A 57671-nucleotide genomic window follows, 5' to 3' on the forward strand; every position below is an offset into this window, starting at 1 on the left:
GTCGGCAGGGAAGACACGCCCGCCTGCGACCACGCCGGTGACCTTACCGTCTTTGGTTTCCACAAGCTCGGCAGGCGTCGAAAGATGCAAGCGCCCGCCTTTTTTCACGTAAGCGTCGACAAGCGCGTCAACGAGCGTTTGCGTGCCGCCATCAATATAACCCAGCTCTTCCTGGAAAATCGAACGTCGCGAATTGCCGACACGACGCACGCGTGTCGCAATCCACGAAGCCGACATCTCGTCGGCAAGCTCATAGAATTTGAGCTCCATCAAACGCTTCCACAGCGTATTGTAGACTTCCTTGCCGGAACCCTGCTCCAGCCACTGACGCGCTGTTTTGTGTTCGATGGATTTGAAGTTCCTGGCCTTCGTGGTCAGGAACATCTGCAAGCCGGTGCGAAACTTCGAGACGAGGCTGAGATAAGGGAACTTCAGCAACGAAATCGGATCGCCCCACGGATGGATACGGTCCTTGATGTAATAGCCCATAGTGGTTGGGCGCCATTTCATCTTGTCGCCGATACCAAGTTCGCGCAACAGGCTGAACGTCGGATCGTCCGACTTACAGACGAAATGATAGAAGCGCTCAATCGACAGCCCGCCAAAGTCAAAATGGGCAGCCATGCCGCCCGGCACGCTGTCACTTTCGATGAGATCCACCTCATGCCCTAGCTGAACCGCGCGGTGCGCAGCCGCAAGCCCCATCGCTCCAGCACCGATGATAACAATCCGGCTCATTTCGCTACCTCAGAAATCGAGAACAATCGTATTATAAGTCTTGTCGAGGTAAGTTTCCTCAACAGCTTGCTTCAAAGGCGTGGCTGTAATCGCAAATTCCTTCGGCCAATCGATCACCGGAAAAGTTTCCGGTATGACCAGCGCCTCCAACTGGCTGGTGGTGAAAGGCGGGTTTTTGCTGAACTTTCCGTAGACGAATAGCAACCACCAGAAAAGCGTATAAGGGATATGGACAATCCGAGCCTTCGGCTTGACCGTATTGTGAATCAACTTGATCAGATCGCCGTAATTAATCTGCTCCAGGCCCGAAATATCGAAAGTACCGGTCTTCCGTGTATTCAACGCCGAAATAATGATGGCCGCGAAGTCACCGACGTAAAGCGGCTGGCGAATAAACGCACCGTTTCCCGGAATGGGAAACACCGCCGTCCGATCCATGAACCGGCGTAGCCAGCCAAGATGCTTGCGATCAAACCAGCCGAACATAAGCGTTGGCCGCAGAATGACATGCGGAATGTCTGTAACCGTATCGATGAAATGTTCCTGGGTGGTTTTAGACCGCGTGTAGAAATCATCGGCCTGCGAGTTAACGACTGACGAGGAGATATGCACGAAATAAGGTGTCTTGTGCCGCCACATGGCATCGACGATCCGTTCGGTCGCTGTAACATTGTTATCGACAAATTCTTTCTCAACCAGACCGCCGATCTGCGCCTGATTGAGAACAACTGCATCCGCACCTGCAAACGCGTCCTGCCAGGCACCTTCCTGCGCCAGATCTGCCTCAATCACTTCGACTTCAGGATGAAGGCGGCGCAGCAAATCCGTATTGGTTGGATGCTTGTCGATACCAACTATTTTCAACCCGGGTACGGATTTCAGACGTGCGATCAAATTCTGACCAACAAGCCCGGCAGCGCCGGTAATAACAATCTTTTGCATCAGATATCCATACGATTGAAAATTGCGCTCGGCAGATTGCGAATGACCAGCATAATCAACCGCCAGAAGCCCGGCGCATACGCAATGGGCCCACCGCGTTTGGACCGATTATAGGCAATGAGAGCGATTTGTTCCGGCTTTGCCCAGAGCAGACCTTTCCGGTCCATACCTTCGGTCATGGGGGTAACGGTCGGACCGGGCTTGATGAGCACCGCGCGCGGCCCCTTATCGGCAAAGCGATGCGCAATGCCTTCGACCAATCCGGCCAACCCGGCCTTGGCCGCACCGTAAATATAGTTTGCCCGCCGGCCGCGATCTCCTGCAACGGAGCCGATTACCACCAATGTGCCCCGGCCCTGTCGCTCGAACACATCTGCTGCGGCAAGAGTCCAGGCAGCAGCCGAAGTGAAATTGACGCGCAAAATCTCTTCTGCCGCGACCAGATCGCGTTCCGCCTTGCCCTGTTCACCGAGGATGCCGTAAGCGAGCAATATCTGGTCGACACCACCGATCTGCTCTACAAAACCATCGAACTGGGCTTGCGCATCCTGCGGACCAGCGAGATCCGTGATCGCGGTTTCAACCCGCTCGGCGCCACGGATTTTCAGATCGGCGGCAATCTGATCAAGCCGAACCTGATCCCTGCCCACAAGAAGGATAACTGCGCCATCCTTTGCGTGAAGGCGTGCCGTTGCAATCGCAATAGCCGACGTAGCTCCAAGAACGATAAGGCGCAAGACCTTCCCCTTTTCAAATCGGTTCTTTCCAAATGGATTTCAGAACCGCTCAATTCATCCAACGAACGCATTACCGAACGCGAAATCTCTAAACGCGTTGGCGAGAATGCTAACTCGCGACGCGCGCCCAAAAATGAGAGCTGAACCCCTGATCGACATGTTTTGCGAAGGTTTCCCATTCGGGATACCCGCTCTGAAACATCTTTGCCGACATGCGTCCATCCTTGGCCGGATAAAGCCTTCCGCCAGCCTCTAGCACAATCGCATCAAGTTTTTCCATGAGCCGGAGCGTTTTATCGCCCCTGTTCGGAAAATCCAGTGCAAGCGTGGTGCCTTCGTGCGGAAAGGACAGCAATCCGGGCGATGGCTTGCGCCCAAACGTCTTCAGCACCGCCAGAAACGACCCTTGACCGCTCGACGATATCGCATTCAACATCTCGCGCGTTGCCTCCAGTTGATTGGCCGGGGGGACCACAGATTGATACTGATACATGCCTGCGCGCCCGTACATCCGGTTCCAGCTACCGATAGCGTCGAGTGGGTAAAAGAACGGGTGCGCGGGGATTGTAGCCTTGCCGCTCTTTCGCTTGCCATTCCAGAAATAAAGAGCATTGAAAGCCCGTATAGAATAGCGGTTCATCGCAAATCGGGGCAGATTGACCGGCATTGTAAATCGCGTATTACCACGATCCAAAAGTCGCGACCCGGTAGGTGCATGATTGCCGCGGGTAAAAATTCCTCGCCCAAGGGTGGCGCCCTTCGACAGGCAATCGATCCACGACACCGTATAATCGTACCCCTCCTCGCTTTCAGCCGAGAGCGAGAAGAATTCGTCCAGATTGCCAAATGGAATATTCTCGGCATCCATCAGAGCACTGTCGACGGGAATGACTTCCAGTTCCACCCACGTGATAATGCCCGTCAGCCCCAGCCCGCCGATGGTGGCGGCAAACAGACCCGTATTGTCATTGGATGCCAGTTCGATCTCGGTGCCATCGGAACGAAGCAACCCCAACCGGCGTACCCAGCAGCCAATCGTCCCGTGCGTGTGATGGTTTTTGCCGTGGACATCATTTGCCACAGCGCCACCAAGCGTCACGAAACGTGTGCCGGGCGTAACGGGCAGGAAGAAGCCTTGCCTGACAATGATATTCAAAATGGTATCGAAGGAAACGCCAGCTTCGGCCCGCAACAGACGCGTCTCGGGATCGAACACAATCACCCGGTCCAGCCCGGAGACATCGATCAACTTGCCATCCGGATTCAGGCCACTATCGCCGTAGGAACGGCGCAATCCACAAGCCAGCAAACTGCTGTTTGAATCGTGCGCGCTCGCGATCAGACCAGGCAGTTGGTCACGCCAGGCCGGCGAAGCGACCGAATGCTCACGCAATATGGTGCCGCCCCAGGAACGAATATCACTGCGGGGAACGAAACTGCTCATAGCGAAACAACGAAGAGAAGTGCAACCACGACACCAAGACCGATACTCGTCTGGTCGCGAATGGCGAAGCTCACCGGATCGTCATTCATTTTTCCGCGATGCGAAAGAAGCCATATGCGTCCGAGCCAGATGGAAAGGACCAGAGGGATGAGCGCCAATGGTTGCGGGTGCGAGTAGCTGTTGCTCGGCAGCAGCTCCTGCAAAATGAAAATCATCATCACGACAAGTGAAGCAATAGCGGTGCCGAGTCCCATAGCCAGCGTAAGAGGCGCATCTTCGACCTCATAACCCCGGCTTTTCAAGCTCGTCTCACCCATAAGCGACGCGCGTACGATTTCCGTATGTCTTTTTGCGGATGCAAGCGAAAAGAAAAAGAAAACCGCGAAAGTTAGTAGCCACTCCGGATGGGGGTCCGCGAGCAAAGCTACCCCCATGACCAAGCGAAGGGTAAACAGAACACCGATAATCAGCATATCCAGCAATGGAACCCGCTTGAGCCCAAGCGAATATGCGCCGGTGATCACCAGATAGGCAAGCAGTGCCAACCCAAAACGAGGCGTTATCGTAAAGGCAACCGCAAAGCCGCCAATCAGCAATCCTACAGCCAGTATGAATGCCGACCTGATCGCCAGCTTTCCACTCGCAATTGCGCGATTGCGTTTTGTCCAGTGATGGCGATCCGCATGAACATCAGCAATATCGTTCAGCAAATAAGTTGCCGAAGTAACAGCCAGCAGACACGCGAAGGCGACAACGGCATGTAGCCATAATCCGATATTGGTCCATTCGTGTGCGAGAATGAGAGGCACGAACATCAGGACGTTCTTCGACCAGTGATGAACACGGATGGCCTTCAGAAACGCCTTGGGATTGAGCTTAGGATTATCAAAACTTGCAATGACCGGCTTTTCCAGCGCAAGCGCGCGCGCTGTCACGGCTGGTTTCGTTCCAGCTAGGACAATACCGCTCGATTCCTTCCAGACATTCAGATCAGCTGCGTGATCGCCGACATAAATAAACCCATCAGGGAATTGCTTTTTCAGATACTCAGCCTTGGCCGGCCCCTTCAAGTTGGCATGCGCTGATCCAATGGCAGAGCTGAAAATTCCAAGATGTTCCGCAACATTGTTCACCACGGATTGATCCGCAGCCGAACACAAGTGAAGCTCGTGACCTTCTTTTGCCTTTTCATGCAGCCACTCAACCAAATCCTCACGGATCGGGAACACTGCATCCGACAGATTCACCTTCGAAGCGATGGCCGCCTTGAGCGAGTGCCGACCTTTCGCAAGCTGAGGTATGCATTTTACAAAGCTCAGTGGCCGCTTGAAAAACAGCATCGCCGCCGTTTCATAGAGCGTATCAGAAAGGATTAGCGTCTGATCGAGGTCAACAACGATCGGCAGACGCGCATCTTTACTATTCTCGCTGTTATCTGCCTGCTGCTGGACCGGTGCATAAACCATATCGAATCCAAAATCTCGCCAGACGCAGGTGCGCCCTAGGCCACTCATCAAGGTCAGGCAGATACTATAGAATGACCGACCGTGACAACCACCTTCATCGTCTGACATTCATACTACGGTAGAATATCGACGACAAAACGCAACGCAAGGAAGCGGATCACTTCATCCTGGGAAACTTATTATTTTGAATCGCTTGGCTTAAGCAACGTCATTGAAAGGGGCCTTGCTCTTCAATCAGCCGAAATAAGTATTCAAAACATCAGACGTACTACCGTCCATCTTAACGCGACCGTGCTCCAACCAGATCACTCGATTACAGTTCTTCTCGAGCAACTCACGCGAATGACTGGCGAGTACCAGAATTTTAGTCGAGTCCACGAGGTTGCGCATACGCTGATTAGCGCGCACTTTAAAATCTTCATCTCCAGTTGACAGCCATTCATCCATTATCAGAATTTCTGGATTGATTGATGTTGACGCTGCGAAAGCCAGACGCAATTGCATACCGGTCGAATAGGTTCTGAAAGGAACTTCGAGGAATTCGCCAAGCCCAGAAAATTCTGAAATGTCATCAATTTTTGCGGCGATTTCGTCTGGGTGCATGCCCATCATCGCGCAACGCAATCGAATATTCTCACGCCCCGTTGCATCTGGATCGATACCCAGATTGATATTAATGAGCGAAATCGTATGGCCGTTGATCAGCGCAGTACCCTGCGTCGGAGTGTAAATCCCGGAAAGCACACGCAGTAAAGTTGTCTTTCCGGAGCCATTGTGGCCGATCAAACCCACCCGGTCCCCGTCATTCAACGTCATCGTGACATCGTCCAGACCGCGAATAATAACGGTTCGATCAGTCCGGCGCTCGATTTTTCCGCCGGTAGCAACACTCAGGACACGGTTCTTTAAGGAACGGTTGGACGAGTTGTAGATAGGAAATTCCACACTCGCATTTTGAAGTTTGATGAAAGTCATGAATTTACAACCAATAAGCCACGCGCCAGCGGTACTTGCCGAAGAATACTAATGCACCCCCCCAGCCAATAACGGCAAGGCCTCCAGCGACAAGCCAACTCAATGTTGCAGGCGCTTCGCCGAACAAAGGCGCACGCACCAGTTGGATCAAATGATAAAATGGATTCCAGTCAATAAAGGCATGCGATACGTGGCCGGGTAAGGTTTTGACCATCCACATGATAGGAGTGGCATAGAACATGACCTGCAGAATATTTGTTATTACCTGCGTCATGTCGCGAAAACGCGCGCAGATGATAGCCAGTATCAGCATTACCCATGCAAGATTGAGACACACCAGCAGGAAACCGGGGATGCTCAAAAACACATAAGCGTTAAATCCGCGCCCTAGAATTAGGGCAACAACTGGAAAGATGACAATGTTGTGGCCAAAGATAATGACATTGCGCCAAAGCGTCCGCATGATATGCGTGAAAAGCGGCAGCCTCACCTGAAGGATGATACCATCAGAAGCGCTGAAAGTGGTGCAACCCTCAGATAGGGATGTGGAAATGAACCCCCACATAATAACACCAGCGCATAGATAAGGCAGAAATACCCGCATTTCTGACTGAAACAGCGTACCGAAAATGATTCCGAGTGCGCCGATGAAAACAGCCATATTCAAGGTAAGCCAAAAAGCGCCCACCCGTGATCGGCGATAACGCTGTGCGACATCTTGCCAGCCAAATATCAAAGCCAACCGATACTTAGAAAAAGCATCAACAATATCGCTCAATGCGGCGGAAATTCCCGCTTTCGGGCGAATAGAAACCGTGTCCACACTGATGTGCTGCTCGAAAGAGTCAACGCTCATGATAGCCCTGCATCAACCGCAAAATTTCCAAGATTAGTCCTGACAACTATGAAAAATATAACGCACATGATGTGCGTACTAGAGGAATAGTTTTTAGAGAGTCAACCATTCCGAACACCGAATGAGTGGAGAATAAGGCTTCAATAAGTCGCGCCTATGCACAAGGGGCGGCAACCGTCATTGATTTGGACAACGCTCGGAGCTTAAATTGTCAAAAATAACTCTGATTTATTGGCTGGGGCGCCTGGATTCGAACCAGGGAATGCCGGTACCAAAAACCGGTGCCTTACCGCTTGGCTACGCCCCAACAAATCAAACCGAAGCAATCGGTTGCGCGGCCTTATAGCCGCTTCATTTGGCAAGCGCAATCGCCTTATCGCGAAATCTACGCTGGTGTATAAACTACCAGTTCATGCGCCATAACCGATCCAACAGCCTACTTCTTCGCCAGCAACGAACGCAGGGATTTGCGTCGACCCGCAAAGCTGATAATCCCTGTTATCAGTCTTATTTGCCGTCGGTATCCTTATGCTTTTTTTGGCAATCTCGTTTTTATTCAGTGCTGTTCTGTGCAGCCTGGGGCTCGTAGTCCTTTCCCGCCTACTGCCGCCAACTTTTCTGGCCGCGCGGATGAATGCGCGTTCCAACCATAGTGTGGCAGCAAGGCAGATTGGCGGACTGGCGCTTATTCCTGCCGTGCTCGCAACTTTGCTGATTTTCGGGGCAGATCTGGAGATCGTCAATCGGTTGTTGCTCTGTCTGACCGGCGCATCGGGGCTGCTGTGGATCGTCGGGGGGCTGGACGACCGTTATGAACTTTCCGAGATCATTCGCCTCGGATCGCAGCTCTTGGCTGCCTGTATCGTTCTTTATGGTCTGGGGCCTGATTTCCGGCTTTTGCCTGATTTGTTACCACACTGGCTGGAAGCAGCATTGATCGTGCTTGCGCTGCTGGTCGCCATCAATGTCACGAACTTCATGGACGGTCTCGACCTCATGACCGTTGCGGGATTGGGGCTGCCCTCGGCAGGCGTCGCACTGCTCGCCGCACTCAGTCTCGCAGGCATGGAAAGTGGCGGTCTTGGTGCTGTGATCGCCGGGGCGCTGCTGGGTTTCGCGTTCTTCAACCGCCCCCCTGCCCGCATCTTTCTTGGTGATTCGGGAAGCTTGCCGCTAGGTCTTCTAACCGGCACAGCCCTGCTTGTGCTGGCGCGCGAGACCCATATCGTCGTGGCTTTGATTTTGCCGCTTTACTACGTTCTGGACGCTGGCTCGACCATCATCATGCGTCTCGCCCAAGGCGAGAACATCCTGAAAGCCCATTCGAAACATGCCTATCAGGTCGCCAAGCGCGCCGGCTGGAGTGTCTTGAAGGTCGTCGGCCATGTCGCGCTGCTCAACCTGATCCTGATTGCGTGCGCGATAGCGCTGCTGGCACTTGACCATCTGATTACGCGCGTGGCTTTCCTGCTCGTCGCAGTGGTCGCCACGCTGATGCTGCTGCTGGATTTTCGCGGACGTTTCAGGAAGCTATAACGCTGAAGAGAACCTTGCGCACTGCTTCCAAATCGCCGCTTTCCATCGCCTCCTGAAGGCGCTGAAGGCTTTCCGGCACATTAACGGCCGCCTTGTTTCCTTTCGGCGCGCGCATGATCTTCGGATGCCGGGTGGTCTGCGCCTGCGATGGATCGTAGAAGAGTTCTTCATACATCTTTTCGCCTTCGCGAATGCCCGTCACTTCAATGCCGATGTCGCCATTCGGGTTTTCCGCATTGCGCATCGTCAGACCGGCCAGCAGGATCATGTTCTCGGCCAGATCGCGGATTTTCACTGGCTCGCCCATTTCCAGCAGCACCGTATCGCCGGATTCGGCAATCGCGCCTGACTGCACGATCAGTTCCGCCGCTTCCTTGATCGACATGAAATAGCGCGTCATGTCCTCATGGGTCAGGGTGATCGGCCCGCCATTGGCGATCTGCTCACGGAAAAGCGGCACAACCGAGCCATTCGACCCAAGCACATTGCCGAAACGGACCGAATAAAAGGCTTTTTCCTTGCCCGCTTGTGCGGCCAGCAAGCCGTAATAATAGACGACCAGTTCGGCCCAGCGCTTTGTCGCGCCCATGACATTCGTTGGCCGAACCGCCTTGTCCGACGAAATCAGTACCATGCGTTCAACATCGGTAGCCAACGCCGCTGTGGCCACGTCCAGTGTGCCAAATACGTTGTTGCAGATGCCGATCAGTGGGTTCTTTTCCACTAGGGGCACATGTTTATAGGCAGCACAGTGATAAACCGTGTCGATGTTGTTATCGCGCAGCGCCTGCTCGACATAAGCGCGGTCGCGCACGGACCCCAGCACCGGTACGATCTGGCAGGACGCAATTTGTCGCAACTGGCGCTCGATCTGATAAAGCGCGAACTCGCTCGATTCAAACAGCACCAGACATCCGGGATTCCACTGCACGATGGTCCGGCAAAGCTGGCTGCCGATAGAGCCGCCTGCGCCCGTCACCATGATGCGGCGACCTTCGACCACTTCACGCAGCAGTTCCGCATCAGGCGGCACCGGCGAGCGACCAAGAAGATCGTCGATCTCGATATTGCGCAGCGCGGAAACGAGATATTTGCCCGCGCTCAGATCGGCTATCGGCGGCAGAATCCGCGTATTGACCGGAAGCCGGCCAAGCAGACGGGCAAAGTCCTGACGCTGTTTCTGATCGAGCCCCGGTTCGGATACGAGCACCTGTTTGACGCCGTAATTTTCAATAAGGGCGGGCATTTCTTCTGCCCCATAAACGCGCAGACCGATAATATCCATGCCCTTGAGCTGCCCAGCCGGATCGACAAAGCCAACGACCATCGTATCGCTATGGCTGCGCAGCGCCGTCGCCAGCTGGCGCGCAGGCTCTCCGACGCCAACGATCAGCGCCGAGCTGGTATAAGTCCGGCCGGTTTCGGCATTGCGCAGCAACCATTTCGCGCCGAAACGGCTTGCCGTGATCAGCACCGTGCTCAACAGCCAATAAAGAAGCGGAACCGAGCGCGGCAGACCGGCATTGCCGTAAAGCTCCATCAGAAAGACCAGCGCGACCCAGAATAGAGCCGCGACCGCAGTGGCCTGAAAGATCGGCCAGATGGCGCGTTCCGCCAGATAGCGGATGATCGCACGATAAAGTCCGAACCGGATGAAAACCGGCACGGTCAGCATCGGAGCGATGATAATCAGAAAAAGTTGCGCCTTGCTGGGTGTGAAAACAAAGCCCAGACGAATGACAAACGCCAGATACGCGCTGAGCAACAGCAGAACGCAATCGCTCAGCATCAGAATAATCTGCTTGGTCAGTCGTGGCAAAAGCGCTAGCCTTTGCCAAGAATATCTCAAACTCATACGCGCATTATCCTGCTCTCAAGACAGAGCGAAACAAATACCGCTCCTGTCGGCAGCAAAAAACTCTCTTTTTACCCGACGGTTGAAGCCCCTAGAATTATTCTGCAACCGTTAGCATGAGTCCGCCAGACGAACCATATGAATTGAGCCTGCATAAGATTAACGAACACGTTTCAGGCGATTAATACGCCGGTGCGGCATAAAAGCGTCGGAAAAGGCGACCTGTCTGGAAAAATTTCGATTTTCCAGACAGATACCACTCAGGATATCAAGATGCCGGTTCTGATGCTGCGCCATGCGCTGCCATCGGAATAGGCAAGCTGCGCGCCCGCCGATGCATCCGTAACGTAGAACAAGGCGCCCGCGCCGTGATTCGCGGCGATAGGCATTGTGAGTTTCGAATAGGATGCAGGCCGGATCGGTCCATCGACATCAAGACGCGTCACCGGTGTATTGCTTCCGATTGCGGTATTGCCCGTCGCGCGATCCACACGCATTACCTGACGCCACGTACCCAGATCGTCACTCACCTTGATGCTGAAATCGCTGCTGCCGTTCAGGCCCATTTCGGCATAGCCGGTCCAGCTGGTCTGGAACAGAAGGCTCGCCGTGTCGGTCGCGGCCTGCTTGTTGACCTTGATCTGATGCCCCGCGCCTGCATTGTTGAACAGGCTTGCCGCCGCCGAAAGAGCGAAACGATTGACCGCATCCGCCGTCGCCTGAATGCCCAGCATCGATACGGACAGTTCGTCCGGCACGCCACTGCCGGTAGGGTTCCAGTCCGTTCCATCGAAAACCAGAAGCTGCGCTTCCGATTCGACATAGGCTTGCCAGCCGATCGCCGGTTGAATGAACAGCCAGCCATCATCGATGAACGAAGCGACCATGCCCTTCTTGCCAGACCAAGCACCTGTGGCGGGCAGTGCAACGATATAGCGCGCGCCAGCGGAAGGTGCTGCCGGTGGGGCGGTGAGGCTGCGCGATTTCACACTTAAATTCACCACCGCATCCAGCAGCCGCAATGCTTCATTATGCGTGACATGCTTCTGCGCCTGACTGGGCAGAATATAGGGAAGTTTCAGATTGGGCGTTTCATCCATGTTCGGCTCCTCGTGTTTGGTGGTACGAAGAGCTTAGTCCAGGCGAACGACACGGGGATAAGTGCGGATCAGCTGCCGCGATAGGTGGAATAGGACCAAGGGCTGACAAGCAGCGGCACGTGATAATGTCCGTCCACATCCGCCACGGCGAACCGGATCGGAATGAGATCGAGGAAAGGCGGATTGGCCTGATCGGCCCCGCGCCCTGCAAAATACTCGGCCACATGGAATTGCAGCTCGTAAACGCCAATCTGCATGCCGTCGCCGGTCAGCAGCGGTGCATCAGTGCGCCCGTCCAGATTGGTGACAACGCGCTTGATCAGTTCCGGTGTGCCCTTGCTGATGCGATAGAGCTCGATGCGCATTGCCGCAGCCGGGCTGCCATGCGCTGTGTCGAGAACGTGTGTGGAAAGTCTGCCCATGTTTCCCTCGAATAATATTCAGATTGGTTTGGCCGACTGGATGCAGAAAACGACATCTGGGAAGAAATATTCTTCCAGATTGTCCTCCTTGCCAGCGCGGTCGACAATGAGAAAATCCGATTTCTGCTCAAGCGCCAGAAGCGGATGATGCCAGACATTCTTGAGATAGTTGACGCCCTGATCGCCCTTGGCAAGGAAAACACGCGGCCGTGCGGGCTTGCCGTCGGCATCTTCAGCGACAACGACCAGAAACGGACGCCGCTCCAGCGGTATGAAGGCCTGCGAACCGAAGGGATGACGCTCCATCATGACGATATCGATGGGCGCTTCAAAAGACTGGCCGCGGAAAATATTGATGAGTACACGCGCTTGCGTGCCTTCTGCCTCGACGCGCGCCAGATCATGAAAACGCTCGGTCGAACCATTGTTGATGAGACGCCGCTCTGCCCCTTCAACCTCGATGACATCGCCGAACGGCGCGAATGCTTGCTTGGTCAGCGGCTCTACCGCGAGCGTCTCAACCTTCAACTTTGCCTCCCGAAAAACAGTACTGGAGTATGACAAAGCGTTGTCCCGCGCCGCTTGTCAATCGCGAAGCAGTTTCAATCAGATATGATAAAGGCCGGACATGATCCGGCCTCTCGCAACCACGGTGAAATAAGCCCTGCATATTCGCGCGGGAGCGCGTTTCACTTTTTCTTTGAAAAGCCGTAGAGCGCTGAAATGCCCAAGAGCGCCACCGCCTGCACCGCCATGATCATATAGATGAAATCAACCTTCACCCCAGCGGCAATCGCAACGAGCGCCGCGCCGATCAGGCCAAGGGAAAGGAAGGAGAATATTCGGGCGAGCTGTCTTGTTTGACGAGATTCGGCGGCGAGCGATGCGGTAGCGACGCGTGACTTTGCTCTGTGCGGCATATCCAACTCCTGACCGTGATGAATACGATTTCCGAATTCCGAACGCATAACCGTCTCAGGTCCATTCTTGACGTATCAGGCAGTTACCGTTTGAAATCCCACTATATAAGGCCTATGCCGTTTCGACAATAACACCATAAATAAATTGGAAATGACTTCCATGGCGCTCGTTTTCGACAGCAGTTTCTCTCCTGAATATGGGAAGCCGGTTGAGCTAAGTAAAGGGATTGTCCGCGTGACGGTGAACAATCCGAGCGCCTTCACCTTTCATGGCACCAACAGCTATATCGTTGGCCGGGACACGCTGGCAATCATCGATCCGGGTCCCGTCGATGAGGCCCACTATCAGGCTCTGCTTGCTGCCATTGCAGGACGCCCCGTCAGCCATATTTTCGTCAGCCACACGCACCGTGATCACTCGCCGCTAGCCGAGCGCCTCAAAAACGAGCTGGGTGCAAAAACGGTTGCCGAAGGCCCGCACCGGCCCGCCCGCCCCTATCATGCGGGCGAAGTGAACGTGCTAGAAGCCAGTGCCGACACGGATTTTGCGCCCGATATCGTGCTTGCCGATGGCGGAACCGTTGAAGGCGATGGCTGGGCGCTTCAAGGCCTTCACACACCGGGCCATGCCGCAAACCACATGGCATTCGAGCTGAAAGGCACGGATATCCTGTTTTCGGCCGATCATGTGATGGCCTGGGCTACCTCCATCGTCGCCCCGCCGGATGGCTCAATGAGCGACTATATGGCCTCGCTCGAAAAGCTTCTGGCACGTGACGATCATGTCTATCTGCCCGGCCATGGCGGTGCGGTGACCAAGCCCGCCGCCTTTGTGCGCGGATTGCGGGCCCATCGCAAAATGCGCGAGCGCGCGGTTTTTCAGCGCATCATGCAAGGCGACCGCACCATCGGCGATATGGTGAAGGCGATCTATCGCGATACCGATCCGCGCCTCCATGGCGCAGCAGCTCTGTCGGTGCTGGCGCATCTGGAAGATCTGGTCGGGCGCGGGGAAATCGTGACCGAAGGCGACCCATCGCTCGAAAGCATCTACCAGCCTGCATAAACAACGCTATTCGACGTCCGCAGGTGCCTTGTTCACTTCGCCTTCCAGGCTTCCAAGAAATTCGGTGATGAAGGCCGCATTCTGCCCCAGATCGCGTTTTCCATAGCGCGAGAGCGAACGGATATCGACATAGGTGGTTTCACCTTCATCCAGCAGCCGGATGACGATATCGCTCTTGAGACCGAGAATGAAACTATGCGCCGTCGCGACAAAGCGGGTGGCGCTTTCCTCCGGCAACGGCGCATCGTTGACGATTACCTGCCAGCCGAAACTCTTCAACACGGTCTGCACACCCTGCGCCACGCGGTCGGGCGCTGCCTCATAGCGGCGGCCCAGTACATCGGGATAGGCGGTGAGCTGCGTCAGCGCATCGCCGCTGACCGCCGGTGTCAGCGGGTTCATCCATTGCAGGCGGGCGGGCATGTCGGTGGGAAATTGCGGCGGCGTCTCGAAATCGGTCGAAATATCGTAGAGCGCTGGCGAGCTGATCCAGAGAATGCCCAGCAAACCGAGCGGCGCCAGCACGATGCAGGCAAACACGCAGGCCGTGAAGGATCGCGCCCCGCCCTTGTCGCCATTGACCCAGAGATTGCGAAAACCCTTGGCTGCGCAGATCAGCGCCAGCAGGGCCAGAGCGCCGCTTAACCCGGCGGCAAGGACGAAATCAGGCGTTTCAAGCTTCCAGAAGCGGTGCAACACGAAAGCCAGCGCCAGCAATACGGCAGCGAAGACCCCGAACCGCAAGGCCCAGACCGCAGAACGCGACTGTCGCCGCTGATAGCGAAGTTTTCTCATCCAGGTTCCCAGAAGCACATCCCGAAAAATACAACGCACTTTTCGGCAGAATCCCAAAACGGCCACAACATTCAGCCACGCTTATGAATAGCAGAGAGATTTGAACCCGGCAAAACATGCAGCTGTACAGTTTTGCATAATCATCTTTACTGCCTGGAAAGCACACGTATTGCGCGATCATGGCACACTAAAAACGCATGAAGTGCAGGCTATTTTTGGCTCACTATTGCCGCCTAACAGAAAAAAGCGAGGTAAATCAATCAAAAGAGCATTGCAGCAACTACTAATGAAGGGCATGATCGATTATTAGGGGGCTTTTTTCGGATTCGTCGGAGAGGACGGAATGAACCACGCGCCTGAAAACAGTGCCAACGGGATTGGCACCACCACCCGGTCGGGCAGCGCCGAAGAAAGCGCCCAGACGGGTCTTGAAACAAGTACGATGACGCTCGAAGCCGTCGAGCTGGAATTTGCGCTCGGGGCCATTGACGTGCTGATCGAGGGGTTTGATGCAGCGCTTGCCAAGGCCGCAGAACGTGTGGGTGGCGAAGTTCTGTTCAACATGCCGGCGCTCGACACCAGCGAAGCCCAGCGCATCGGCGCGATCGCCATTGCCGGGCAGCCGCAGGATCAGGTGATTTTCGTCACGCTGCGCAATGACGGCACAACCCTGTCGGTCGAACCGCCGAAGGGCGAGAATGCGCTTTTCGAAAGCCTTGGCCGCAACTATGCCGCCGTCATGAAAAGCCTGTCGCCGAAGGAGCAGACCAACGGCGCTTGATCATTTCGGCGGGGTGGATTTTTTGACGCCTGGAACACCTGCCTGAAGATTGTGCGCAGGCACCGGGTTCAGCGTCATCGACGTTTCAACATCGCGCAGCAGTACGAATTTCATGCCCTTGGCCTTCAGAGCCATTATGCCTTTGGCAACGCCCTCGCCCGCCGACCGTGTCGGCTGATTGATATGCGAGATGATGACATCGCCATCGCGGGCCGCCGATATGCGCCGCGCCACAGTCGGCGCCAGCAACGATGCGCCCTGATCGCCATTCAGCGAATAACCGCCGATCTTGTAGCCAAGGCTTGTGGCGAGCGCCACGGCATCGGTCGAATAGCGGGCTGTCGCATCGCGATAATATTGCGGCTTTGGCGCACCAGCCCCGACAATCGACGTCGATCCGCCTTCGATTTCCGAGCGCACGGCATCCAGCGATCCGGCGGTCTTGATGCCATACATCGTCGGCACATTGGTAATGGCCGGAACATGCATAGCGCCGTGATCCTCAATCGCGAACAGGTCGGGATTGGCTTTCATCACCGCAAAGGCTTCCGCGTTTTGTTTCAACCAGCGCCCGGTCACAAAGATCGTCGCGGGAATGCGCTCCTTGACCAGCGTATCGAGAATGCGATGGTCCGTCTTGCCCATGCAGGCATCAAGCGTCAGCGCCACTTGCGGCGTTGCACTGCCGCCGCGTGCGATGTGCAGCTGCGGCTCCACGATCCGAACCTTTTCCGGTTGGGCCGCATCCTGCGGTGAAACCTCGACAGCGCCTGCCGTGCTGCAAGCGAAAACAAGCGCGGCCCCCGCCGCAGAAATGAAACGACGCATGGCCCGTTCTTCTGAAAGTGTAAATTTCGAAGGATTTTAATACGTCGGGCAATATTGTCCAGTGTGCCGACCCAACTGAATGGGGCCGACATACTAACACTTTGTTGTTATAGGGATTTTCCTTGCCAGAGCGAAAGCGCTCCTTCCTTTTCGGGAGCGCTTTCTTTTGGCTTTACGCCTTGCGCACGGCTGCCTGTGCGGCGGCGAGCCGGGCAATCGGCACGCGGAACGGCGAGCAGGACACATAATCAAGGCCGGTCTTTTCACAGAAGGCGATAGACGACGGATCACCACCATGCTCACCACAAATGCCGAGCTTGATCTTGTCGCGCGTCTTGCGTCCACGCTCGGCGGCGATCTGCACCAGTTCGCCCACACCATCCACATCGAGCGACACGAATGGGTCCTGCTCCACCACACCACGCTGCTGGTAGGTAGTGAGGAAGCCTGCCGCGTCATCGCGCGAAATGCCAAATGTAGTCTGGGTCAGGTCGTTGGTGCCGAACGAGAAGAACTCTGCCGTTTCGGCGATTTCCGCTGCGCGCAAAGCTGCACGCGGCAGTTCGATCATCGTACCGACCATATAGTCGATCTTGACGCCCGCTTCCTTCATGACGTCCTGAGCCACCGCATCGATGCGCGCCTTGACGAAATCCAGTTCCGCCTTGAGGCCGACCAGCGGCACCATAACTTCCGGCACCACCGGTTCGCCGGTTTTCTTGCCTGCATCGACGGCAGCTTCGAAAATGGCGCGCGCCTGCATTTCCGCAATTTCCGGATAGGAAATCGCCAGGCGACAGCCGCGATGGCCCAGCATCGGGTTGAACTCGTGCAGGCTTTCGGCGCGCTCGCGCAGCTTCACCGCGTCTACGCCCATGGAGCTGGCCACTTCGGCGACTTCCTCGTCCGTATGCGGCAGGAATTCGTGTAGCGGCGGATCGAGCAGACGGATCGTGACCGGCAGGCCCTTCATGATTTCGAACAGTTCGGCAAAGTCGGAACGCTGCATCGGCAGAAGCTTGGTCAGCGCTGCGCGACGGCCTTCTTCATTGTCGGAGAGGATCATCTCGCGCATCGCAACAATGCGGCTTCCCTCGAAAAACATGTGTTCGGTGCGGCAAAGACCGATGCCTTCCGCGCCGAAAGACCGGGCCGTGCGGGCATCCGCAGGCGTTTCGGCATTGGCGCGTACTTTCATGCGGCGTTGGCGGTCGGCCCATTCCATCAATTGGCCAAAGTCGCCGGAAAGCTCCGGCTGCAGCATGGCGACAGCGCCTTTCAGCACCTGCCCGCTCGAACCGTCAACGGTGACGACATCGCCCTTCTTGAAGGTCTGTCCGGCAGCCAGCATGGTGCCGTTGCGATAATCGACGCGCAGCGAACCGGCGCCCGAAACGCAAGGCTTGCCCATACCGCGCGCCACAACCGCCGCATGGCTGGTCATGCCGCCGCGTGTCGTCAGAATGCCTTCTGCTGCGTGCATGCCATGAATGTCTTCCGGGCTGGTTTCGATACGAACCAGAATGACCTTGCGGCCTTCCGACTTCGCCTGTTCGGCATCTTCCGACGAGAAGACGATTTCACCCGTCGCAGCACCCGGCGAGGCAGGCAGGCCCTGACCGACGATCTGGCGCTCGGCGCGGGGATCGATGGTCGGGTGCAACAGCTGATCCAGCGCTGCCGGATCAATGCGCAGCACGGCCTCTTCCTCGGTGATCAGCCCTTCGCCAGCCATTTCGACGGCCATTTTAAGCGCGGCCTTGGCGGTGCGCTTGCCCGAACGGGTCTGGAGCATCCAGAGCTTACCGCGCTCGATGGTGAATTCCAGATCCTGCATGTCGCGATAATGCTGTTCCAGTCGGTCGGCGACCTTGAGGAATTCGGCAAACGCTTCCGGCATCACCTTTTCCAGCGACGGTTTGTCGGAACCGGCAGCGATGCGCGCTTCTTCGGTGATGTTCTGCGGCGTGCGAATGCCCGCCACCACGTCTTCGCCCTGCGCATTGACGAGGAATTCGCCGTAAAGGTTCTTCTCGCCGGTCGAAGGATTGCGTGTGAAGGCTACGCCCGTGGCGGAAGTCTCGCCCATATTGCCGAACACCATGGCCTGCACATTGACCGCCGTGCCCCAGGCCGCCGGGATATTGTGCAAACGGCGATAGGTGATGGCGCGGGCATTCATCCAGCTGGAGAAAACAGCACCTATGGCGCCCCAAAGCTGCTCATGCGGGTCCTGCGGAAAAGGCTGGCCCAGCTCTTCCTCGACCTTGGCCTTGTAGAGCGAAATGACATCTTTCCAGTCGTCCGCCGTCAGCGCCGTGTCGACATCGACGGCGAGATCGGCCTTCTTGTCTTCGAGAATTTCCTCAAAGAAACCATGATCGACGCCCAGCACCACATCCGAATACATTTGGATGAAACGGCGGTAGCTGTCATAGGCGAAGCGCTCGTCACCGGCTTCGCGGGCGATGGCCTGCACGGTTTCGTCGTTGAGACCGAGATTAAGCACCGTATCCATCATGCCGGGCATGGAGGCGCGTGCGCCGGAACGAACCGACACCAGCAGCGGCTTATCAGCATCGCCGAAATTGCGGCCTGTCACCTTGGCGATATGGACAAGCGCTGCGCGCACCTGCTCGTCCAGTTCGGACGGATAATTGCGGTCATGGTCGTAATAATAGGTGCAGACTTCGGTGGTGATCGTAAAGCCGGGCGGTACGGGCAGACCGAGGCTGCTCATTTCAGCCAGATTCGCTCCCTTGCCGCCGAGAAGATTACGGTCGCTTGCCGCACCTTCCGCCTTGCCGTCGCCGAACGTGTACACCCACTTCGCCATCATGGCCTCCCTTGATGCAGGAACGGTTCACAAAAGGCTTGCAACAATTGCAAGTACTCCCAGAACCTGCTGTCCGTTGCTTATGCGATCCGCAAGGCTGCTGCCAACCAAAAAAGACAAGCCGCGACAATAGAATCGATTAGAGGCGGGAATAGCTGCGCGGAGGCCACATAACGGATTGACTCTGCTGGGCAGATACAGCAAGAATAAGAACAAACAAAGAACATATTGGAGTTGGACCATGCGTATCACGGGCAAGCTCGACTATCTGGAAATGCCAGCTGGAAACGGATCGCTTGATGCGACCAAGAGTTTCTATGCGCGTGCCTTCGGCTGGTCTTTCACCGATTACGGCCCGACCTATTCAGCCTTCTCGGAAGGATTGGATGGCGGCTTTGACGCCGATCCGCAGGCAACAGCGAAGCCGCTGCCGGTGCTTTATGCGCTGAGGCTCGAAACCGCGCTTCAGGCCGTGACCGAAGCTGGCGGAACCATTGTGAAGCCGATCTTTGCCTTTCCGGGCGGACGACGTTTTCATTTCACCGATCCGGCGGGTAATGAACTCGCAGTCTGGAGCGACCTGTAAAACCCGTTTGTGGCGGTAGACTACCGAGCGTCAATGAATGTGCTCGGCAGAAGCGCGATCGACTGTTTCCATCTGCAAGGTGGTGTGGTCAAGATCGTATTTCTCCTGCAAGACCTGCTCGACCGCGCGGCGCACGGTTTCGCCCTCCGCGCCGTCGGCCAGCACAATATGGGCGGTCAGGGATTGCTGGTTCTTGGTGAGCGACCAGACATGAAGGTCGTGGAGGGTCGCCACACCCGGTACAGCCAGCACGGCTTTCTGCAAGTCGTTGAGGTCGAGTCCCGCAGGGACGCCTTCCAGCAGGATATTGATGCATTCCTTGAGCAGCACCCATGTGCGCGGAAAGACCATGAAACCGATACCGATGGCGATCACCGAATCCACCCATTCCCATCCGGTCAGATAAATGATCGCAGCGCCGACGATCACGCCGACAGAGCCCAGCATATCCGCCCAGACCTCGAGATAAGCGCCCTTGACGTTTAGGCTTTGATCCTTGTGTCCCATCAAGACCCGCATCGATATCAGGTTGATCACCAGCCCGATCACGGCGACGACCATCATGCCAACCGATTGCACATCGGCTGGACTTGAAAGACGCACATAGGCTTCATAGAGGATATAGAAAGCCACGCCGAGTAGCAGAAGTGCATTGACCGTCGCGGCAAGGATTTCGAACCGGGCATAGCCGTAGGTGCGAAGGATATCGGCGGCCCGGCGGCCCAGATATATGGCGATCAGGGCAAGAAGCAGCGCAAAACTGTCCGTCGCCATATGCATGGCGTCGGATAACAGCGCCAAACTGCCGGTGACGAAACTGCCGATGATCTCGATGATCATGAAAAGGCTGGTTATAGCAAACGCGATCCATAGCCTTGGTAGCGGCGTATCGCTGACATCTCCGTGGTCGTGATCACCGCTCAAGCCGGTCCTCCGCACAGATTGTGTTTTTAGCTCGCTTCGCGCAGGCGTTCAGCCGTTTGCAGATCGACCGAAACCAGCTGGCTGACGCCCTGTTCGCCCATGGTGACGCCGAACAGACGATTCATACGCGCCATGGTGATCGGATTATGCGTGATGACCACGAAACGCGTTTCGGTTGAAGCCGCCATCTCATCCATCAGATTGCAATAGCGCTCAACATTGTGGTCGTCGAGTGGCGCGTCCACTTCGTCCAGCACGCAGATCGGCGCCGGATTGGTGAGAAACACCGCAAAGATCAGCGCCATCGCCGTCAGCGCCTGCTCGCCGCCTGACAGCAGCGTCATGGTCTGCGGCTTTTTCCCGGGTGGACGGGCGAGAATTTCAAGCCCGGCTTCCAGCGGATCGTCGCTTTCGATCAGTTGCAGTTCCGCCGTGCCGCCGCCGAACAGATGCGTGAACAGGCGCTGGAACTGCACATTCACCACCTCGAAGGCGGCCAGCAGACGCTCGCGTCCTTCGCGGTTCAGGCTCTGGATCGCCTGACGCAATTTCTTGATCGCCTCGATAACATCCTCGCGCTCGGACACAATCGCATCTAGACGGTCCGAAAGCTCCTGGCTTTCTTCTTCGGCGCGCAGGTTGACCGCGCCAAGCCGCTCGCGCTCGATCTTGAGCCGCTCCAGCTGGCGTTCCAGCTGATCGGGGTCAGGAATAGCATCATCGGCCTTCAGCCCGGTATGGCGAATCGCTTCATGCGGCGCGCAATTAAGCGCTTCAACGATACGGGCTTCCGCATCCTTGAGCCGCTCTTCGGCTGCGGCGAGGCGTTCTTCGGCGCGGGCACGCTGCTCGCGGCTTGATGCCAGATGCTGAATGGCAAGCGTCGCTGCCTTGTCGAGTTCGGCCTGCGCGGTCTCAGCCTCGGCCAGAATATCAGCGGCTTCTTTACGACGATCATCCGCCAGGGAAAGCTCGTTCAACAGCGCCCGACGGCGGGCCTCGATCTCGTCCGGCGCTTCGGCCAGACCTTCCGCCTCGTCTGCCGTCTCGGCGCGACGGTCGTTCAGCGACGCAATCTGCCGGTCGGCATTTTCCGCGCGCGAAATCCAGTTGCGTCGCTCCAGCGCAATCATGTCCAGACGGCGCAACCGCGCTTCGGCTTCGCGACGCAGCCCTTCATAAGCGGCGCGTGCTTCGGCCAAAGCCGTGCGGTCGGAGAGGACTTCGCTCGTCAGCGCTGCAAGGCGTTGCGCAATGGCCTCCAGATCCGGCATTTCACCGAGCCGGTCTTCCGCTTCCGCGACGCGGATCTGCGCTTCTTCCAGATTTTCTTCCAGCCGCGCCTTGGATTCGTCCAGAGCCGAACGGCGGGTTGCAAGCTGCCCTGCCGCACGCTCGGCGACCGCCAGCGCTTCACGCGCCTCGTCCAGCTTGCGCTGATTGGTGCGCCACTGATCGCGGGCGACACGCTCATGTTCGACGGCTTCGCGCACCGAAGCTTCGGCGCGGCGCACGGCCTGTTCGGCCTCATCGACGCCTTTGCGGGCGGCAACCGATTCCTGCTCGAGTTCGCTCAGGCGGTTCTTCTGGGCCAGACGTTGTGCTGCCGGTGTCGGCGCATCGGCGCTTGCCGTATAGCCATCCCAGCGCCACAGCGCACCGGCCTTGCTCACCAGCCGCTGGCCGGGACGCAAAAGCGCCTGCAAACGCTGCCCATCACTATCCGACACAACGCCGACTTGGGCCAGCCTGCGGCGCAATTGCTGCGGCCCATCGACCAGCCGGTCAAGCGGCGTTGCCCCTTGTGGCAAGGCCGGATCGGCTTCCGGTGCCGGATTATAAGCCCAATAGACCGGTGCATTGTCGTCGCTTGCCGCGTCGAGGTCTTCACCCAAGGCCGCGCCGAGGGCGATTTCATAACCCTTTTCAACGCGCAGCTCTTCCACCACCGGCGGAAACTGGCCGGTTTCGCCAGCATTGAGAATACGCGCCAGCGTCTGTGCTTCGGTCTCGATGCGGCTCAGTTCCGTGCGCGCTTCGTTCAAAGGCTGACGGCTTGCCGCTTCGACTTCGCGTGCGCCTGCGACCAGTTCTTCTGCCGCAACAACCGCTTCTTCAGCCGCAGCAAGCGCATCCGCACAGGCGTCAACCACGATGCGCTTTTCTGCCGGATCGAACAGACCGCCGATCTGCTGGACGACAGCGGCAATATCGCGCTCGATAGTGTCCATCTGCACGGCAAGGCGGTCGCGGCGATCCTGTGTTTCCTTCAAAGCGCGTTCGATCTGCGCCCGTTCGGCGGTCGCTTCCGCCCGTTCGGCGGTCACCCGCGCCAGCGCGCCTTCGCTATCGGTCAGGCGAATTTCCGCCTCTTCGAACAGCGCACGCAATTCCTCGTCGCGCTCGCCCGATGCTTCGTTGGAGGCGACCAGTTCCTGTTCTTCTTCTTCCAGCTTCGCCAGAATATCGGCATTCTCGCGCACCATCTGCTCTTCACGAGCAATGTCGGCAGTCAGCTGTTCCAGCCGCTTCATCAGCTCGGCGCGGCGGGCGCGAATGCGTCCGTCCTCTTCGTCCAGTTGGGTGCGGGCAATTGATAGGCGCTGCAAGGCGGCGGCAGCCTTGGCTTCGGCCTCGCGCAGTTCCGGCAGCTTATGCGCGCCAATCGCCTGATCGCGAGCCGCGTTCATCTGCGCCTGCGCCATATCGCCGACAGTCGCGGTCGCAGCCGACAAGGCGCTTTGTGCCTCGCCTTCCTGCGCTTTGGCCTGGCTCCAGCGCAGATGCAGCAAGGCGGCTTCCGCACGGCGAATATCCGCGGAAAGCGCCTTGAAACGGTTGGCCTGACGCGCCTGACGCTTCAGGCTTTCGATCTGGCTACCCAACTCGCCGACCACATCGTCAAGACGGTCGAGATTGCCCTCGGCAGCACGCAGGCGTAGTTCCGCTTCGTGGCGACGCGTATGCAGGCCGGAAATACCGGCAGCTTCTTCCAGAAGCGCACGGCGCGCCTGCGGCTTTGCCTGAATGAGTTCGCCGATGCGGCCCTGCCCGACCATGGACGGCGAACGCGCGCCCGTCGATTGATCCGCAAAGAGTAACTGCACATCCTTGGCGCGAGCTTCCTTACCATTGATGCGATAGACGGAGCCTGCCTCGCGCTCGATACGGCGCGACACCTGCAACTCATCGGCGTCGTTATAGCTCGCGGGAGCCGTGCGGTCGGAATTGTCGAGGAAAAGCGTCACTTCCGCCGTATTGCGCGCCGGGCGCGTGGCAGAACCGGAGAAAATGACATCGTCCATGCCGGAAGCGCGCATGTTCTTGTATGAGTTTTCACCCATCACCCAGCGCAAGGCTTCCACCAGATTGGATTTGCCGCAGCCATTCGGCCCGACAACGCCGGTCAGCCCGCCTTCGATGACGAACTCCATGGGTTCGACGAAGGACTTGAAACCGACCAAGCGCAGTTTGGAGAAGCGCATCAGCAAGCTCCTCCAGTTTTATCGCCCATTCCAGAAACGACAAAAGCGGACGCAGTGATGCGTCCGCTTTTCATCCGGGAAAACGGGTCAGAGAAGCTTGTCGATGATTGCCGACATTTCGTCAACCGAAAGGGCTCCAGCGTATTTTTGGCCGTTGATGAAGAAGGTTGGCGTCGCATTGACTCCATAATCCTTCGATCCACGTTCCATCGTGGCTCTCACATCATCGAGAACTTGCTGGTTCGTCAAGCAAGCCTTGAAGGACTCCTGTGTAAAACCGGCAAGTTTTGCGATTTGCAGCAGGGCGGCTTCACCATCTTCGGCGGTTGCCCACTGTTGCTGCTGCTTGAAGAACACGTCGACCATCGGGAAATAGCGATCTTCCGGGGCGCAGCGCGCCAGCATGAACGCAGCCGTTGCGCGCGGATCGAATGGGAATTCGCGGAAGATGAGCCGCGCCTTGCCTGTATCGATATATTTTTCCTTGATTTTCGGGAAGGTATTGATCGTGAATTCGGCGCAATGCGGGCAGGTCAGCGATGCATATTCGATGATCGTCACCGGTGCATCGGCCTTGCCGTAGACCATATCCTTGAGCTTGCCCGGCTCGGCGATCTTCGCCGCATCGACAGTGCCTTCCGGGGCACGGTCCTGCGCCAGAGCGCCCGTTGCAGAAGCTCCTGCAAAAGCCAGTCCGGCAGCAGCCGATCCAGCGAGAGAAATGACGTGTCTGCGATTAAGCACTGCAGGCATCCGAATCATCCAGTCCTGTTTCATTTGGTTGTTCGATATATAATCTAAGGCGGCAGAGAAATATTCGCCAGACCCGCATCGTTCACATGAAAGTCAGCAGACCACCGATATTGTTTCCATATGCAGAACGACTAGCCCAGTTCTTGCTTCAACTCGCTGCAAACTGCCGAAGCCTTGCATCAAATTTATGGCGGCTTGTATCGCAATTAAGCGTTTTTGCAATTGCAGGAAGTTTCTGGCAACGCACTGAGCTTAATCCGTCTTTTTGCCGGAACTTCGCTTTTCCACCAGAATATTCTTGCCAAGCCGTGCAAGTGCTGCCCGCAAGGCATCATCCTCGATTCCGTCCGTCGCCTTGTCGATCCGGCGCTCTTCCGAAGGGGCCAGCGGAGCAAGCCGCTTGGCCCGGCGCTTGGCCGGTATAGCAGGTGGCTTTTGCTCGATGCGGATGCGCCCGATGGCCGAAAAGCCAAGAAAGCCATTGACGCGACTGATGATTTCGCCGGTCTCGTGCTGGATCTGTAAGGCGGCAAAACCTTCGCAAGCGATGATCAAGGTCGCAGGTTTGAATGGGTCATCTTCATGCAGGCGACGCGGCCAGAGAATACGCAACGGGCGCGATGTGGCGCCAATGGCCGGGCCGACGATATCTTCCCAGGATTGCAGGAGCGAGAGATTGATGCCCGCACGTTTCTGGAGCATCGGGTCCATCAGACCCGAGGTCATATCCGCCAGCGGTCGAAATCCGCGTTTTGATTTTGGCTCGCTCATCGCGCTCCATTATAGCCGCGAAACCACTCCACAAACAAAGGAATACCTTCATCGAGCGTCGTTTTGGGGCTGAAACCCAGATCGCGGGCGGCCAGCGTGATATCCGCATAGGTGCGCGGAACGTCTGCGGCAGGCATCGGTTCAAGCCTGCGGATCGCTTCCCTACCCGTCGCCTTCTCGATTGCCGCAATGAAATCATTGAGCATGACCGGGCGGTTGTTGCCGAGATTATAGACCGGTGCCGTTTCCTCTGGCTTTTCCAGAATGCGCTTTACCGCGCCGACAACGCCGCTGACGATATCCTCCACGAACGTAAAATCGCGCTGCATCTCGCCATTGTTGAAAACGCGGATGGGCTCCCCTTTCAGGATCGCCGAAGTGAAAAGCCATGGCGCCATATCCGGTCGTCCAAAGGGGCCGTAAACAGTGAAAAAGCGCAAGCCCGTCGAATGCAGCTTGTGTACATGGCTGTAGGAAAAAGCCAGAAGTTCGCCCGAGCGCTTCGTCGCGGCATAGACCGAAACCGGATGATTGACCGGATCGCTTTCTGAAAAAGGAATTTTCTCGTTTGCGCCATAAACCGAAGACGAACTGGCATAGACCACAGGCGGGCGCTTCTCGAGCTTCAGCGCGGTCTCGAAAATATTGACCTGCCCCATGACATTGGCCGAAACATAGGCAGCCGGGTTTTCGATGGAATAACGCACGCCCGCCTGCGCGGCGAGATGCACGATCACATCGGCATCCCTATCCGCGCCAATGGCACTCTTGATCGCTTCCGCATCCGCAATATCGGCTTTGGCAAAACGAAAACCATCGCGCGCCAGAAGCTTGGCCAGCCGCGTTTCCTTCAGCTCGACCTGATAGTAGTCATTGACATTATCGATACCGACAACCTGCCAGCCTTCGTCCAGCAGGCGTTGCGCCGTGTGGTATCCGATGAAACCGGCGGCCCCCGTTACTATCGCTTTCATGCAATCGACTTCTTTCCGAATACGCACATTTCAAGTCCGGCGCGCCGTGCGGCCATGACCCGGCGGGACGCGGCTGCATTCAGCGCCGCAAGGAAGAACATGGTCGACGAAATCGTGACTTCGTGCAGCAGCGGATTGTGCAGCATGCCGTAACTGCCTGAGACGATAGCGAAATAGATCAGGGCTCTGCGCATTGCCCAGCTATCTGCGGTTCGCCACAGATAGACGAAAATAGACAGGAAGGCACCGGTCATGAAGATCAGGCCGATGATACCGTCATTCAGCAATTCGTCGAGAACAGTATTGTGCACATGGCGGAAACCAGCCAGCATCGGAGCCTGCTCGCCCGCTTCCGTACGCACCTCATTCATTTTGGAATAGGAACCGACGCCCGCAATCGGATGCTGCACGATGATCTTGCTGGCGCTTTTCCACAGCACCTCGCGAATATCGGCGGAAATCTTGTCTTCCCACTGCTTGCTGTCACCGGTGTCGTAATACTCGATCATGCCCGAAAAGCGCTTCGAAATGATGTCACCGACAGGACCGACGACAACAAGCGCCGCCAAAGCAACGCCCAGTGCGGCATAGACGCTCCCCTGCTGGCGAATGCTGAAACGCTTCAGAAAGAAAATGATTTCAATCGCCGCAAAGACAGGCAAAACCACGATCACGGCCCGGGTTTCCGAGGTCAACACCGCCGCCAGACCAAGCACAAGCCAGTGCGGCCCGTTCGGGAGATAGCGCGATGCCTGGCGCAAAGGTATCGCTGCCGAGATGGCCGAGACGCCCACAACAAAGGCAAAAACCGCCTGATTGCCGCCGATCCCGATACGTCCGCCAGCGGTGACCGCCAGATACAGCGCAGCAATAGTGGCGACGAGGACGCCGACACGCGCGCCAAGCACATAGGCGCGCAGCGGGTCGCGGATCAAAGCCATGCCGGAGCCTGCAAAGGCGAAAACCGCAATCAGCAGCGTATAGCCGATCTGACGGTTATCGTTGAACGGTTCACCGCGAAACAGGATCAGCCCAAGCGACCAGGCCGCATAAAACAGAATGAAAATATAGAATTTCTTGCAATGGAGCCGCGCGACCGCATGGCGGCCGCAAGCCATATAGATCCCGATGCAAGAAAAGACGAATAAAATCAAAGGACCGAGGCCGACCCGGATAGGCATCGCCGCCGAGGCCACGCCCAAAATCCAGGGATCTACCCTGCGGCGAACTAAAAAGGATTTTTTGAAATAACTCAATCGGTTGCCTCTCTGAGATTCCTCTTCGCAAGTGCATAAACGATTCGCCTGACATAATCGGCAGTCCTGAAAAAAAGCGTAGTTAGCCTTTTGTATGGCGGCAATCGCTTTTTAGCGTAAGCTGAACGGCCCTGTGCAATTGTCGATACAGCAACCTCGGAGAATTCCACCACCGGTTTGTCGGTAGTGAAAATCTCGTAATGGCCAGCCCATCCTCGTTCAAGTGCAACATCGTAAGGGACCCGCATGGGGCGTATCCCAGCCAGCAGTTTCGCAGCCCCTTCCCGTGTCACGATATAAGCAGCAGAGCTTCCCAGCGGTCCATGCAGACAACGCCCGATCGCGAACTCGTCATCGACTTGACGGAAAGACCGGAATGCCGCCGTGCGGTGATTGACCAGTTTGATCGCATCCCAACCGCTGATTCGGATCGCTTTTTCAACGAAGGGCATAAAAGCGGGCGTAAACAGGACATCGTCCTCGACCAGAACGGCAAAGGGTTCCGGGGCCGCAGCGATGACTTCAAGCGCGCTAATGTGGCTGAAATAGCAACCAATTTCGGCAGGCATGGCGATTTTGCCATGGCAGCGTCGGAAACCGGCCTCATCGAAATCGCCAAGCTCGTCCGGCTGCAACAGCTTGCCTTCCACAGCCTCGACGCGCCGCAGATCGAGCGAAAACGCGTCAGCGCTTTGTTGCAGGCGCTCCCATCGGTCTCGCGAACGCGCGAGATTGATGACATAAACCGGTACGGAATTAATCACTGATTCTCTTTCCACGGCAAAAGCGCGATGGGAGGATTTGTAACGCGCCAGACCCATTTGCCAAGTACTGACAATGTTTGGCTTTACACTATCGCTGTTTTTTCTATCAACTACAGTAAACGTGACATTTTTTGGAAAGCCGCTGCGACTTTGAACTCCACCGCCCGCCCGATCACTGCTTCGCCTCAAGCCAAAAGCGGTTCCACACGCAGCGGCCAGCTTTTGAGCTGGTATGATCGCCATCACCGTGTTCTGCCCTGGCGCGTGACGCCCTCAGAACAGACGCGCGGCATACGGCCCGATCCTTACCGGGTCTGGCTTTCGGAAATCATGCTTCAACAGACGACCGTTGAGGCCGTGAAATCCTATTTCACCGCTTTCGTCGCACGCTGGCCGAACGTGCGCGCGATGGCGAACGCCAGCGAAGACGATATTCTGCGCGCATGGGCCGGGCTTGGTTACTATTCCCGCGCCCGCAACCTCAAGAAATGTGCCGATCTCGTTGCCACGCGATATGGTGGCAAATTTCCAGGCAACGCCGCAGCATTGAAGGAACTGCCCGGCATCGGCGACTACACATCGGCAGCCATTGCCGCGATTGCCTTCGGCGAAAATGCCGCAGTGGTGGACGGCAATGTCGAGCGCGTCATTTCGCGGCTCTATGCCATCGACACGCCACTGCCAGCCGCCAAGCCGCAAATCCGCGCCCTGATGGCCGAGATGACACCGTCAGACCGCCCCGGCGACTTCGCACAAGCAATGATGGACCTCGGAGCAACGATCTGCACACCGCGCCGACCGGCCTGCGCGATCTGCCCGGTCAATGATAACTGCATCGCACTCGCCACCCGCGACCCGGAGGAATTTCCGGTCAAGGCGCCGAAGGCGGAAAAGCCGATCCGCACTGGTGCGGCTTTCGTTGCCATGAGCGGAGACGGCGCAATCTTTCTGCGCAAGCGAAAAGGCGAAGGCCTGCTTGCGGGCATGACCGAAGTGCCGGGCAGCCCGTGGACCGCGCGTATCGATGGCGACGCGACCGTCAACGCGGCCCCCTTCCCGGCTTCATGGAAACCGGCGGGCAGCATTACCCATGTCTTCACCCATTTCGAATTGCGCCTCTCGGTCTACCGCGCCGAGAATGTGAGCGAGCGTTTGGCCGCAAACGGCTGGTGGTCGGCACCCGACGAACTCGCGGGAGAAGCCCTGCCCACTGTGATGAAGAAAGCCATCGCAGCAGCGGTGCCGGATGCCTTCAAGCAGGCTAGCAAACCCAAAAGGAAGAAACCGTGATCTCTCCAATCAAACATGTCGTTTTCGATATCGGCAAGGTTCTCATCCACTACGATCCGGAACTGGCCTATCTCGACATCATTCCCGACACCGAGCGGCGGCGCTGGTTTCTGGAAACGGTCTGCACGGGTCCGTGGAATGTCGAACAGGATCGCGGGCGCAGCTGGCAGGATGCCGAAGCGCTGTTGATCGGCACCCACCCGGAATGGCGCGAGCAGATTCTGGCTTTCCGGCAAAACTGGTCGCGCATGGTGCCGCATGCCTATGATGAAAGTGTCGCCATTCTGCGCGGGCTGATCGCCTCGGGGAACGATGTCACCATGCTGACCAATTTCGCCTCAGACACCTTCCGCGAAGCGCAGGTCCGGTTTCCTTTTCTGACGGAAAGCCGGGGTGTCACCGTTTCGGGCGACGTGAAGATGCTGAAACCCGACCGGGAAATCTACGACGCGCATGTCGCGGCGTTCGACCTTGACCCGGCGGCAACGCTGTTCATCGATGACTCGCTGCATAATGTGGACGGCGCAAAAGCTGCCGGCTGGCAGGCCGTTCATTTCACCGGTGCACCCAAACTCGCCGTCGACCTGAAGTCCCTCGGCCTTACGTTCTGATAAAAGCGAAAGCGCCCGAAGCATTCGCTCCGGGCGCTCCATGATCAGACTTTGCTGGAGGCCGTCCGATGAGAATTATTCTCAGGCGCCTGCTGCTGCCATCTCGTCGCGGATGACTTTGCGCAGATCGTCGATAGGTTTCAGCACGCCTTCTTCTTCAAAATGCCAGAAGGTCCAGCCATTGCAGGCGTCGAACCCTTGCACCTTGGCGCCGATACGATGGATCGAACCGGCTTCGCCATTGGCCGCCAAAGTGCCGTCAGCGCGAACGATCGCCGCATAACGACGGCGCGCATCGCAAAGAACCGTTCCCGGACGTAAGAGACCTGCTTCCAGCACACTGGTGAAAGCCACACGCGGTTCAGCGCGCTTGCCGGTCATGACGGTCAGTTCGGCCTTGCCGAGCGGTTCCACCGCATCGATGCGGGCGGTTGCGGCGTCGATATAGGTCTGTTCGCGTTCGATACCGACAAAATGGCGTCCGAGACGCTTAGCCACCGCGCCGGTCGTGCCAGAACCGAAGAATGGGTCGAGAATAACGTCTCCCGGCTTGCTCGAAGCCATCATGATGCGGGCCAGAAGCGCTTCCGGCTTCTGCGTCGGATGAACCTTGTCACCGTTCTCGTCCTTCAGGCGTTCTGAACCCGTGCAGATCGGAAACAGCCAGTCCGAGCGCATCTGCACATCGTCATTGGCGGCTTTCATCGCTTCATAATTGAAGGTGTAGCCTTTGCCCTTCTGGTCGCGCGATGCCCAGATCAGCGTCTCATGCGCGTTCTGGAAACGGCGTCCGCGGAAGTTCGGCATCGGATTGGTTTTGCGCCAGATCACGTCATTGAGGAGCCAGAAGCCCAGATCCTGCAACTGCGTGCCGACGCGGAAAATATTGTGATAGGAGCCGATAACCCATATCGTGCCATTCGGCTTCAAAACGCGGCGGCAGGCCAAAAGCCAGGCGCGGGTGAAGGCGTCATAGGCCTGAAAGCTTTCGAACTGGTCCCAATGATCGTCAACGGCGCTGACCATCGACTGATCCGGGCGATGCAGATCGCCACCCAGCTGAAGATTGTAGGGCGGATCGGCAAAGATGACATCGACGGAATGATCCGGCAGGCGCTCCAGAGCGGAAACGCAATCACCCTTGATGATGGAGTCGAGCCAGGCGGTACGCGGGGCCTCGATGGGCAACTCATGGGCAAGACGTACTAGGGACATGGGATACTCGATTACCTGTGGACGCGAAAACTTGTCCTTATGGTTACCGGGTAGGGTAAATATGGCGTTAACGCCAAGGTATTGAAATCGTAAACCTTTTCTTAAAAAGGCAACAAAGTCCCGGCTTTCCGGGCTTTTTCCTTTCAAACGATGCTGAACAATTTCACGACTGCCATCTTAACGCCGTCATCGAAATGCAAAGGCCGACGGGTAATGCGTCGTCTCCAATAAGGCTTGGTTATCCCTTTCCGGCTATGATTTGCGAACAATCAGCCTTCGAGGCAACTGAGCCGACCGAACCGCGCCTGTCAGGTTTTTGCATATGAATTTCGCAGAACTGCGCCATAACCGTTATTTGAGGGTGTTCTTCGTTCCCTTCCGCATGCGCGCCGTTGTGCGCGGCAGCGAAATCGGTCTCGTCATCGCGGGTGTCGTGATCGGTATCATATCCGGCCTTGCCGTTGCGGCCATCGGCGGCATATCGCAATGGATGCATCAGGCGCTGTTTGCGCTGGAACCCGGCGAAAAGCTCAGTTCTGCGGCGCAGCTTTATCCCAGCGCCTTCATCGCGCCGCTGGCTGGCGGCATTCTTATGGGGATTATCATCTGGGTGCTGGCGCGTTGGCGCAAGCGCCCCATCGTCGATCCCATCGAAGCCAATGCCTTGCATGGCGGTCGCCTGTCACTCACCGATAGCTTTATTCTCGTCGGGCAAAACCTGATTTCCAACGGCTTTGGCGCTTCGGTTGGCCTGGAGGCCGCCTATACACAGCTTGCCAGCGGTTTCGCATCGCGCATCGGGCGCGCGCTCAAACTGCGCCGGGCCGATTTGCGCACGCTTGTCGGCTGCGGTGCGGCAGCGGCCATTGCCAGCGCGTTCAACGCGCCCCTCACCGGCGCATTTTATGCATTCGAGCTTATCATTGGCGTTTATTCCATCGCCACACTGGCCCCGGTGGTCGTCGCGGCGATTGTCGGCACTTTGGTGACGCAGGCCATTGGGGGCACACCTTTTCTGATCGATATCGGCAACATCGACGCCATCACCCCACGTGACTACGTGCCCGCATTGCTGCTGGGCTTTGTTTCGGCAGGGATCGCCATTTTGATCATGCGCGGCGTAACATTCGTCGAGCAAATCACCCGGCGCAGTTTTCTGCCCAATGTCCTGACACCGGCTATCGGCGGGGCCATCGTCGGTCTGATCGCCTTCTTCTCGCCGCAGGTGCTGGCCTCCGGCCATGGCGCGCTGCATCTCGATCTGAATGCGAATATTACCATCTCGGCGCTGCTGTTGCTGATCCTGACGAAATCGCTGGCCTCGGCAATTTCCATCGGCTCCGGCTTTCGCGGCGGCCTGTTCTTCGCATCGCTGTTTCTGGGCGCATTGACCGGCAAGCTTTTCGCGGCGGTCGCGGGCGTGGTGCTGCCAACCAGCCTGACGCTTGCGCCGGAAGTCTATGCGGTGATCGGCATGTCATCACTGGCCGTCGCCATCGTCGGCGGCCCTATGACCATGACCTTTCTCGCGCTGGAACTGACCGGCGATTTTCCGATTTCCATGCTGGTGCTGGGCGCCGTCGTGTCCTCCTCGCTGATGGTCCGCAAGACCTTCGGCTACTCCTTCGCCACCTGGCGCTTCCACCTGCGCGGCGAAGCCATCCGCTCGGCGCATGATATCGGCTGGATACGCAATCTGACCGTCAGCCGCATGATGCGTCACGATGTGCGCACCGTGCTGATCGACACGGATATCGAAACCTTCCGCCACGATTTCCCGCTTGGTTCCACCCAGCGCGTCATCGCGGTGGACGCGCAAGGACGCTATGTCGGCATGATCCCCGTGCCGGAAGTCTATGCCGACAGCTTCGACAGTTCGGAAAACCACAGCATCAGCGAGCTTTTGAAGTATCAGGATGAATTCCTGTTGCCGCAGATGAACGCCAAGGAAGCTGTCGTGCGGTTTGACCGTTCCGAAAGCGAAGCGCTCGCCGTGGTCAACAATGCGCAGGAACGCAAGGTCATGGGCCTGTTGAGTGAAGCGCATACGCTCAGGCGCTATAGCGAAGAGCTGGACCGCAGACGGCGCGAGGTCTCCGGTGAAGTTTGACGCTAGGGCTATAAAGTTGTAGCTGATCCTTCAATATTCCCGATGCGTTCCCGCGAGTGTGAATGCGTCCTCCTCCCGATAAGAAGGCTACCCACATGGCGGCTCCGTCCCTCATCATTTTCGATTGCGATGGCGTTTTGGTGGATTCCGAAATCATCGCTGCGGAAGTCGAATCCGTGCTTCTGACCGATGCCGGTTTTCAGATTTCCGCCGACGAACTGGCAGAACGTTTCGCCGGTCTCACCTGGCAGGACATCCTGCTGACGGTCGAGCGCGAGGCAGGCATAGCGCTTTCCGCTTCGCTGATCGATAAATCGGAAAGCATTCTCGATGAGCGCCTCAAGAACGAGGTACAGGCTGTCGATGATATTGTGGAAGTGGTTTCGGCATTGAAGCTGCCGAAATGCATCTGCTCCAACTCGACCAGCGCCCGGCTGGAAACCATGCTGAAGCGCGTTGAGCTTTACGATCTCTTTGCGCCGAATATTTTTTCGGCAAAGGAAGTCGGCACCAAGAAGACCAAGCCCGCGCCGGATGTGTTCCTTTATGCGGCCAAGCAATTCGATGTCGATCCAAGCAATGTGATCGTGATCGAGGATTCCGTGCACGGCATCCATGGCGCGCGTGCCGCCGGTATGCGGGTCATCGGCTTTACGGGTGGCGCGCACACCTATCCGGGCCATGCCGACCGCCTGACCGACGCAGGCGCCGAGACGGTGATCCACCGTCACAAGGATCTGGCGAGCGTCATCAACGCGCTATCGATCTGGACCGACGCCTGACACACAAGGTTCCGGCGTACCGTCCGATCTGATCCAAATATCGCGATAGCCCGAACGTTCGGGCCATCTTCCGCACTGCTTCAGTGTCTGAATCAAAAAGCGACAGGCCGTGGCGAAAATGGTGATTTCGAGAACCAGAGCTTGAGCCGTACTTTTGGGTACGTGAGCACCGGGAGCCTCGCGCAATCCCGAAAAGTTGCAGACTTTTCGGATCAGATTATGCGAATACAAAACTCAAATTGCCATTTGCAGTCCGGCATGGCGACTTTTGGAACAGACACTCAGGCGGCGGAGCGTTTGGTGCGCCCCTTCGGCGGCGCGTTGAGGATGGCCAGCAGCTCTTCGGCTTCCTGCTCGGCAAGACCGATCAGCAGCCGGGTCCCCATCATGACAGGCTCACCCGTAGACGTCTCGAAGATCGCCCAGGTGTCCGTCGGTTCGAGAATACGTTCATATTTCTGTTTCATGGGTGCAGACTAGCGCAGACTCGTTGCTTTTCGTTTGAACATCGCTGTCGAATTTAATTCGAATTTTAGCTAAAGCGCGTTTTGCTTTTAGGATATTCACAGAATGCGGTAAGACATCAGTCTATCTAACCACGCGGCTCGCCGCCAATGCCCAGAAACGAGCCTTTTCGGGTCGTCTTCCGGCGTTTTACGGGTTTTGCAACCACCAGCGTTCGCGCGATGATCGCAGAGACCGGCTTGCCGAAATACCAGCCCTGCGCCTTGACCGGCGCGCTGTCGCCCGCACTTTCCCTGGCGAAATAGAGCGCCTGCGCCTCCGTTTCCACACCTTCCACAACCACGTCCAGACAATGCTGCCGCGCCATGGCCAATATCTGCGGAACGATCGAAACCGTGCTGCCATTATCGACCGTCCGCGTGAACGTCTTGTCGATCTTGATCGCATCCACATTCAACGCGCCGAGATAAGCAAGGCTGGAATAGCCTGTTCCAAAATCGTCGATATAGATGCGATGCCCCTTCTCGCGCAGATGATGGATCGCACCGGAAGCCTTGGCAAAATCCACCGCCGTACGCTCGGTCAGCTCCAGACCGATCTGCTGCGGGTCGATGGACGCTTTCGCCAGCCGCGCCTCCAGCCGGTTGGCGAACTCCATGTCATGCAGGTCGCGGGCGCTTATGTTGATATTGATGCGCAAGCCGGGCTTGGCGCGCAACAGCTCGCCCATTTCGCTGATCACTGCATCGATTACATAAAGCGTTATGCGATGGATCAGCCCGCTCTTCTCCGCCCGCGTAATGAAAACATCCGGCGGAACAAAGTCTCCCTTATGAATCTCCCAGCGTATCAGAGCCTCAAAACCGACAATCGCGCCACTGACAACATTGACAACCGGCTGGTAGACAACCTCCAGTTCCTTTTTCGTCAGCGCTCTGGACAGGAGCGTCATCAGCGAACGGTCGCGATTATTATAGACGCGCCAGCCAAGGCCAAGACTGCCAGCAGCCAGCATGCCAAGCACAATGGAAAGAAATGATCGCAGCCGCGCATGCAGGCTTGTGCGGTCGATCTCCGTCCTCAGTGCAAGACAGATGAGCTTGTCCGGTTCGCAGGCATAGGCGTTCAGCTGGTCATGCTTTTCGACAAAATCCCGGATTTTCCCGCCTGATAGCGGCTCCAGATCGGCATTGGCCGGATATTCATAGAAGCGGGCAAAATTCTCGCGCGACTGGTCGCTCATGAACAGGGCGAAGGCATAGCCCGGCGTATGCATGAAATCGAAGGCCGCCGGGCTTAGAACGACATTGGAATTGCCCTTGCCCATCACCGGGCCATAGGTTCCCGGCGTAACCAGCGGGCGGTCGGCATAGACGTAGGTTCCGTCAGGCAGCAGTACATCCGCCGTGGAGCGCGGTTCCTGCCGCGCCAGATCCGGCAGCAGCGTGGAACAATTCAACCGGCCATCGATCAGCCGGCCGATATCCTTGATCTGATAGGCTTTGAAGAGAATTCTGCGCAGATAGACCCGCTCATCGGCGGAGCAAACCCTGTAGGGCGATTGTTCCGCCTGATCGAGAGTATTGTGCGCCGAGTCGATCAGCCGCCCCGCATAGGAAAGCAATGCCTCCATATAGGCATTCACCTGTCGCTCATCGCCCATTCTTCGTAGTTTTTCGCCAACCCAATGCCCGGCGACCGCTCCACAGAGAAGCAGCAAGAGAAGGATAAGAGGAACTGGATTGAAAAGGCTGCCGCCACTGCTCCGCCTGCGCACCATCCGCCCTTGAAACCTCGCAAACGATCTGTGGCAGGGACTATACTGCTTATCCCGCATAAGCAGCTATATTAAATATAAGCACAGACCCACAGCATCAATATAAACATATAAAAACGATATGACTATTACACGAACCGCGTCTTTTGGGAACAATATTAATTTAGTGGCAGTTTTTTGTTTTTGTATTAGATCTCGCAAATATATCGACGTCCGTAACTGTTCTAACATCGCGCGCAGGCAACAAAAAATGCGCGGGTTTTGCCCCGCGCATCTGGTTTTCCGATAAGCGCTTCGCCCTGTCAGGCGCTGCGAAAATTACTTGGCATTCGGGCCTTCATCGAAGCCGACGAAAATCTGGATATTCTGCTTGTCCGGCATTGGCAGCGAAATGCCCTTGTCGTTGAAGACGAACTGGGTCGCGGTATCGCCGTTGGTGATGGTGACCGCCTGCTTGTGCAGCTTGGAATAGACCACCTGATCACCCTGACGCACGGCCACACGCACCGGCATGGTGATGGTACCGCTCTTATATTTCGGACCGGGCACAACCTTGCCAGCGGCAGCCACATCGATGGTAATGTTGCCGTCGCCATACTGGCACGAACGCGTCACATCGGTCAGCGATGCCTGATAAACCACCTGCGCCGGGTCCTTGTCGCCGCCCTTGGCATAGGTGCTGAAGAAGGCGGTTCCGTCACGCAGCGTCACCGTCGGGCAATAGGCGCGAAGCTCAGATGCGCTGATGCGCTTTGGACCTTCAGCCGCCATATCGCCAGGCTTTTCGCTGCCACTGGTCGTGCAACCCGCAAGCGCTGCGAGCAAAACCGTTGCAAAGACTGGAAACAACGATGAACGATTCTGTGATGCTTTCTGCATAAACCGGGCTTCCCTGCATTAATTCGTTTGTTTGAGAGCGCGCCGATTTCATTGAAACCGCCGGACCACCCCAATTTGTTCCGCCGCCACATTTCCCACCAGCAAGACCGCTTCGCACTTTTGCTGGAAATGAAACTTCTTTCCCATCGCATTTCCCAACGCAAAACCGCTTCGCACTTTTGCTGGAAATGCTTTATACCACTGCGCACAAAACAGTGCGCGATGACGTTTTCCCGTTTTTTGCCGCGAAGAGCAACCCCACCCCCTCTGGGATGTTTTAATTTCTTGCGGCTTTTTTATGGACGCCCTATTGCATTTGCACAGCTTTGAAACGCATCCCAATAAGATGCGCGTCGAATGAGACATGCGCAGCCGATCTGGGCAGATATCTGGAATGAAGGCCTGACGAAATGAAATATGTAAGCACACGCGGCGAAGCCCCGGTCCTGGGTTTTAGCGATGCATTGCTCGCCGGACTTGCCCGCGATGGCGGCCTCTATCTGCCGCAGGAATATCCGCAGTTTTCTCCAGAACAAATCCGCAGCCTGCGCGGAAAGTCCTATGTCGAAATCGCGCTGGCCGTGCTGACGCCCTTCACCGGTGGCGAAATTCCGCAGGCCGATTTCGAACGCATGGTGCGCGAAGCCTATGGCACCTTCCGCCATGATGCCGTGTGTCCGCTGGTCCAGACCGGCGCGAATGAATTCGTGCTCGAACTTTTCCACGGCCCGACGCTCGCCTTCAAGGACGTCGCCATGCAGTTGCTGGCGCGCATGATGGATTATGTGCTGGCCAGCCGTGGCGAACGCGCCACCATCGTCGGCGCAACCTCTGGCGATACCGGCGGCGCGGCAATCGAAGCCTTTGGCGGTCGTGACAACACGGACATCTTCATCCTGTTCCCGAATGGCCGCGTCTCGCCGGTGCAGCAGCGCCAGATGACTTCGTCGGGCTTCGCCAATGTTCATGCGCTGTCCATCGAAGGCAATTTCGACGACTGCCAGAACCTCGTGAAAGGCATGTTCAACGACCTCGCCTTCCGCGATGCGCTGTCGCTTTCGGGTGTGAATTCGATCAACTGGGCGCGTATCATGCCGCAGGTGGTCTATTATTTCACGAGCGCCTTGAGCCTCGGCGCGCCGGACCGTCCGGTGTCCTTCACTGTTCCAACCGGCAATTTCGGCGATATTTTCGCAGGCTATGTGGCCAAGCGCATGGGACTGCCCATCGAACGCCTGATCGTCGCAACCAACGACAACGACATTCTGTCGCGCACGCTCGACACCGGCGCTTATGAAATGCGCGGTGTGGCCCAGACCACCTCGCCGTCGATGGATATCCAGATTTCGTCCAATTTCGAACGCCTGCTGTTCGAGGCCCATGGCCGCGATGATGCTGCCGTGCGCGGTCTCATGCAGAGCCTGAAGCAATCGGGCGGCTTCACCATTTCCGAAAAGCCGCTTTCGGCCATCCGCGCCGAATTCTCCGCGGGTCGCTCGACGGTTGCGGAAACGGCGGAAACGATCAAGTCGGTGCTGGCTGATGACGGTTATCTTCTCGATCCGCATTCGGCCATTGGCGTAAAAGTGGCTCGCGAAAATGTGTCCGGCGCAGCCCCGATGGTGGCGCTCGCCACCGCGCATCCGGCCAAATTCCCCGATGCCGTAAAGGCTGCATGCGGTGTCGAACCGCAGCTCCCGGCATGGTTATCGGATTTGATGCAACGAAAAGAAAGCTTCACAGTTCTTCACAACGACCTGAAAATCGTAGAAGAATATGTAAGCCGCCATTCCAGAGCCCACGCCTGAGGCTCCGGAAAGGAAATTTGAGCCCGACCCCGAACCGGATCGGGCCCATGAAAAGTCAGAGCGGGGAATGCAGGGAGCAGTTCGCTTATGGGTGTTGAAGTAACGCGTCTTCCCAACGGGTTGACGATAGCCACCGATACCATGCCGCATGTGGAAAGCGTGGCGCTTGGAATCTGGGTTAAAGCCGGCGCGAGAAACGAAGCCGCCAACCGGCACGGAATAGCCCATCTCCTCGAACATATGGCCTTCAAGGGCACGGAAAACCGCTCTGCCTGGCAAATCGCCTCGGATATCGAAGATGTGGGCGGCGAGATCAACGCCGCAACCAGCGTCGAGACTACATCCTATTACGCGCGCGTGATGCGCGATGACATGCCTCTCGCCATTGATATCCTCTCCGACATCCTGACCGCATCGAAGTTCGACGAAGCCGAACTGGAGCGCGAAAAGCAGGTGATCATGCAGGAGATCGGCGCGGCGCACGACACGCCGGACGATATCGTCTTCGACCGTTTCACCGAAACAGCCTATCGTCACCAGCCCATCGGCCGCGCCATTCTTGGCGAGCCGGATACGGTGATGTCCTTCTCTTCCGCCGATCTGCGCCAATATATGGACGAGCAATACAGCGCCGACCGCATGGTCGTAACGGCTGCCGGTGGCGTGGATCACGATGCTTTCGTCAAGGAAGTCGAAAAGCGTCTCGGCGGTTTCCGTGCCCATAACACGGCCCCGACGCTTGAGCTCGCCACCTATGTTGGCGGCGACTTCCGCGAAAACCGCGAATTGATGGATGCGCAGGTTCTGATCGGCTTTGAAGGCCGCGCCTATCATGTGCGCGACTTCTATGCCTCGCAGCTTCTGTCCATGGTGCTGGGCGGCGGCATGTCTTCCCGCCTGTTCCAGGAAGTGCGCGAAAAGCGCGGCCTGTGCTATTCGGTCTATGCCTTCCATTGGGGCTTTTCGGATACCGGCCTGTTCGGCATCCATGCCGCCACGGGTCGCGATGAACTGGTGGAACTGGTTCCGGTCATCATTGACGAGCTGCACAAGGCGGCGGATTCGATCAGCATCGAGGAAGTCAATCGCGCCCGGGCGCAATATCGCGCCAGCCTTCTGATGTCGCAGGAAAGTGCAGCCAGCCGCGCAGGCCAGCTGGCTCGCCAGTTCCTGCTCTATGGCCGCCCGGTCGACAATAATGAGTTGATGGAACGCCTTTCGCTGATCACGCCGGAACGCCTGACGGACCTTGCAGGCCGCCTGTTCCTTGACAGCAAGCCGACCATCGCGGGTGTCGGCCCGGTTGGCCGCCTGATGAGCTTCGGCGACCTCACCGATGCGCTGTCGACCAATGCGCATACGAGAAAGATAGCTGTTTAAGGTAAGGCAGTAGGGGAATAAGGGAATAGGGGAGTATGTGGCCGTGAAGATTTCGTTTTTCCTATTCCCCTACTCACCTATTCCCCTACTCCCCTAACTCCGATGATCGGCCTGTCGTTTCGGCGCAACAACCCGACGATCCTGCGTGGACAGCGCATTTATCTGCGCGAGCCCATGATGGGTGATTTCGCGGGCTGGGCAAATCTGCGTGAGCAAAGCCGGGCGTTTCTAACCCCGTGGGAGCCGACCTGGCCCGACGATGACCTGACGAAAAGCGCCTTCCGCTATCGCATGCGGCGTTTTCAGGAAGAAATTTCTGCCGGAACCGGCTACCCTTTCTTCATTTTCCACAACAGCGATAATCGCATTCTCGGCGGTATCACGCTCGGTAATATCCGGCGCGGCGTAGGACAGAACGGCATGATCGGCTATTGGAGCGGCGCTCCTTTCGCGGGTAAAGGCTATATGACCGAGGCGCTCTCTCTGGTTATCCCCTTTGCATTCGACCAACTGCGGTTGCACCGGATTGAAGCTGCCTGTATTCCCCATAATGTACGTTCGGTCCGGCTTCTCGAAAAAGCCGGATTTCAGAGAGAAGGACTGTTGCGCTCCTATCTCAAGATAAATGGCTTCTGGCAGGACCACCTGCTGTTCGCCCTCATAGAAAGCGACAAACGTATGTTGGATGGCCGCATGATCAATGGCAAGGTTGAACGCTCGTGAGCGGTTTTTCTGAAAAGCTATTCCAGAACGCCGCGCGGTTTCTCGCGCTGATCGTCTTTCTGGCCTTTTCGACCGTTCATGCATCTGCCATCGAACCGATCAAGATTTCCAAGGACGACACCGCTCTCGATCTGTCGCGCGCCGTCGAACTCCTGCGCAACAAGGGCGAGAGCGTTCAGGTTTCTACCGCGCCCGGCCCCGATGGCATTGTGCGCCGCATCGAAGTGCAGGCCGATCAGAACAGCAATGCCTCCGGCGACTGGGCCGCTTTCTCCATCGCCAATCCGACCGACCAGCAGATCGACCGCCTGATCGTCGCGCCGCATTTCCGTCTTGTCGGTTCAGGCATTATCTGGCCGGATCTCGGCTCGCCGCGTATTGCGTCGATCACCCCCAGCGAAGGCTTCGCGCTCGACCGCCAGCCAAGCGCCGATGCGGATGTGTTCCGCATCACGCTCAATCCGGGCAGCGTGGTCACCTTCGTCGCCGAGCTTTCCTCGCATAATCTGCCGCAGCTTTATCTGTGGGAACCGGAAGCCTATAAGGACACGGTCAATTCCTATACGCTCTATCGCGGTATCCTGCTTGGCATTTCAGGCCTGCTGGCGCTGTTCCTGACCATTCTCTTCGTCGTCAAGGGCACCTCGCTGTTTCCAGCCACGGCGGCGCTTGCATGGGCGGTTCTCGCCTATATCTGCGTCGATTTCGGCTTCTGGAACAAGCTGATGGAAATCACACCCGGCAATGAGCAGATATGGCGCGCGGGCACAGAGGTGGCGCTCGCCGCCTCGCTGGTGATCTTCCTGTTCGCCTATCTCAATCTCAACCGCTGGCACGACCATTTCAGCTATGGCGCGGTGACGTGGGTTCTGGGCCTGCTGGCGCTTGCAGGCGTTGCGGTTTTCGATCCGCCGATTGCCTCGGGCATCGCCCGCATCTCGCTCGCACTGACCGTCGTTTCCGGTGTGGCGATTATCGGCTATCTCGCGGTGAAGGGCTATGACAGGGCGGTCATGCTGATACCCGCCTGGCTTCTCACCTTGATATGGCTGCTCGGCGCATGGATGGCGGTCACGGGCCGTCTCGACAACGATATTGTCCAGCCAGCGCTGGGCGGCGGCCTCGTGCTGATCGTGCTTCTGATCGGCTTTACCGTCATGCAGCACGCCTTTGCGGGCGGTGCGCTGCAGCAGGGGCTGCTATCCGACATGGAACGCCAGGCGCTTGCCGTCATCGGCGCGGGCGATATCGTCTGGGACTGGGATGTGCCGCGCGACCGCGTGGTTACGACGCCCGATATCGCCAATCAGCTCGGCAATTCGGCAAGCAGCTTGCAGGGACCGGTGCGCAACTGGCTGCCCGTCATGCATTCCGACGACCGTGACCGTTTTCGCTCGACGCTGGACGCCATTCTGGAAAACCGCCGCGGACGCATCGGCCAGATTTTCCGTATGCGCGCCAATGACGGCCATTACCACTGGTATGCGCTGCGCGCCCGCCCCGTCATCGGCTCGGACGGCGAAGTCGTGCGTTGCGTCGGCACGCTCGTCAACGTTACCGAGCAGAAGAAGGCCGAGGAACGCCTGCTGCACGATGCCGTACATGACAATCTGACCGGCTTGCCCAACCGTGAGCTTTTCCTCGACCGCCTCAGCAATGTGATGAACATGGCGCGCGGCGAGAGCAATCTGCACCCGACCGTGTTCATGATCGATATTGACCGCTTCAAGCAGGTCAATGACAGTCTGGGCATGTCGGCGGGCGATACAATCCTTTTGACCATTTCGCGCCGTCTGGCGCGATTGATGAAGCCGCAGGACACGCTGTCGCGCCTGTCTTCCGACCAGTTCGGGCTGCTGCTTGCATCAGAGAGCGACCCCGGCCGTATCGCGGCCTTTGCGGAAGCGCTGCGTCAGGCCACCCGCGCGCCTATTGCCTATGCCAAGCGCGAGATCGTCCTGACCGCCTCCGTCGGCCTCATCACATGGACGAAAACCGCCACCACGGCAGAAGATTTCGTGAAGGACGCGGAACTGGCCATGTATCAGGCCAAGCGTTTTGGCGGCGACCGGATCGAGCCGTTCCGCCCAGCCTTCCGCGCCATCGGCAGCGACAAGCTGCAGCTGGAATCCGATCTGCGCCGCGCGCTCGAACGCGACGAAATCAGCATGGCCTATCAGCCGATCGTCAAACTGGAGGAAGGCACCATCGCCGGTTTCGAAGCGCTAATGCGCTGGGAACATCCGCGCCGTGGCGCAATCTCGCCGTCGGAATTCATTCCGATTGCCGAAAACTCTGGCCTGATCGTGCAGCTTGGCCTTTTCGCCATGCAGCGCGCCGCCGAAGACCTCTTCGCCTGGCAGGAACAGTTCCCGAAACTCGACCTGTTCGTCTCGGTCAACCTGTCATCCACGCAACTCATCCGGCAAGACCTCATCAACGATGTCCGGTCCGTACTGTCGCGCATCCACCTCAATCCGGGCAGCCTGAAGCTGGAGCTGACCGAATCCGTCCTCATGGAAAATCCCGAGCAGTCGGCCCATGTGCTGGCGCGGCTCAAGACGATGGGGATCGGCCTGTCACTGGATGATTTCGGCACCGGCTATTCGTCGCTAGCCTATCTGACGCGCTTCCCGTTCGACATCATCAAGATCGACCGCTCCTTCGTGAAGGGCGACCAGCCGCAGAAGACCACCCTGCTGCGTTCCATCGTCAGCATGGCGCATGATCTGGGGCTGGCGGTTGTGACGGAAGGTGTGGAGAGCGAAAGCGACGCGCTCCAGCTGCGCCAGATGGGCTGCGAATATGTGCAGAGCTTCATGTTCGGCCAGCCGACCAGCCGCGAAGACGCCACCCGTATGATCAAGGAACAGCTGGAAGCAGCGGCAGCGTGAGATTAGGGGAATAGGGGAATAGGGGAATAGGGGAATAGGGGAATAGGGGAATAGGGGAATAAAAACTGAATCGGATCAGCCGAAGCAAGTCCTTTTTACTTACTCCCTTACTGCCCTATTCCCCTACTCCCTTAACTCAAGCATGCCCCGCATCGGAAACCAGTCGCGACATGTCGATGCCCATATGCATCATGAGGCGGGAATATTTGCCTTCGATGTCGCTGTCGAAAAGCATGTCGAGCGGCGCATCGCAGCAGAGCCAGCCATTGTCGGCAAGTTCTGCTTCCAGCTGCCCTGGCGCCCAGCCGGAATAGCCCAGCGCCATCAAAACCTGTGACGGGCCCTTGCCGCCATAAATGGCGCGCAGAATATCAACCGTTGCGGTCAGGCAGACTTCCTCGGAGACCGGCATGGTGGAATCGACCATGTAATCGTCGGAATGCAGCACAAAACCGCGCGAGGTATCTACCGGCCCGCCATTGCGCACCATCATATGCTGCGTGCGCTCTGGCAAAATGATCAGTTCATCCTCATCGATCACGCCAATCTGGCGCAAAATATCCGGGAAGCCGATCGGCTGCAGTTGATTGATGATGAAGCCCATCGCGCCCTCGTCCGAATGGGCGCAGATATAGACCACCGACCGGGCGAAACGCTCGTCGCTCATGCCGGGCATGGCCAGCAGGAACTGCCCGTTTAAGAACCCCTGCTCGTGGTTTGGCTTCCGCATCGTGGTCATAGTGATGAAGGTAGCAAGCCTGCAGAAAATAACAATGGGCGTCGCAGAATTGTCTTCGACGGACGCAAAAATATAATTGCTCCCAACATTGTTGGACTTGAAGCAACCATGATTTCATTTCATTTTTGAACAATGAAAACACGTCTGAATATTCTTGCATTTGGCCTGCTGGCCACCTCGGCCCTGCCCGCCCACGCTTCAACCTCCGCCTGGACCGAAACCCCCGGCGGGCGCGTCCGCGTCATCATCGAAGATGGTGCGGTTTCAGCTGAAGCGGGCCCACAGCGCGAGATTCGCGGCGCGTTGCAGATCGAGTTGCAGCCGGGGTGGAAAACCTATTGGCGCAATCCGGGCGATGCCGGTGTGCCGCCGCAGATCAATCTTGAGGGCAACGCCAACGCACAGATCGACTATCCCGCGCCAGTGCGGTTCGGTGGAGATGACGACGGCATCGGCTACAAGAAGCCGGTTTCGCTCCCCATCATCTTCAAGCTGCAACCCGATGACACACGCCTCAAAGGCCATGCCTTTCTAGGTGTTTGCGAACATATCTGCATCCCCGTGCAGGCCGAATTCGACTTCCCCGTGAGTGCAAATGCCGAATCTGCCGAGCCGCAGGCCATTGCCGCGCGCACCATCGTGGAGACGGCCTTCGGGCGGCTTCCGGCGACGGCCTCCCCCACTTTCGGCGTCAGCGCTGTGAAGCGCGATGAGGACACGGCCGTCTTCACCGTGGCCGTGCCTGATCCCAAAGCACCTGCCGAGCTTTTCGTCGCCAGCGACAAGCTTCGCCTGTCTGATCCGGTGGCGTCCGGCAATCGCAACTTCACCGTTACGATCAAGGGCAATGCGCGCTATGCAACAGTCGACTATACCGTCGTGCAGAACGGCAAGGCTGTATCGGGACAGGTCACGCTCGACTGAAGGCTTGTGCGCCCTCGCCCTTTTTGATGGCAATATCAACGTTTTGAAATTGTCGAGCGCCCCGTTATCGGTTTAACTGTCGCTGCCTGCACTTCGCGGTGCGGCAATGACAGTTTTAAAATCAGGCAGCGGATCAGACGGCGATTTATCCCCTGCCCTCAGGAGAGAACAGATGACGATCAAAGTTGGCGACACGCTTCCCGCAGCAACCTTCAAGGTCAAGACTGCGGACGGTGTCAAGGAAGTGACGACCGACGAAGTCTTCAAGGGCAAGAAGGTCGTCCTCTTTGCCGTTCCGGGCGCTTTCACGCCGACCTGCAGCCTCAACCACCTGCCGGGCTATCTCGACAATCGCGATGCAATTCTCGCCAAGGGCGTGGACCAGATTGCGGTCGTCGCCGTCAATGACGCCTTCGTCATGGGCGCATGGGCGCAGAGCACCGGCGGCGAAGGCAAGATTCTTTATCTCGCAGACGGTTCGGCCACTTTCACCAAGGCAGCAGGCCTTGAACTCGACGCCACCGCGGGCGGCCTTGGCATTCGCTCCAAGCGCTATTCGGCCATCGTCGAAGATGGCGTGGTCAAGACGCTTAATATCGAGGAACAGGCCGGTCAGGCCGTGACTTCGGCTGCTGCCGGAATTCTCGAACAGCTTTGATCCAATGCAAAAAAGGGCGGTGAAAACCGCCCTTTTTAGTATCCAGAATGATGTCTAACGCACCTTCAAGGATTTGTGGCCGCCATATTTGAACGGCTCCATACCGGCGCGGGCCAGTTCGTCGGCCCGTTCGTTTTCCGGGTGCCCGGCATGGCCCTTGACCCAGTGCCAGTTGACCTTGTGCGGCTTGCGCGCCTCATCCAGCAATTGCCATAGCTCGGCATTCTTCACCGGCTTCTTGGCCGCTGTTTTCCAGCCATTGCGCTTCCAGCCTTCAATCCAGCCGGAAATACCGTCGCGCACATAGACCGAGTCCGTATAGAGATCGACTTCGCAAGGTTCCTTCAGCGCCGACAGTGCCGAAATTGCCGCCATCAACTCCATGCGGTTGTTAGTGGTCTCGGCCTCGCCGCCCTTCAGCTCTTTCTCATTGCCGTTCCAGCGCAGCACCGCCCCCCAGCCGCCGGGGCCGGGATTGCCGGAGCAAGCGCCGTCCGTATAGGCTTCGATCCGCTTCACGCAGCCGCTCCCTGCGGTTCCAGCCCATATTCGGCAGCCGAAACGATCTGGCGGTGGAAGCGCATCTTGCGCACATATTCCATCGGGTCCTTCTTCATGACGAAGCTGCCGTCGGGAACGGTCAGCCAGTCATAAAGCCGTGTCAGCATGAAGCGCACCGCAGCCCCCCGCGAGAGGACCGGCAGCGCATCGGCTTCCGCCGTCGAAAGCGGACGGATCGATGTGTAACCACGCAACAGCGCTGCGCCCTTGGTGCGATTATAGGAAAAGTCTTTTTCGAAGCACCACGCATTCAGGCAGACGGCAACGTCATAGGCCAAAATATCGGTGCAGGCGAAATAGAAATCGATGAAGCCCGACAGCTTGTCGCCGAGGAAAAAGACATTGTCCGGGAACAGGTCGGCATGGATCACACCGTGCGGCAGTTCGGCAGGCCAATGCTTTTCCAGAAAGTCGAGATCGGCTTCGGCTTCTTCGACCAGCCCCGGTTCGACCGTATCGGCGCGTTCGCGCGACAGGTTCCACAGCGGGCGCCAGTCGGGCAGCGTCAGACCGTTGCGGCGGCGCATGGCGAAATCCTCGCCTGCCAGATGCATGCGCGCCAGTCCCTCGCCCACGGCCTCGCAATGCGCCACGGTCGGCTTGCGCATCCACATGCCTTCCAGAAAGGTGACGATGGCCGCCGGGCGCCCGGCCAGTTCGCCGATCGTTTCGCCGTCGCTGCGTATCACCGGCTGCGGGCAATCCACGCCATGCCGGGCCAGATGCTGCATCAGGCCCAGAAAGAACGGCAAGTCTTCGCGGTTGGTGCGCTTTTCATAAAGCGTCAGAATGAAGGAACCGGAGGTCGTGTGCAGGAGATAATTGGTATTCTCCACGCCCTCGGCAATGCCCTTATAGGACGTCAGCGTGCCGATATCGTATTGCTGCAGGAATGCGCCAAGTTCGATTTCGTTGATATCAGTATAGACGGCCATGCCGCTTATTTCCCCTATATGACCTTGGGCATTATTTTGGGCGCCAGTTTCGGAATGCCGACAACCCTGTTCTCGCCATTGACGAATGCCATATCCTGCACCGTCAGTTCCACATCGCGAATTTCACGATTCACAAGGAAGTTTTCCGTTTCCACTGCCGTTTCCGCCAGTTCGATGCGCACATCGAAGCGGTCGCGGAACGATGCGATGATTTCGTCAACGATGATTTCCGGGGCGGAAGCACCCGCCGAAAGACCGACGACCGAAATATCGCCGATCTTGTCCCACTCGATATCAGCGGCGCGCTGCACCAGCATGGACATGCGTGCGCCCGCCTTTTCCGCTACTTCGACCAGACGTTTCGAATTGGACGAATTCGGCGCACCGACAATCAGGAACAGGTCGCAGCCGGGCGCTGCCGCGCGAACCGCATCCTGACGGTTGGTGGTGGCATAGCAGATCGATTCCGCAGCCGGAGCCGAAAGATTGGGGAAGCGCGCCTGCAATTCCTCGATAATGCCTGCGGTATCGTCCACCGAGAGCGTCGTCTGCGTGACGAAACCGAGATTATCCTCATCAGCAAAATGGCAGTTGCGGGCGTCCTCGACCGTTTCGATCAGCGTGACAGCGCCTTCCGGCAGCTGGCCCATCGTGCCGATGACTTCCGGATGGCCGGAGTGGCCAATCAGGATGACATGGCGTCCAAGCCGCTGATGGCGCATGGCCTGCTTGTGCACCTTGGAAACCAGCGGGCATGTCGCATCGAGATAGAAGAGGTTCTTCGATTCCGCATCGGCAGGCACGGATTTCGGAACGCCATGGGCCGAGAAAACCACCGGCTGATCGCGATGCTCCGCCGGGATTTCATCAAGCTCTTCGACAAAGATCGCGCCGCGCGATTGCAGCCCTTCGACCACATAGCGGTTATGCACAATCTCATGGCGGACATAGACCGGCGCGCCGTATTTCTTCAGCGCCAGCACGACGATCTGGATCGCCCGGTCAACACCAGCGCAAAAGCCGCGCGGACCGCAAAGGCGAATTTCCAATGGGGGGCGCTGATCGGTCATGAAGAAGCTCGCAGGTTCGGCGTGACGAAATACTTAAGATCTGTAGCCTCCGAGTTGGGCCGCAACGCGGCCAATGTCAACCCCTTGGCGATTTTCGATAGCGCCAGAGCCACGTTCCGACAACCCCCATCAGCGCCAGAGCGAGGCCGTACCACGTCACAGCATATTGCAGATGATTGTTGGGAAAATCGATGATCGTCACGCCGCCGATGGGCAGCCCGCCCGGATTGAGCTTGTTGTCGGCATCGATGAAAAAGGGCACAACCTGATTGAGATCCGGCAGATCGGCGCTTTCGGCCATCGCCGCCCAGTCCTTCCAGTAGAAGATATTTTTGGCGATATCGTTTTCGGGCAGGAAGAAACCGGGCTTTGCGGATAGCGGGTCGCGCGCCAGCCCGGTTATGCTCACCGGCCCGTCCAGCTGGCCATCGGCGCGGGTGGCCGGGTCCTTCTTCTCATAGGGAACGAAGCCGCGATTGACCAGCACGAAGCGTCCGTCTTCCAGCATCAGTGGCGTATAGACATTATAGCCTGCCGCACCTTCATAGGTGGACAGGAAATGCCGTTCGCCCTGATGCATGAAGGTGCCGGAAACGGTCACGGGCAGATATTCGACCGTGCTCTTTTCCTTATAGAGCTTTTCCATCTCCGCCAGCGGCAGCGGCGGTTCCTTGATGCGCTCATTGGTGGAAGCGATCAGCGCTTCCTTCCAATAGAGCCGCTCCACCTGCCAGGTGCCAAGCGCCAGAAGGATGACGAGCGCGATACCCGATGCGATGAGAACGCCCCATGGAAAGCGGCGCGATGCCTGACGCTCTGTCATTCTTTGGTATCCGGATGGCTATCGGCACCTCGTTGTATCGTGCCGGGCGCGGCCTTGTTGCGATATTGCATATTGATGAGAATACCCTTCATCCATCGCATCGCGACGAGGCTGAGAATGATCGCCAGCGGCACCCAAAGGATGAAATGCACCCAGAGAGGCGGGCCGAGATTGACTTCCATCCAAAGCGCCAGCCCGACGACGATAAAGCCGATGATCAGAATCACAAAAGCTGCCGGACCGTCGCCGGAATCGGCAAACGCATAATCCAGCCCGCAGGCATTGCAACGCGGCGCGACCGTCAGAAAACCGTTGAACAGCTTGCCCTCGCCGCAGCGCGGGCAGCGCCCGGCAATACCGCTTTTGATCGGATTGACCGGCGGATAGAGATTGGCATCAGGCATCGCGCGCTCCAAGATCTTGACGGTGTTTCAAAACAAAAGGCGGCCATGTTGCCAGGGCCGCCTTCAAACTCAGATTACGGCCAATCAGCCGGCGTGCATTGGCGCGCCCCAGCCACCCCAGACATAGATGGCGAAGAACAGGAACAGCCAGACCACGTCAACGAAGTGCCAGTACCAGGCGGCAGCTTCAAAGCCGAAATGCTGCTTTGGCGTGAAATCACCACCGATTGCGCGGAACAGGCAGACCAGAAGGAAAATCGTGCCGATGATCACGTGGAAACCGTGGAAACCGGTGGCCATGAAGAAGGTCGCGCCGTAGATCGAGTCCTTGAACGCGAACGGAGCGTGCATGTATTCATAGGCCTGCACGAACGAGAAGATAATGCCCAGCACCACGGTGATAGCGAGGCCGGTGATCATGCCCTTGCGGTCATTGTGCAGCAGCGCGTGGTGCGACCAGGTGAGCGTCGTGCCCGACAGGAGCAGAATCACAGTGTTGTAGAGCGGCAGGTGCAGCGGGTCGAGAACCTCGATGCCCTTCGGAGGCCAGACGCCGCCCGTAAACGTGGCGCGCGCCACCTGATGAACTTCGTTCGGGAAGAGGCTTGCATCGAAGAAGGCCCAGAACCATGCCACGAAGAACATCACTTCCGAAGCGATGAACATGATCATGCCGTAGCGCAGATGCAGCGACACGACGCGGGTATGGTGACCTTCCTTGCCTTCCTTGATGGTATCCGCCCACCAGCCATACATGCAGTACAGCACGATTGCGAGGCCGATGAAGAAAATCCACGGCGTGACGAGGTTCAGGCCGAAGAACGGCACCTCACCCGCATTGATGTAACGCATCCAGGCGATGCCGCCGATTGCGAGCACAAAAGCGCCCATCGAGCTCAGGAACGGCCAAGGGCTGGGCGCTATGATGTGATAATCGTGGTTCTTCTCGTGTACGTCCGCCATGTCTCTCCCCGTAATCCCCTGAGGGGCTCCTCTCTCGTGCCTGCCTGCTGAAATCCGCCAAGGGACACAAGCAAGCGCGACTATGTTTTGCGTCAGATGGCTCCCTGACCAGATGCCGCATACCGTCAATATTCAAGCGGTTTTACCAACGGTTCGATTCCGACAATAAAACCAGTCTTCGCATTTGTCTTTGCGGCATTATGTGCCGCCCCGGAACTCGCGTCCCGTTATCCCCCATTGCTCGCCGCATCATCCGGCTTCGTTGCTGCCTTTGCATCGGCAACCGGCTTCGGCTTGTCGATCGGGAAAAATGTGTAGGAAAGTGTGATGGTCTTCACATCCTTCAGATCGGGATCGTTGACGATCTCCGGATCGACGAAGAAAACCACCGGCATTTCCATGTCTTCGCCCGGCTTCAGCGTGGTATCCGTGAAGCAGAAGCACTGGACCTTGTTGAAATAGGCGCCTGCCCGGCCCGGCGAGACATTGAAGCTCGCACGACCAAAGGTCGCTTCATCGAACAGGTTGCGCGCTTCATATTTGATCATGGTGGTTTCGCCGATACGCACCGTCACTTCGCGCTGCACCGGCTTGAAATCCCAAGGCAGGCCATTAGCCGTATTGGCGTCGAAACGCACCTTGATGGTCTTGTCGAGAATCGTATCGGAATATTGCTCAACGCGCTGCGTCGTGCCGCCATAGCCCGTGACCTGACAGAACAGCGTGTAAAGCGGGACGGACGCATAGGCCGCACCGATCATGCAGACGAAGAAAGACACGCAGGCAATCGCAATGGTCCGGTTGGAACGCTGCTGCCGCTTGAGCTTATCGTCTTTGTTCTGCTGATCTGCCATGGTCTCCTCCCAGTTTCCCTCCCGAAACAACCTAACCCGAACTGTTTGTCAGAGCGGCCGCACCAGAATATTGGCACCCAGTTTTGCTATCGTGCCGACATAGACGAGCAGCACGAACAGCGCCAAGGCAATTGCCAGTCCCCAGGACCGGTTGCGCTGGGCTTTCTTCTGCTGCTCGGTCGGCACGACCAGTTCCAGCTTCTCATGAACCGGATTTTCTGCCGTTTTATCCATTACAACACTCCAAAGGCGTGAAGCGCCTTCAACGTCAGTGCCTCGACCAGCATAACCGCGAACAGGCCGGACAGATACACCAGCGAAAAGCGAAACAGCTTGCGCGCGGCAACCAGCATTTCCGGCTGCGATGCGGCCATCCACATGCGCCAGGCATAATAGATGAAGGCTCCGCCCAGCAGCACCGAGACGGCGCCGTAGACCGGGCCTGCAAAGCCCATCACCCATGGCAGCACGCCGACCGGCGCCATGAGCAGCGTATAGAACATCGCCTGACGGCGGGTCGAAAGCTCGCCCCTCACATTCGGCATCATCGGAATGCGCGCGGCTTCGTAATCATTGGTCGAAAACAGCGACAGCGCCCAGAAATGCGGCGGTGTCCAGAGGAAAATGATCATGAACAGCACGACGCTGTCCCAGGTGATTTCACCCGTTGCCGCAGCCCAACCGATCATCGGCGGGAACGCGCCCGCAGCACCGCCAATGACGATATTCTGCGGCGTCGAGCGCTTGAGCCACATCGTGTAGATGACGGCATAGAAGAAGATTGTGAAGGCCAGAAGCGCTGCCGACAGCCAATTGACCATCAGGCCCAGCGTCAGCACCGAAAAGACCGACAGCGTGAGGCCAAAAGCCAGAACCTGATTGGGTGCAATCACACCAGCGGGAATCGGGCGGTTGCGGGTGCGCTTCATCACCGCGTCGATATCGGCGTCGTACCACATGTTCAGCGCGCCGGATGCGCCCGCACCAACCGCGATGCAGAGAATGCTGATGGCAGCCAGAACCGGGTTCATCGTGCCCGGAGCAAGGACAAGCCCGACCAGCCCCGTGAACACCACAAGCGACATCACGCGCGGCTTCAGCAGAACCAGATAGTCCCGCGCCGTTGCTTCCGAGAACGCGACTGCGTCATTCGGACCTGAAGCGCTTACGTTTTTTTCCACCAGCGACATTAGACTTCAACAACCTCAAATTCACCGGTCCGACCACCGCATCTTGTTCGATACAGTTCGACAACCAACACAACTTGTCCCTCCCGGAGAACATCCGTTCCTGCCGGAAATGCCGTGCAATTGTCGGCAGGCCAAACCTGCCAGTACGGTCATAACGCGATGGGCGGAACAGAATGTCGCCCGCCTTTAGCACAATTTGTTGGAAAGGGCGAAGCCTTTTACAGACCTCCCCCTACCCATCGCATTATCCTAAGCAAAACCGCTTCGCACTTTTGCTGGAAATGCTCATGCCCTTCGCGCGATTACTTGATGCGCGGCAGCTGTTCCCACTGGTGGTACGGCGGCGGTGAAGGAAGCTGCCATTCCAGCGTGGTTGCGCCTTCGCCCCATGGGTTTGCACCCGCTTCACGCTTCTTCGCGAATGCCTCGAAGACATTGTAGAGGAAGATCAGCACGGCAAAGCCCGAAATATAGGAGCCGTAGGACGACACCATGTTCCAGCCTGCATAGGCATCCGGATAGTCGATGTAACGGCGCGGCATGCCAGCGAGACCGAGGAAATGCTGCGGGAAGAAGATCAGGTTCACACCGATGAAGGTGACCCAGAAATGCAGCTTCGCGGTGAACTCGTTATACATGTAGCCGCTCATCTTCGGGAACCAGTAGTACCAGCCCGCGAAGATCGCAAAGACAGCGCCCAGCGACAGAACGTAGTGGAAGTGTGCCACCACGTAATAGGTGTCGTGCAGTGCACGGTCCAGACCGGCATTGGCGAGCTGAACGCCCGTCACACCACCGACCGTGAACAGGAAGATGAAGCCGATTGCCCACAGCATCGGCGCGCGGAAGGTGATCGAACCACCCCACATGGTCGCGATCCATGAGAAGATCTTGATGCCTGTGGGAACCGCGATGACCATCGTGGCGAACACGAAATAGCGCTGGGTGTCGAGGGACAGGCCGACCGTGTACATATGGTGCGCCCATACCACGAAGCCGACGACACCGATGGCGACCATGGCGTAGGCCATGCCGAGATAACCGAAGATCGGCTTGCGCGAGAAGGTCGAGACGATGTGGCTGACGATGCCAAATCCCGGCAGAATCAGAATGTACACTTCCGGGTGACCGAAGAACCAGAACAGATGCTGGTAGAGGATCGGGTCACCACCGCCATCCGGCGCGAAGAAGGTCGTGCCGAAGTTACGGTCGGTCAGCAGCATGGTGATGCCGCCTGCCAGAACCGGCAGCGAAAGCAGAAGCAGGAATGCCGTGACCAGAACAGCCCACGCGAAGAGCGGCATCTTGTGCAGCGTCATGCCCGGCGCGCGCATGTTCAGGATCGTGGTGATGAAGTTGATTGCACCGAGGATCGACGATGCACCCGAAATGTGCAGCGCCAGAATGGCGAAATCGATTGCCGGACCCGGCTGACCGCTCGTCGAAAGTGGCGGATACAGTGTCCAGCCGCCGCCAGGACCCCAGCCGCCCGGTGCCGAAGGCATGAACAGCGAGATCATCAGCAGCATCAGCGCAGGCGGCAGAAGCCAGAACGAAATATTGTTCATGCGCGGGAACGCCATGTCCGGCGCGCCGATCATCAGCGGCACCATCCAGTTGGCGAAACCACCGATCAGCGCAGGCATGACCATGAAGAAGATCATGACCAGCGCGTGCGCCGAGGTGAACACGTTGAACATCTGCTTGCCGGCATCAAGTGCGGCATCGCCCTCGACACCGTAGACCATGGACGCAAGGCCATGGAAAATCTGAATGCCCGGTTCCTGCAGTTCGGCGCGCATCGCGATGGACAGCGCGCCGCCGATGATACCGGCGATGATTGCGAAGATCAGGTACAGCGTACCGATGTCTTTATGATTGGTCGAGTAAACCCAACGAACCCAGCCGTGTGGCTTGTGGTCGTCATGGGCACCCTCGTGAGCTGCTGTGCCAGCCATGGAATTCGCTCCCGTTTTTCAACAGTTTGGCGTTCGGGATCAGAGACCCGCCGCAGCCACTTTATTGTTTGCGCCACCTTCGACGGCAGCCTGCAGCGCCTTGTTCGCGCCGTTCAGATCCGAGCCCGCAGCGGCGAGCCATGTCTGGTACTGCTCTTTCGAGACAACGCGCACGGCGATTGGCATGAAGCCATGATCCTTGCCGCAAAGCTCCGAGCACTGACCGTAATAGAGGCCTTCCTTGTCAGCCTTGAACCAGGCTTCGTTGATACGGCCGGGAACGGCATCCATCTTCACGCCGAAGGCGGGAATGGTCCAGGAATGGATCACGTCGGCGGCGGTTACCAGAAGGCGAACGGTTTCACCGACCGGAACAACCACTTCATTGTCGACGGCCAGAAGGCGCGGATAGCGGGACTTATCCTCTTTGCCCGCGGCGGCGCGATCTGCATCCTTCAGAAGAAGGGCGTCAAAGCTGACCGGATTGTCGACCTGATATTCATAGCCCCAATACCACTGGTAGCCGGTTGCCTTGACCGTCAGGGACGGGTCTTCCGGCGAATATTGCGCGGTCAGAAGCTGGAACGACGGCACAGCCAGGAACAGAAGAATGATCACGGGACCGACGGTCCAGATCACTTCGATCATCGTATTGTGGCTGGTCTTCGATGGTTCCGGATTGACGCTCGCCCGGAAGCGAAGCACGACGATAACCAGCAACGCCAGAACCAGCAACGTAACCGGAATAATGAACCAGAGCGTATAGCGCTCAAACCAATGAATCTGCTCGGCAATACCCGTTGCAGCGTCCTGAAATCTCCATTCCCATGGACGCGGCTGATCCGCAAAAGCGGCACCGGTCATCCACAGCACTGCAAGAGCACCAACGACGGCGCCCTTCGTTGTGGCAACAATCTTATCCACCAGAACTCTCTCCCTTTTCGCCCTTTCAGGCTGGACGCCGGACGCAAATGACGGCCGCATCCCCCGTCGGCGTTCAAATCACACCTTAACGCACACCGCAAGGAAGGCGAATATGTTCCTGTGCGGCATTTTTGCGCGCAGCTTTTGCCCGCCGACGGAACCACTCCCAATTCCGCCCGGATTTCTAGCCTTATGCCTGCGCGTCCTTAAACCGGCAAAAACTTGGGAAAAACCTGTAAATCTCATAATGAAGCCATGATTTGAAAAGAGGTTTCGCCGCACGTGCTACGTGACAATCGATCCAACAGGCGATATCACCGTTGCAATGATAGCTATGATTGACGATGACTGATAATCGCGTCTCTGATTGCTTTTCATGGCTGATGCTGCGCGTTAACGTCCCACTGATTCGATCAGGGATTCGATCTGGAGATTTCATGACTGTCCGCATGCTTGCCAACCGCCCGATTCTTCAGCGCCTGATGGCTCTTGCCGCTGGCGTCAGCCTGTCGCTCGCAGCCGCAACCCTGCCGTCCGCCGCGCAGAATACGCCCGCGCCGTTGCAGACACCGGATCAGGCCCCGGCTGCGCAGTCGCAGGCGGCCCCGTCCAACCCGCAGCAAAGCGGCAAGCTGAAGTCGCAGCACGGCGCTTGGGCTGTGCTTTGCGATACGCCCGCTGGCGCCAAGACCGAGCAATGCGCGCTAATCCAGAATGTGGTTGCCGCCAAGCGTCCGGAACTCGGCCTTTCGGTCGTGGTTCTGAAGACCGCCGATAACAAGGCGCGCATTCTGCGCGTGCTGGCCCCGCTCGGCGTTCTGCTGCCTAACGGCCTCGGCCTCAACGTCGACGGCAAGGATATTGGCCGCGCCTATTTCGTGCGCTGCTTCGAAGACGGCTGCTATGCGGAAGTTATTCTCGAAG

Annotated in this window: 53 protein-coding genes and 1 tRNA gene (2 of these 54 only partly in view); 15 read left to right on the forward strand and 39 right to left on the reverse strand. The window is 57.5% G+C overall.

Annotated elements, in window-relative coordinates:
• The 8 genes from WIX40_RS11050 to WIX40_RS11085 form a co-directional block, all read right to left on the reverse strand.
• On the reverse strand, positions 1 to 738 hold the 5' portion of the coding sequence (locus WIX40_RS11050) for an NAD(P)/FAD-dependent oxidoreductase (protein ID WP_339439897.1). The gene continues 546 nt to the left of window position 1, outside the view; only the first 738 of its 1284 coding nucleotides appear in the window; the start codon lies at positions 736 to 738; its stop codon lies beyond the left edge, outside the window.
• A 9-nt stretch (positions 739 to 747) separates the two neighbouring features.
• On the reverse strand, positions 748 to 1680 hold the full coding sequence (locus WIX40_RS11055; protein ID WP_339439898.1) for an NAD-dependent epimerase/dehydratase family protein: 933 nt from the start codon (positions 1678 to 1680) through the stop codon (positions 748 to 750).
• Positions 1680 to 2417, reverse strand: a complete 738-nt coding sequence (locus WIX40_RS11060) for an SDR family NAD(P)-dependent oxidoreductase (protein WP_339439899.1) — start codon at positions 2415 to 2417, stop codon at positions 1680 to 1682. Before WIX40_RS11060 ends, WIX40_RS11055 begins: the two co-directional genes overlap by 1 nt.
• 109 nt (positions 2418 to 2526) lie before the next feature.
• Positions 2527 to 3861, reverse strand: a complete 1335-nt coding sequence (locus tag WIX40_RS11065) for an FAD-binding oxidoreductase (RefSeq protein ID WP_339439900.1) — start codon at positions 3859 to 3861, stop codon at positions 2527 to 2529.
• The gene (locus tag WIX40_RS11070) at positions 3858 to 5327 is read right to left on the reverse strand and encodes a UbiA family prenyltransferase (RefSeq protein ID WP_339439901.1); all 1470 of its coding nucleotides are present in this window, start codon (positions 5325 to 5327) and stop codon (positions 3858 to 3860) included. The genes WIX40_RS11065 and WIX40_RS11070 overlap by 4 nt, the downstream gene beginning before the upstream one ends.
• A gap of 234 nt (positions 5328 to 5561) precedes the next feature.
• Positions 5562 to 6302: an ABC transporter ATP-binding protein gene (locus tag WIX40_RS11075; protein WP_339439902.1), complete on the reverse strand. Its 741-nt coding sequence runs from the start codon at positions 6300 to 6302 to the stop codon at positions 5562 to 5564.
• Positions 6303 to 6306: 4 nt separating this feature from the next.
• Positions 6307 to 7158, reverse strand: a complete 852-nt coding sequence (locus WIX40_RS11080) for an ABC transporter permease (protein ID WP_339439903.1) — start codon at positions 7156 to 7158, stop codon at positions 6307 to 6309.
• 232 nt (positions 7159 to 7390) lie between these two features.
• A tRNA-Gln gene (locus WIX40_RS11085) sits at positions 7391 to 7465 on the reverse strand.
• Between the two features lie 221 nt (positions 7466 to 7686).
• Here WIX40_RS11085 and WIX40_RS11090 point away from each other — a divergent pair.
• The gene (locus tag WIX40_RS11090) at positions 7687 to 8694 is read left to right on the forward strand and encodes an MraY family glycosyltransferase (RefSeq protein WP_339439904.1); all 1008 of its coding nucleotides are present in this window, start codon (positions 7687 to 7689) and stop codon (positions 8692 to 8694) included.
• Here WIX40_RS11090 and WIX40_RS11095 read toward each other — a convergent pair.
• From WIX40_RS11095 to WIX40_RS11115, 5 genes are all read right to left on the reverse strand, one after another.
• On the reverse strand, positions 8681 to 10549 hold the full coding sequence (locus tag WIX40_RS11095) for a polysaccharide biosynthesis protein (protein WP_339439905.1): 1869 nt from the start codon (positions 10547 to 10549) through the stop codon (positions 8681 to 8683). The two genes, WIX40_RS11090 and WIX40_RS11095, sit on opposite strands and share 14 nt — an antisense overlap.
• A 260-nt stretch (positions 10550 to 10809) precedes the next feature.
• On the reverse strand, positions 10810 to 11649 hold the full coding sequence (locus tag WIX40_RS11100) for a DUF2793 domain-containing protein (protein WP_339439906.1): 840 nt from the start codon (positions 11647 to 11649) through the stop codon (positions 10810 to 10812).
• A 68-nt stretch (positions 11650 to 11717) separates the two neighbouring features.
• Complete coding sequence (uraH, locus tag WIX40_RS11105; protein ID WP_339439907.1) at positions 11718 to 12071, reverse strand: hydroxyisourate hydrolase; 354 nt, start codon at positions 12069 to 12071, stop codon at positions 11718 to 11720.
• Between the two features lie 18 nt (positions 12072 to 12089).
• Positions 12090 to 12599, reverse strand: coding sequence for an ureidoglycolate lyase (locus WIX40_RS11110; RefSeq protein WP_283736070.1), 510 nt, complete (start codon positions 12597 to 12599; stop codon positions 12090 to 12092).
• A 161-nt stretch (positions 12600 to 12760) separates the two neighbouring features.
• On the reverse strand, positions 12761 to 13039 hold the full coding sequence (locus WIX40_RS11115) for a hypothetical protein (RefSeq protein WP_121539526.1): 279 nt from the start codon (positions 13037 to 13039) through the stop codon (positions 12761 to 12763).
• Positions 13040 to 13151: 112 nt separating this feature from the next.
• Between WIX40_RS11115 and WIX40_RS11120 the strand changes: the two genes are divergently transcribed.
• Positions 13152 to 14057 (forward strand): MBL fold metallo-hydrolase, encoded by a 906-nt coding sequence (locus tag WIX40_RS11120; protein ID WP_339439908.1) that lies wholly within the window; start codon positions 13152 to 13154, stop codon positions 14055 to 14057.
• Between the two features lie 6 nt (positions 14058 to 14063).
• On the opposite strand, the gene WIX40_RS11125 is transcribed toward WIX40_RS11120, so the two are convergent.
• The gene (locus tag WIX40_RS11125; RefSeq protein ID WP_339439910.1) at positions 14064 to 14852 is read right to left on the reverse strand and encodes a DUF1499 domain-containing protein; all 789 of its coding nucleotides are present in this window, start codon (positions 14850 to 14852) and stop codon (positions 14064 to 14066) included.
• 442 nt (positions 14853 to 15294) lie between these two features.
• Between WIX40_RS11125 and WIX40_RS11130 the strand changes: the two genes are divergently transcribed.
• Positions 15295 to 15633, forward strand: coding sequence for a hypothetical protein (locus WIX40_RS11130; RefSeq protein ID WP_036592710.1), 339 nt, complete (start codon positions 15295 to 15297; stop codon positions 15631 to 15633).
• On the opposite strand, the gene WIX40_RS11135 is transcribed toward WIX40_RS11130, so the two are convergent.
• Entirely contained in the window at positions 15634 to 16461 is an 828-nt protein-coding gene (locus WIX40_RS11135) for a polysaccharide deacetylase family protein (RefSeq protein WP_339439911.1), read from the reverse strand.
• 172 nt (positions 16462 to 16633) lie between these two features.
• Complete coding sequence (gene ppdK / locus WIX40_RS11140; RefSeq protein ID WP_339440998.1) at positions 16634 to 19297, reverse strand: pyruvate, phosphate dikinase; 2664 nt, start codon at positions 19295 to 19297, stop codon at positions 16634 to 16636.
• 241 nt (positions 19298 to 19538) lie between these two features.
• Here ppdK and WIX40_RS11145 point away from each other — a divergent pair, with 241 nt between their 5' ends.
• Positions 19539 to 19883 carry a VOC family protein gene (locus tag WIX40_RS11145; protein ID WP_339439912.1) on the forward strand — a complete coding sequence of 115 codons (345 nt, stop codon included), beginning with the start codon at positions 19539 to 19541 and terminating at the stop codon, positions 19881 to 19883.
• A gap of 30 nt (positions 19884 to 19913) precedes the next feature.
• On the opposite strand, the gene WIX40_RS11150 is transcribed toward WIX40_RS11145, so the two are convergent.
• The 7 genes from WIX40_RS11150 to WIX40_RS11180 all read right to left on the reverse strand — a co-directional run bounded on the left by WIX40_RS11150 (position 19914) and on the right by WIX40_RS11180 (position 29053).
• Positions 19914 to 20807, reverse strand: coding sequence for a cation diffusion facilitator family transporter (locus WIX40_RS11150; RefSeq protein ID WP_339439913.1), 894 nt, complete (start codon positions 20805 to 20807; stop codon positions 19914 to 19916).
• A 26-nt stretch (positions 20808 to 20833) separates the two neighbouring features.
• A complete protein-coding gene (gene smc, locus WIX40_RS11155) occupies positions 20834 to 24292 on the reverse strand; it encodes a chromosome segregation protein SMC (protein ID WP_339439914.1) in 3459 nt (1152 codons plus the stop codon).
• 87 nt (positions 24293 to 24379) lie between these two features.
• Entirely contained in the window at positions 24380 to 25045 is a 666-nt protein-coding gene (locus tag WIX40_RS11160; protein WP_109370185.1) for a DsbA family protein, read from the reverse strand.
• Positions 25046 to 25297: 252 nt separating this feature from the next.
• A complete protein-coding gene (locus tag WIX40_RS11165) occupies positions 25298 to 25816 on the reverse strand; it encodes a DUF721 domain-containing protein (RefSeq protein ID WP_339439915.1) in 519 nt (172 codons plus the stop codon).
• Positions 25813 to 26790 carry an SDR family NAD(P)-dependent oxidoreductase gene (locus WIX40_RS11170; protein ID WP_339439916.1) on the reverse strand — a complete coding sequence of 326 codons (978 nt, stop codon included), beginning with the start codon at positions 26788 to 26790 and terminating at the stop codon, positions 25813 to 25815. The genes WIX40_RS11165 and WIX40_RS11170 overlap by 4 nt, the downstream gene beginning before the upstream one ends.
• Positions 26787 to 27908, reverse strand: a complete 1122-nt coding sequence (locus tag WIX40_RS11175; protein ID WP_339439917.1) for an O-antigen ligase family protein — start codon at positions 27906 to 27908, stop codon at positions 26787 to 26789. The genes WIX40_RS11170 and WIX40_RS11175 overlap by 4 nt, the downstream gene beginning before the upstream one ends.
• A 134-nt stretch (positions 27909 to 28042) precedes the next feature.
• On the reverse strand, positions 28043 to 29053 hold the full coding sequence (locus WIX40_RS11180) for a glycosyltransferase family 25 protein (protein WP_339439918.1): 1011 nt from the start codon (positions 29051 to 29053) through the stop codon (positions 28043 to 28045).
• Between WIX40_RS11180 and mutY the strand changes: the two genes are divergently transcribed.
• Both mutY and WIX40_RS11190 read left to right on the forward strand, forming a co-directional pair.
• Positions 28982 to 30100, forward strand: a complete 1119-nt coding sequence (gene mutY, locus WIX40_RS11185; RefSeq protein WP_339441000.1) for an A/G-specific adenine glycosylase — start codon at positions 28982 to 28984, stop codon at positions 30098 to 30100. The genes WIX40_RS11180 and mutY overlap by 72 nt on opposite strands.
• Entirely contained in the window at positions 30097 to 30711 is a 615-nt protein-coding gene (locus WIX40_RS11190) for an HAD family hydrolase (RefSeq protein WP_339439919.1), read from the forward strand. The genes mutY and WIX40_RS11190 overlap by 4 nt, the downstream gene beginning before the upstream one ends.
• An 81-nt stretch (positions 30712 to 30792) precedes the next feature.
• On the opposite strand, the gene WIX40_RS11195 is transcribed toward WIX40_RS11190, so the two are convergent.
• On the reverse strand, positions 30793 to 31926 hold the full coding sequence (locus WIX40_RS11195) for a site-specific DNA-methyltransferase (protein WP_124915222.1): 1134 nt from the start codon (positions 31924 to 31926) through the stop codon (positions 30793 to 30795).
• Positions 31927 to 32248: 322 nt separating this feature from the next.
• Between WIX40_RS11195 and WIX40_RS11200 the strand changes: the two genes are divergently transcribed.
• Both WIX40_RS11200 and WIX40_RS11205 read left to right on the forward strand, forming a co-directional pair.
• Positions 32249 to 34036, forward strand: coding sequence for a chloride channel protein (locus WIX40_RS11200; protein WP_124915221.1), 1788 nt, complete (start codon positions 32249 to 32251; stop codon positions 34034 to 34036).
• A 95-nt stretch (positions 34037 to 34131) separates the two neighbouring features.
• Positions 34132 to 34818, forward strand: coding sequence for an HAD family hydrolase (locus WIX40_RS11205; protein ID WP_124915220.1), 687 nt, complete (start codon positions 34132 to 34134; stop codon positions 34816 to 34818).
• 281 nt (positions 34819 to 35099) lie between these two features.
• Here WIX40_RS11205 and WIX40_RS11210 read toward each other — a convergent pair whose 3' ends face one another.
• The 3 genes from WIX40_RS11210 to WIX40_RS11220 all read right to left on the reverse strand — a co-directional run bounded on the left by WIX40_RS11210 (position 35100) and on the right by WIX40_RS11220 (position 37939).
• On the reverse strand, positions 35100 to 35285 hold the full coding sequence (locus WIX40_RS11210; RefSeq protein WP_339439920.1) for a hypothetical protein: 186 nt from the start codon (positions 35283 to 35285) through the stop codon (positions 35100 to 35102).
• A gap of 125 nt (positions 35286 to 35410) precedes the next feature.
• Positions 35411 to 37063 (reverse strand): EAL domain-containing protein, encoded by a 1653-nt coding sequence (locus WIX40_RS11215; protein WP_371834128.1) that lies wholly within the window; start codon positions 37061 to 37063, stop codon positions 35411 to 35413.
• 315 nt (positions 37064 to 37378) lie between these two features.
• Entirely contained in the window at positions 37379 to 37939 is a 561-nt protein-coding gene (locus WIX40_RS11220; RefSeq protein WP_109368508.1) for a hypothetical protein, read from the reverse strand.
• A 410-nt stretch (positions 37940 to 38349) separates the two neighbouring features.
• Between WIX40_RS11220 and thrC the strand changes: the two genes are divergently transcribed.
• The 4 genes from thrC to WIX40_RS11240 all read left to right on the forward strand — a co-directional run bounded on the left by thrC (position 38350) and on the right by WIX40_RS11240 (position 44744).
• On the forward strand, positions 38350 to 39747 hold the full coding sequence (thrC, locus tag WIX40_RS11225; RefSeq protein WP_339439922.1) for a threonine synthase: 1398 nt from the start codon (positions 38350 to 38352) through the stop codon (positions 39745 to 39747).
• Positions 39748 to 39834: 87 nt separating this feature from the next.
• Positions 39835 to 41127 carry a M16 family metallopeptidase gene (locus WIX40_RS11230; protein ID WP_109368506.1) on the forward strand — a complete coding sequence of 431 codons (1293 nt, stop codon included), beginning with the start codon at positions 39835 to 39837 and terminating at the stop codon, positions 41125 to 41127.
• A gap of 102 nt (positions 41128 to 41229) precedes the next feature.
• Positions 41230 to 41850: a GNAT family N-acetyltransferase gene (locus WIX40_RS11235; protein ID WP_339439923.1), complete on the forward strand. Its 621-nt coding sequence runs from the start codon at positions 41230 to 41232 to the stop codon at positions 41848 to 41850.
• Positions 41847 to 44744, forward strand: coding sequence for a sensor domain-containing phosphodiesterase (locus WIX40_RS11240; RefSeq protein ID WP_109368504.1), 2898 nt, complete (start codon positions 41847 to 41849; stop codon positions 44742 to 44744). The genes WIX40_RS11235 and WIX40_RS11240 overlap by 4 nt, the downstream gene beginning before the upstream one ends.
• Positions 44745 to 44880: 136 nt before the next feature.
• Here the strand turns inward: WIX40_RS11240 and WIX40_RS11245 are convergent, their stop codons facing one another.
• Positions 44881 to 45483: a YqgE/AlgH family protein gene (locus WIX40_RS11245; RefSeq protein WP_339439925.1), complete on the reverse strand. Its 603-nt coding sequence runs from the start codon at positions 45481 to 45483 to the stop codon at positions 44881 to 44883.
• A gap of 132 nt (positions 45484 to 45615) precedes the next feature.
• On the opposite strand from WIX40_RS11245, the gene WIX40_RS11250 reads away from it, so the two are divergent.
• Together WIX40_RS11250 and WIX40_RS11255 are read left to right on the forward strand one after the other, a co-directional pair.
• Entirely contained in the window at positions 45616 to 46407 is a 792-nt protein-coding gene (locus WIX40_RS11250; RefSeq protein ID WP_339439926.1) for a protein-disulfide reductase DsbD domain-containing protein, read from the forward strand.
• 172 nt (positions 46408 to 46579) lie between these two features.
• The gene (locus WIX40_RS11255; protein WP_109368501.1) at positions 46580 to 47065 is read left to right on the forward strand and encodes a peroxiredoxin; all 486 of its coding nucleotides are present in this window, start codon (positions 46580 to 46582) and stop codon (positions 47063 to 47065) included.
• Between the two features lie 54 nt (positions 47066 to 47119).
• Here WIX40_RS11255 and rnhA read toward each other — a convergent pair whose 3' ends face one another.
• The 11 genes from rnhA to coxB all read right to left on the reverse strand — a co-directional run bounded on the left by rnhA (position 47120) and on the right by coxB (position 56747).
• Complete coding sequence (gene rnhA / locus WIX40_RS11260) at positions 47120 to 47584, reverse strand: ribonuclease HI (protein ID WP_339439927.1); 465 nt, start codon at positions 47582 to 47584, stop codon at positions 47120 to 47122.
• The gene (locus WIX40_RS11265) at positions 47581 to 48561 is read right to left on the reverse strand and encodes a homoserine kinase (RefSeq protein WP_124915213.1); all 981 of its coding nucleotides are present in this window, start codon (positions 48559 to 48561) and stop codon (positions 47581 to 47583) included. Before WIX40_RS11265 ends, rnhA begins: the two co-directional genes overlap by 4 nt.
• 14 nt (positions 48562 to 48575) lie before the next feature.
• Entirely contained in the window at positions 48576 to 49631 is a 1056-nt protein-coding gene (gene ispH / locus WIX40_RS11270; protein ID WP_109368498.1) for a 4-hydroxy-3-methylbut-2-enyl diphosphate reductase, read from the reverse strand.
• Positions 49632 to 49707: 76 nt separating this feature from the next.
• Positions 49708 to 50454 carry an SURF1 family protein gene (locus WIX40_RS11275; protein ID WP_124915212.1) on the reverse strand — a complete coding sequence of 249 codons (747 nt, stop codon included), beginning with the start codon at positions 50452 to 50454 and terminating at the stop codon, positions 49708 to 49710.
• A complete protein-coding gene (locus WIX40_RS11280; RefSeq protein ID WP_339439928.1) occupies positions 50451 to 50858 on the reverse strand; it encodes a DUF983 domain-containing protein in 408 nt (135 codons plus the stop codon). The genes WIX40_RS11275 and WIX40_RS11280 overlap by 4 nt, the downstream gene beginning before the upstream one ends.
• Positions 50859 to 50942: 84 nt before the next feature.
• Entirely contained in the window at positions 50943 to 51821 is an 879-nt protein-coding gene (locus WIX40_RS11285) for a cytochrome c oxidase subunit 3 (protein ID WP_109368495.1), read from the reverse strand.
• A 227-nt stretch (positions 51822 to 52048) separates the two neighbouring features.
• Entirely contained in the window at positions 52049 to 52675 is a 627-nt protein-coding gene (locus WIX40_RS11290; protein WP_109368494.1) for a cytochrome c oxidase assembly protein, read from the reverse strand.
• A gap of 48 nt (positions 52676 to 52723) precedes the next feature.
• Positions 52724 to 52909 carry a cytochrome c oxidase system small membrane protein gene (locus WIX40_RS11295; protein ID WP_109368493.1) on the reverse strand — a complete coding sequence of 62 codons (186 nt, stop codon included), beginning with the start codon at positions 52907 to 52909 and terminating at the stop codon, positions 52724 to 52726.
• Positions 52909 to 53865 (reverse strand): heme o synthase, encoded by a 957-nt coding sequence (locus tag WIX40_RS11300; RefSeq protein WP_124915210.1) that lies wholly within the window; start codon positions 53863 to 53865, stop codon positions 52909 to 52911. Before WIX40_RS11300 ends, WIX40_RS11295 begins: the two co-directional genes overlap by 1 nt.
• A 302-nt stretch (positions 53866 to 54167) precedes the next feature.
• Positions 54168 to 55823 (reverse strand): cytochrome c oxidase subunit I, encoded by a 1656-nt coding sequence (gene ctaD / locus WIX40_RS11305; protein ID WP_109368491.1) that lies wholly within the window; start codon positions 55821 to 55823, stop codon positions 54168 to 54170.
• 39 nt (positions 55824 to 55862) lie between these two features.
• Positions 55863 to 56747 carry a cytochrome c oxidase subunit II gene (gene coxB, locus WIX40_RS11310; RefSeq protein ID WP_109368490.1) on the reverse strand — a complete coding sequence of 295 codons (885 nt, stop codon included), beginning with the start codon at positions 56745 to 56747 and terminating at the stop codon, positions 55863 to 55865.
• A 437-nt stretch (positions 56748 to 57184) separates the two neighbouring features.
• Here coxB and WIX40_RS11315 point away from each other — a divergent pair, with 437 nt between their 5' ends.
• On the forward strand, positions 57185 to 57671 hold the 5' portion of the coding sequence (locus WIX40_RS11315) for an invasion associated locus B family protein (protein WP_109368489.1). The gene runs 128 nt beyond the window's last position; 487 of the gene's 615 nt are visible here — the first part of the coding sequence; it begins with the start codon at positions 57185 to 57187; its stop codon lies beyond the right edge, outside the window.

Origin of the sequence: Ochrobactrum teleogrylli (assembly GCF_037482325.1) — a bacterium.
In the GTDB taxonomy this organism is placed as follows: Bacteria; Pseudomonadota; Alphaproteobacteria; order Rhizobiales; family Rhizobiaceae; genus Brucella; species Brucella teleogrylli.

Coding starts and splice junctions, on each gene's coding strand:
- WIX40_RS11095 (WP_339439905.1), bottom strand. CDS start 10,549: ATGAGTTTGAGATATTCTTGGCAAAGGCTAGCGCTTTTGCCACGACTG.
- WIX40_RS11220 (WP_109368508.1), bottom strand. CDS start 37,939: ATGCAGAAAGCATCACAGAATCGTTCATCGTTGTTTCCAGTCTTTGCA.
- WIX40_RS11205 (WP_124915220.1), top strand. CDS start 34,132: ATGGCGGCTCCGTCCCTCATCATTTTCGATTGCGATGGCGTTTTGGTG.
- WIX40_RS11170 (WP_339439916.1), bottom strand. CDS start 26,790: ATGAAAGCGATAGTAACGGGGGCCGCCGGTTTCATCGGATACCACACG.
- WIX40_RS11180 (WP_339439918.1), bottom strand. CDS start 29,053: ATGGCGATCATACCAGCTCAAAAGCTGGCCGCTGCGTGTGGAACCGCT.
- WIX40_RS11065 (WP_339439900.1), bottom strand. CDS start 3,861: ATGAGCAGTTTCGTTCCCCGCAGTGATATTCGTTCCTGGGGCGGCACC.
- WIX40_RS11115 (WP_121539526.1), bottom strand. CDS start 13,039: ATGCGTTCGGAATTCGGAAATCGTATTCATCACGGTCAGGAGTTGGAT.
- WIX40_RS11165 (WP_339439915.1), bottom strand. CDS start 25,816: ATGAGCGAGCCAAAATCAAAACGCGGATTTCGACCGCTGGCGGATATG.
- WIX40_RS11245 (WP_339439925.1), bottom strand. CDS start 45,483: ATGACCACGATGCGGAAGCCAAACCACGAGCAGGGGTTCTTAAACGGG.
- WIX40_RS11175 (WP_339439917.1), bottom strand. CDS start 27,908: ATGGCTTGCGGCCGCCATGCGGTCGCGCGGCTCCATTGCAAGAAATTC.
- WIX40_RS11100 (WP_339439906.1), bottom strand. CDS start 11,649: ATGGATGAAACGCCCAATCTGAAACTTCCCTATATTCTGCCCAGTCAG.
- ispH (WP_109368498.1), bottom strand. CDS start 49,631: ATGACCGATCAGCGCCCCCCATTGGAAATTCGCCTTTGCGGTCCGCGC.
- WIX40_RS11195 (WP_124915222.1), bottom strand. CDS start 31,926: ATGTCCCTAGTACGTCTTGCCCATGAGTTGCCCATCGAGGCCCCGCGT.
- ppdK (WP_339440998.1), bottom strand. CDS start 19,297: ATGGCGAAGTGGGTGTACACGTTCGGCGACGGCAAGGCGGAAGGTGCG.
- WIX40_RS11080 (WP_339439903.1), bottom strand. CDS start 7,158: ATGAGCGTTGACTCTTTCGAGCAGCACATCAGTGTGGACACGGTTTCT.
- WIX40_RS11070 (WP_339439901.1), bottom strand. CDS start 5,327: ATGGTTTATGCACCGGTCCAGCAGCAGGCAGATAACAGCGAGAATAGT.
- WIX40_RS11235 (WP_339439923.1), top strand. CDS start 41,230: ATGATCGGCCTGTCGTTTCGGCGCAACAACCCGACGATCCTGCGTGGA.
- WIX40_RS11265 (WP_124915213.1), bottom strand. CDS start 48,561: ATGGCCGTCTATACTGATATCAACGAAATCGAACTTGGCGCATTCCTG.
- WIX40_RS11075 (WP_339439902.1), bottom strand. CDS start 6,302: ATGACTTTCATCAAACTTCAAAATGCGAGTGTGGAATTTCCTATCTAC.
- WIX40_RS11290 (WP_109368494.1), bottom strand. CDS start 52,675: ATGGCAGATCAGCAGAACAAAGACGATAAGCTCAAGCGGCAGCAGCGT.
- WIX40_RS11255 (WP_109368501.1), top strand. CDS start 46,580: ATGACGATCAAAGTTGGCGACACGCTTCCCGCAGCAACCTTCAAGGTC.
- WIX40_RS11215 (WP_371834128.1), bottom strand. CDS start 37,063: ATGGTGCGCAGGCGGAGCAGTGGCGGCAGCCTTTTCAATCCAGTTCCT.
- WIX40_RS11160 (WP_109370185.1), bottom strand. CDS start 25,045: ATGCCTGCAGTGCTTAATCGCAGACACGTCATTTCTCTCGCTGGATCG.
- WIX40_RS11200 (WP_124915221.1), top strand. CDS start 32,249: ATGAATTTCGCAGAACTGCGCCATAACCGTTATTTGAGGGTGTTCTTC.
- WIX40_RS11280 (WP_339439928.1), bottom strand. CDS start 50,858: ATGCCTGATGCCAATCTCTATCCGCCGGTCAATCCGATCAAAAGCGGT.
- WIX40_RS11145 (WP_339439912.1), top strand. CDS start 19,539: ATGCGTATCACGGGCAAGCTCGACTATCTGGAAATGCCAGCTGGAAAC.
- WIX40_RS11120 (WP_339439908.1), top strand. CDS start 13,152: ATGGCGCTCGTTTTCGACAGCAGTTTCTCTCCTGAATATGGGAAGCCG.
- ctaD (WP_109368491.1), bottom strand. CDS start 55,823: ATGGCTGGCACAGCAGCTCACGAGGGTGCCCATGACGACCACAAGCCA.
- smc (WP_339439914.1), bottom strand. CDS start 24,292: ATGCGCTTCTCCAAACTGCGCTTGGTCGGTTTCAAGTCCTTCGTCGAA.
- WIX40_RS11230 (WP_109368506.1), top strand. CDS start 39,835: ATGGGTGTTGAAGTAACGCGTCTTCCCAACGGGTTGACGATAGCCACC.
- thrC (WP_339439922.1), top strand. CDS start 38,350: ATGAAATATGTAAGCACACGCGGCGAAGCCCCGGTCCTGGGTTTTAGC.
- WIX40_RS11300 (WP_124915210.1), bottom strand. CDS start 53,865: ATGTCGCTGGTGGAAAAAAACGTAAGCGCTTCAGGTCCGAATGACGCA.
- WIX40_RS11295 (WP_109368493.1), bottom strand. CDS start 52,909: ATGGATAAAACGGCAGAAAATCCGGTTCATGAGAAGCTGGAACTGGTC.
- WIX40_RS11090 (WP_339439904.1), top strand. CDS start 7,687: ATGCTTTTTTTGGCAATCTCGTTTTTATTCAGTGCTGTTCTGTGCAGC.
- WIX40_RS11250 (WP_339439926.1), top strand. CDS start 45,616: ATGAAAACACGTCTGAATATTCTTGCATTTGGCCTGCTGGCCACCTCG.
- WIX40_RS11135 (WP_339439911.1), bottom strand. CDS start 16,461: ATGCGTCGTTTCATTTCTGCGGCGGGGGCCGCGCTTGTTTTCGCTTGC.
- WIX40_RS11125 (WP_339439910.1), bottom strand. CDS start 14,852: ATGAGAAAACTTCGCTATCAGCGGCGACAGTCGCGTTCTGCGGTCTGG.
- uraH (WP_339439907.1), bottom strand. CDS start 12,071: ATGGGCAGACTTTCCACACACGTTCTCGACACAGCGCATGGCAGCCCG.
- WIX40_RS11055 (WP_339439898.1), bottom strand. CDS start 1,680: ATGCAAAAGATTGTTATTACCGGCGCTGCCGGGCTTGTTGGTCAGAAT.
- WIX40_RS11275 (WP_124915212.1), bottom strand. CDS start 50,454: ATGACAGAGCGTCAGGCATCGCGCCGCTTTCCATGGGGCGTTCTCATC.
- WIX40_RS11210 (WP_339439920.1), bottom strand. CDS start 35,285: ATGAAACAGAAATATGAACGTATTCTCGAACCGACGGACACCTGGGCG.
- WIX40_RS11130 (WP_036592710.1), top strand. CDS start 15,295: ATGACGCTCGAAGCCGTCGAGCTGGAATTTGCGCTCGGGGCCATTGAC.
- WIX40_RS11285 (WP_109368495.1), bottom strand. CDS start 51,821: ATGGCGGACGTACACGAGAAGAACCACGATTATCACATCATAGCGCCC.